Annotated in this window: 46 protein-coding genes (2 of these 46 cut by a window edge); 18 read left to right on the top strand and 28 right to left on the bottom strand. The window is 68.8% G+C overall.

What is annotated here, in order from left to right; translation table 11 throughout:
• The 3 genes from FHW84_RS06415 to FHW84_RS06405 form a co-directional block, all read left to right on the top strand.
• Window positions 1-91: the 3' portion of a TonB-dependent receptor gene (locus tag FHW84_RS06415; protein WP_167253536.1), read on the top strand. Its footprint begins 2357 nt before the window's first position; only the last 91 of its 2448 coding nucleotides appear in the window; its start codon lies off the left edge, out of view; the stop codon is at window positions 89-91.
• A gap of 4 nt (window positions 92-95) precedes the next feature.
• Window positions 96-1508: a coniferyl aldehyde dehydrogenase gene (locus FHW84_RS06410; RefSeq protein ID WP_167253534.1), complete on the top strand. Its 1413-nt coding sequence runs from the start codon at window positions 96-98 to the stop codon at window positions 1506-1508.
• A 175-nt stretch (window positions 1509-1683) separates the two neighbouring features.
• Complete coding sequence (locus FHW84_RS06405) at window positions 1684-2268, top strand: hypothetical protein (protein WP_167253532.1); 585 nt, start codon at window positions 1684-1686, stop codon at window positions 2266-2268.
• Here FHW84_RS06405 and FHW84_RS06400 read toward each other — a convergent pair.
• Window positions 2265-3704, bottom strand: a complete 1440-nt coding sequence (locus tag FHW84_RS06400; RefSeq protein WP_167253530.1) for an outer membrane protein transport protein — start codon at window positions 3702-3704, stop codon at window positions 2265-2267. The two genes, FHW84_RS06405 and FHW84_RS06400, sit on opposite strands and share 4 nt — an antisense overlap.
• Before the next feature lie 313 nt (window positions 3705-4017).
• On the opposite strand from FHW84_RS06400, the gene FHW84_RS06395 reads away from it, so the two are divergent.
• Together FHW84_RS06395 and FHW84_RS06390 are read left to right on the top strand one after the other, a co-directional pair.
• On the top strand, window positions 4018-4308 hold the full coding sequence (locus FHW84_RS06395; protein ID WP_167253528.1) for a YcgL domain-containing protein: 291 nt from the start codon (window positions 4018-4020) through the stop codon (window positions 4306-4308).
• A gap of 69 nt (window positions 4309-4377) precedes the next feature.
• Entirely contained in the window at window positions 4378-7842 is a 3465-nt protein-coding gene (locus FHW84_RS06390; RefSeq protein ID WP_167253526.1) for an ankyrin repeat domain-containing protein, read from the top strand.
• Here FHW84_RS06390 and FHW84_RS06385 read toward each other — a convergent pair.
• From FHW84_RS06385 to FHW84_RS06375, 3 genes are all read right to left on the bottom strand, one after another.
• Window positions 7827-8948, bottom strand: a complete 1122-nt coding sequence (locus FHW84_RS06385) for a glycosyltransferase family 9 protein (protein WP_167253524.1) — start codon at window positions 8946-8948, stop codon at window positions 7827-7829. The genes FHW84_RS06390 and FHW84_RS06385 overlap by 16 nt on opposite strands.
• A gap of 255 nt (window positions 8949-9203) precedes the next feature.
• Window positions 9204-11042, bottom strand: a complete 1839-nt coding sequence (locus tag FHW84_RS06380) for a monovalent cation:proton antiporter-2 (CPA2) family protein (RefSeq protein WP_167253522.1) — start codon at window positions 11040-11042, stop codon at window positions 9204-9206.
• 97 nt (window positions 11043-11139) lie between these two features.
• Window positions 11140-12036: a LysR substrate-binding domain-containing protein gene (locus FHW84_RS06375; RefSeq protein WP_167253520.1), complete on the bottom strand. Its 897-nt coding sequence runs from the start codon at window positions 12034-12036 to the stop codon at window positions 11140-11142.
• A 114-nt stretch (window positions 12037-12150) separates the two neighbouring features.
• Here FHW84_RS06375 and FHW84_RS06370 point away from each other — a divergent pair, with 114 nt between their 5' ends.
• Both FHW84_RS06370 and FHW84_RS06365 read left to right on the top strand, forming a co-directional pair.
• Window positions 12151-12738, top strand: a complete 588-nt coding sequence (locus tag FHW84_RS06370; RefSeq protein ID WP_167253518.1) for a DUF4865 family protein — start codon at window positions 12151-12153, stop codon at window positions 12736-12738.
• A 10-nt stretch (window positions 12739-12748) separates the two neighbouring features.
• A complete protein-coding gene (locus FHW84_RS06365) occupies window positions 12749-13129 on the top strand; it encodes a tautomerase family protein (protein ID WP_167253516.1) in 381 nt (126 codons plus the stop codon).
• Between the two features lie 166 nt (window positions 13130-13295).
• On the opposite strand, the gene hemB is transcribed toward FHW84_RS06365, so the two are convergent.
• The gene (gene hemB / locus FHW84_RS06360) at window positions 13296-14288 is read right to left on the bottom strand and encodes a porphobilinogen synthase (RefSeq protein ID WP_167253514.1); all 993 of its coding nucleotides are present in this window, start codon (window positions 14286-14288) and stop codon (window positions 13296-13298) included.
• Window positions 14289-14405: 117 nt separating this feature from the next.
• Window positions 14406-15500, bottom strand: coding sequence for a sn-glycerol-3-phosphate ABC transporter ATP-binding protein UgpC (ugpC, locus tag FHW84_RS06355; RefSeq protein WP_167253512.1), 1095 nt, complete (start codon window positions 15498-15500; stop codon window positions 14406-14408).
• Window positions 15501-15710: 210 nt separating this feature from the next.
• Between ugpC and FHW84_RS06350 the strand changes: the two genes are divergently transcribed.
• Both FHW84_RS06350 and glk read left to right on the top strand, forming a co-directional pair.
• The gene (locus FHW84_RS06350; RefSeq protein ID WP_167253510.1) at window positions 15711-17060 is read left to right on the top strand and encodes a GH1 family beta-glucosidase; all 1350 of its coding nucleotides are present in this window, start codon (window positions 15711-15713) and stop codon (window positions 17058-17060) included.
• A gap of 45 nt (window positions 17061-17105) precedes the next feature.
• Complete coding sequence (gene glk, locus FHW84_RS06345; protein WP_167253508.1) at window positions 17106-18125, top strand: glucokinase; 1020 nt, start codon at window positions 17106-17108, stop codon at window positions 18123-18125.
• Between the two features lie 161 nt (window positions 18126-18286).
• On the opposite strand, the gene hrpB is transcribed toward glk, so the two are convergent.
• The 19 genes from hrpB to FHW84_RS06250 all read right to left on the bottom strand — a co-directional run bounded on the left by hrpB (window position 18287) and on the right by FHW84_RS06250 (window position 44598).
• The gene (gene hrpB, locus FHW84_RS06340) at window positions 18287-20797 is read right to left on the bottom strand and encodes an ATP-dependent helicase HrpB (protein WP_167253810.1); all 2511 of its coding nucleotides are present in this window, start codon (window positions 20795-20797) and stop codon (window positions 18287-18289) included.
• Between the two features lie 243 nt (window positions 20798-21040).
• Complete coding sequence (gspD, locus tag FHW84_RS06335) at window positions 21041-23431, bottom strand: type II secretion system secretin GspD (protein WP_167253507.1); 2391 nt, start codon at window positions 23429-23431, stop codon at window positions 21041-21043.
• A 3-nt stretch (window positions 23432-23434) separates the two neighbouring features.
• Entirely contained in the window at window positions 23435-24187 is a 753-nt protein-coding gene (locus tag FHW84_RS06330; RefSeq protein WP_167253498.1) for a general secretion pathway protein GspN, read from the bottom strand.
• The gene (gene gspM / locus FHW84_RS06325; protein ID WP_167253496.1) at window positions 24184-24837 is read right to left on the bottom strand and encodes a type II secretion system protein GspM; all 654 of its coding nucleotides are present in this window, start codon (window positions 24835-24837) and stop codon (window positions 24184-24186) included. The genes FHW84_RS06330 and gspM overlap by 4 nt, the downstream gene beginning before the upstream one ends.
• A complete protein-coding gene (locus tag FHW84_RS06320) occupies window positions 24834-26009 on the bottom strand; it encodes a PilN domain-containing protein (RefSeq protein WP_167253494.1) in 1176 nt (391 codons plus the stop codon). Before FHW84_RS06320 ends, gspM begins: the two co-directional genes overlap by 4 nt.
• On the bottom strand, window positions 26006-26878 hold the full coding sequence (locus tag FHW84_RS06315; RefSeq protein ID WP_167253493.1) for a type II secretion system protein GspK: 873 nt from the start codon (window positions 26876-26878) through the stop codon (window positions 26006-26008). The genes FHW84_RS06320 and FHW84_RS06315 overlap by 4 nt, the downstream gene beginning before the upstream one ends.
• Window positions 26875-27552, bottom strand: coding sequence for a prepilin-type N-terminal cleavage/methylation domain-containing protein (locus FHW84_RS06310; protein WP_343203572.1), 678 nt, complete (start codon window positions 27550-27552; stop codon window positions 26875-26877). Before FHW84_RS06310 ends, FHW84_RS06315 begins: the two co-directional genes overlap by 4 nt.
• 95 nt (window positions 27553-27647) lie before the next feature.
• Complete coding sequence (locus FHW84_RS06305) at window positions 27648-28067, bottom strand: prepilin-type N-terminal cleavage/methylation domain-containing protein (RefSeq protein WP_167253491.1); 420 nt, start codon at window positions 28065-28067, stop codon at window positions 27648-27650.
• A complete protein-coding gene (locus FHW84_RS06300) occupies window positions 28064-28510 on the bottom strand; it encodes a GspH/FimT family pseudopilin (protein ID WP_167253808.1) in 447 nt (148 codons plus the stop codon). Before FHW84_RS06300 ends, FHW84_RS06305 begins: the two co-directional genes overlap by 4 nt.
• A 96-nt stretch (window positions 28511-28606) precedes the next feature.
• On the bottom strand, window positions 28607-29011 hold the full coding sequence (gene gspG, locus FHW84_RS06295) for a type II secretion system major pseudopilin GspG (protein WP_343203571.1): 405 nt from the start codon (window positions 29009-29011) through the stop codon (window positions 28607-28609).
• Window positions 29012-29130: 119 nt separating this feature from the next.
• On the bottom strand, window positions 29131-30348 hold the full coding sequence (gene gspF, locus FHW84_RS06290; RefSeq protein WP_167253490.1) for a type II secretion system inner membrane protein GspF: 1218 nt from the start codon (window positions 30346-30348) through the stop codon (window positions 29131-29133).
• A 168-nt stretch (window positions 30349-30516) separates the two neighbouring features.
• Entirely contained in the window at window positions 30517-32247 is a 1731-nt protein-coding gene (gspE, locus tag FHW84_RS06285) for a type II secretion system ATPase GspE (protein WP_167253489.1), read from the bottom strand.
• Window positions 32248-32483: 236 nt separating this feature from the next.
• The gene (locus FHW84_RS06280) at window positions 32484-33992 is read right to left on the bottom strand and encodes a YadA-like family protein (RefSeq protein ID WP_167253488.1); all 1509 of its coding nucleotides are present in this window, start codon (window positions 33990-33992) and stop codon (window positions 32484-32486) included.
• 79 nt (window positions 33993-34071) lie between these two features.
• On the bottom strand, window positions 34072-36060 hold the full coding sequence (locus FHW84_RS06275) for a PPC domain-containing protein (RefSeq protein WP_167253487.1): 1989 nt from the start codon (window positions 36058-36060) through the stop codon (window positions 34072-34074).
• Window positions 36057-36473, bottom strand: coding sequence for a hypothetical protein (locus tag FHW84_RS06270; protein ID WP_167253485.1), 417 nt, complete (start codon window positions 36471-36473; stop codon window positions 36057-36059). The genes FHW84_RS06275 and FHW84_RS06270 overlap by 4 nt, the downstream gene beginning before the upstream one ends.
• Before the next feature lie 375 nt (window positions 36474-36848).
• Complete coding sequence (locus FHW84_RS06265) at window positions 36849-39782, bottom strand: ESPR-type extended signal peptide-containing protein (protein ID WP_167253483.1); 2934 nt, start codon at window positions 39780-39782, stop codon at window positions 36849-36851.
• A 157-nt stretch (window positions 39783-39939) separates the two neighbouring features.
• Entirely contained in the window at window positions 39940-41946 is a 2007-nt protein-coding gene (locus tag FHW84_RS06260; RefSeq protein ID WP_167253481.1) for a PA domain-containing protein, read from the bottom strand.
• Entirely contained in the window at window positions 41943-42362 is a 420-nt protein-coding gene (locus tag FHW84_RS06255) for a hypothetical protein (RefSeq protein ID WP_167253479.1), read from the bottom strand. Before FHW84_RS06255 ends, FHW84_RS06260 begins: the two co-directional genes overlap by 4 nt.
• Before the next feature lie 601 nt (window positions 42363-42963).
• A complete protein-coding gene (locus tag FHW84_RS06250) occupies window positions 42964-44598 on the bottom strand; it encodes a S8 family serine peptidase (protein WP_167253477.1) in 1635 nt (544 codons plus the stop codon).
• Window positions 44599-45086: 488 nt separating this feature from the next.
• Here FHW84_RS06250 and FHW84_RS06245 point away from each other — a divergent pair, with 488 nt between their 5' ends.
• Window positions 45087-45872, top strand: a complete 786-nt coding sequence (locus tag FHW84_RS06245; protein WP_167253475.1) for a TatD family hydrolase — start codon at window positions 45087-45089, stop codon at window positions 45870-45872.
• Between the two features lie 192 nt (window positions 45873-46064).
• Here FHW84_RS06245 and FHW84_RS06240 read toward each other — a convergent pair whose 3' ends face one another.
• Window positions 46065-47009, bottom strand: coding sequence for an aldo/keto reductase (locus FHW84_RS06240; RefSeq protein WP_167253473.1), 945 nt, complete (start codon window positions 47007-47009; stop codon window positions 46065-46067).
• A 60-nt stretch (window positions 47010-47069) separates the two neighbouring features.
• On the bottom strand, window positions 47070-47270 hold the full coding sequence (locus tag FHW84_RS06235; RefSeq protein ID WP_167252764.1) for a hypothetical protein: 201 nt from the start codon (window positions 47268-47270) through the stop codon (window positions 47070-47072).
• Between the two features lie 105 nt (window positions 47271-47375).
• On the opposite strand from FHW84_RS06235, the gene FHW84_RS06230 reads away from it, so the two are divergent.
• The 3 genes from FHW84_RS06230 (at window position 47376) to FHW84_RS06220 (ending at window position 49912) form a co-directional block, all read left to right on the top strand.
• Window positions 47376-48302: a LysR substrate-binding domain-containing protein gene (locus FHW84_RS06230; protein WP_167253471.1), complete on the top strand. Its 927-nt coding sequence runs from the start codon at window positions 47376-47378 to the stop codon at window positions 48300-48302.
• Window positions 48303-48469: 167 nt separating this feature from the next.
• Entirely contained in the window at window positions 48470-49366 is an 897-nt protein-coding gene (locus FHW84_RS06225) for a class I SAM-dependent methyltransferase (protein WP_167253469.1), read from the top strand.
• 9 nt (window positions 49367-49375) lie between these two features.
• Window positions 49376-49912, top strand: coding sequence for a pseudouridine synthase (locus FHW84_RS06220; RefSeq protein WP_167253467.1), 537 nt, complete (start codon window positions 49376-49378; stop codon window positions 49910-49912).
• 578 nt (window positions 49913-50490) lie between these two features.
• Here FHW84_RS06220 and FHW84_RS06215 read toward each other — a convergent pair.
• Window positions 50491-51522: a TraB/GumN family protein gene (locus FHW84_RS06215; protein WP_167253465.1), complete on the bottom strand. Its 1032-nt coding sequence runs from the start codon at window positions 51520-51522 to the stop codon at window positions 50491-50493.
• Between the two features lie 469 nt (window positions 51523-51991).
• Between FHW84_RS06215 and kdpF the strand changes: the two genes are divergently transcribed.
• The 5 genes from kdpF to FHW84_RS06190 form a co-directional block, all read left to right on the top strand.
• Entirely contained in the window at window positions 51992-52084 is a 93-nt protein-coding gene (gene kdpF / locus FHW84_RS06210; RefSeq protein WP_081805176.1) for a K(+)-transporting ATPase subunit F, read from the top strand.
• Entirely contained in the window at window positions 52081-53883 is a 1803-nt protein-coding gene (gene kdpA, locus FHW84_RS06205) for a potassium-transporting ATPase subunit KdpA (RefSeq protein ID WP_167253463.1), read from the top strand. The genes kdpF and kdpA overlap by 4 nt, the downstream gene beginning before the upstream one ends.
• Before the next feature lie 19 nt (window positions 53884-53902).
• A complete protein-coding gene (kdpB, locus tag FHW84_RS06200) occupies window positions 53903-55990 on the top strand; it encodes a potassium-transporting ATPase subunit KdpB (RefSeq protein WP_167253461.1) in 2088 nt (695 codons plus the stop codon).
• A 29-nt stretch (window positions 55991-56019) separates the two neighbouring features.
• Window positions 56020-56211: a hypothetical protein gene (locus FHW84_RS06195; protein WP_167253459.1), complete on the top strand. Its 192-nt coding sequence runs from the start codon at window positions 56020-56022 to the stop codon at window positions 56209-56211.
• Window positions 56212-56285: 74 nt separating this feature from the next.
• On the top strand, window positions 56286-57671 hold the 5' portion of the coding sequence (locus FHW84_RS06190; RefSeq protein WP_167253457.1) for an outer membrane beta-barrel protein. The gene runs 99 nt beyond the window's last position; only the first 1386 of its 1485 coding nucleotides appear in the window; it begins with the start codon at window positions 56286-56288; its stop codon lies off the right edge, out of view.

Here is a 57671-nt window from a genome sequence, read left to right as displayed (position 1 = left end):
GGACAACATCACCGCCACCGTATTCGGCACCCCGTACGCCAACATCACGCCGCCGCGCATGTGGGGCGTGGAATTCCGCGCCAAGTTCTAGACCGATGACCATCGAACCGCTCGACCTGAAGCTTCAACTCCAGCGCATGCGCGAAGCCCACGCACGCGAGCCCGCGCCGGGCTGGTCCGGGCGCGCCGCGCGCCTGCGTGCCTTGAGCGATCTGATCACGCAGCACCGGGGCGATATCGCGGAGGCCATCCACCAGGACTTCGGCGGCCGGCCGGCGCAGGAGACCGATCTGCTGGAGGTGTTTCCCAGCCTGTCGGCGATCCGCCACGCGCTGGCGCATGGCCGGCGCTGGATGAAGCCGAAGCGCAGTTGGCCGGGCCTGCTGTTTCTGCCGGCGCGCAACGAGATCCGGCCGCAGCCCTTGGGCGTGGTGGGCATCATCGTGCCGTGGAATTACCCGTTGTTTCTCGCTGCCGGCCCGATGGTGGATGCGCTGGCGGCCGGCAACCGGGTGATGGTGAAGATGAGCGAGTACACGCCGCATTTCTCGGCCTTGTTCGCGCAATTGGCGGCGCGGTATTTCAAGCCGGAGGACGTGTGCGTGGTGACGGGCGACGCGGATGTCGCGCAGGCGTTCTCCGCGTTGCCGTTCGATCATCTGTTGTTTACCGGTTCCACCGCGGTGGGGCGCCATGTGATGCGCGCGGCTTCCGCCAATCTCACGCCGGTAACGCTGGAGCTGGGCGGCAAGTCGCCGGCGATCGTCGGGCCGGGTGCGCGCTTCGAAAATGCAGTGGAACGTATCCTGGTCGGCAAGCTGTTCAATGCAGGGCAGACCTGCATTGCGCCGGATTACGTGTTGCTGCCGCGCGGTCGCGTCGACGCGTTTGTCGCTGCCGCGCGCGAGGTGGCGGCGCGTCTGTATCCCGAGCCGGTGCGCAACGAGCAGTACGCCAGCATCATTTCGGAACGCCAGTATCGACGCCTTGCCGCCTTGCGCGATGACGCGAAACGCGATGGCGCCACGGTCACCTTGATGGGCGGCGACGCCGACGACGTACCGCGGCGGCGCATGACGCCGGCCTTGCTCACCGGCGTCAGCGAAAGCATGGCGGTGATGCAGGAGGAGATCTTCGGCCCGCTGCTGCCCCTGGTTCCCTACGACGACATCGACCAGGCCATCGCCTACGTCGCCGCCCATCCGCACCCGCTGGCGCTCTACCTGTTCGAGGAAGACGGCGCCCTGGTCGACCGCGTACTCGCGCGCACCACGGCCGGCGGCGTAACCATCAACGACACGCTCTACCACATCGCTCAGCATGAGCTGCCGTTCGGCGGCGTGGGCCCTTCCGGCAGCGGCGGCTATCACGGCGAAGCGGGCTTCCGCACGTTCTCGCATATGAAGTCGGTGTTCCGGCAAGCGCGGGTCAATGGCGCGGGCCTGCTCAATCCGCCGTATGGCGAACGCTTCCGGAAGATGCTGGCGCTGATGCTCAAGCGCGGCTGACGTAGGTTGGGGTGAGCCGAAGGCGAACCCCAACAACGCATGCCACCTAAGAATCGTCGGAATCTGCTTCTGTCCTTCGCTTTTAAGGCGAAAGCTTATTGAGTACGAGGACCCCTGTTCGGAGTATCCGAAGCCCCATAGCCAGGCTTCATGCCGACACGGAGTTTATCGACTCATGTCCCCGCACAGACTCTTCCTCGCCTTGCTCACGCTGCTGTGCATGCTTCCACTGCATGCCCTGGCGGCCCAGAACGATCTCGTCGTCAGACTCCGCAGCCCGGATTCCCTGAGCGCCAGGGAATCTGGCCGGGTGATCGTCTCGATCACCAACAAGAGCCCAAGAGTCCTGCTCCTGCCGAGGGTCAAGACACCGCTTTTCAATCCCGACGATCACCTGATGAATAACTTCATGACGGTGCTCGATGCCAACGGCAAGCAAGCGAAGTTCATCGGGCGCTTTGTCACTCTGGTGTTCGAGGCGAAGCATTATTTCTACGTAGCTATCCAACCGGGGCAGACGCTTCAGAACGAGTTCGATCTCTCCCAGGATTACGACCTACGTGCCGGCGGCCCGTTCCGCGTCAGTTACAAGCAGGATTATGGTGAGACCGACCTTTATGAGTCCGAGGATTACGCGCCCAGCAAATCCGCCAGCAACGAGCTGACCATCTTTATCAGTAATGCCTTGCTCCGTGCCCATAAAAAAACCTCCCCGCTCGCACGGGGAGGTTTTTATCGTTCCGCTTGCCGCAATACTTAGAACTTGTACTGCGCCGACAAGCTCAGCAGGTTGCCGTAGTCGTCGGAGCTGCCGGTCAGCACGTCGTTGGTCGCGCTGATGGCGCCGTTCATGTGCGCTTCGTTGACGAAGATGTGCGTGTAGCCGGCGTTGATCTCGAAGTGCTCGCTGGCCTTGTAGCCCACGCCGAACGAGAGGAACTTGCGGGTCGAGTCCGGCACGCGCGGGCTGCGGGTGGCGGCGTAGGTCGGGGTGGTGTCCACCGAGACGCCGGCGCGCAGGGTCAGCTTGTCGTTGACGTAGTAGTCACCACCGACGGCGGCGTACCAGGTGTTGCGCCAGCTGTAGTTTTCCACGCTCGGCGGCTGCGCCGGGTTGCCGTAGTTGACGCGCAGCTGCTTGAACACGTCCCACTTGGTCCAGGCCAGGTCGAAGCCGATGCCGAACTTCTCGTCCTGGTGCCACACGCTGGCGGTGGCGGTGGCCGGGGTGGTGAAGTCGGCGGTGCCGGTGGTGTGGGTGAACGGCACGCCGCCGGCGCCGGCCAGCAGCGCGGCCACGGTCGGGTTGGCCAGCAGTGCCTGCACGTTGGTCGGGACGGTGAAGTTGCCCGTGCCTTCCAGCTTGTGGTCGATCTTGGCGCGGTAGTTGAAGGCGATGCGGTCGTTCGGGGTCAGCTTCCAGTAGCCGCCCAGCTGCCAGCCGTAGCCCCAGTCGTCGCCCTTGATGCGGGCCAGGCCGTCGCTGCCCGGGGGCACCACCAGGCCGACCTGCTGGCCCAGCGCCGCCGCCTGCGCCGGCGAGATGGCGCCGGCCTGCGCGGCCTGCTGCACCAGGCCCAGGCCCACGCTGTTGAAGTTGATCGCGCTGGTCAGCTCGGCGCTGGTGCGCTGGGCGATGAAGCTGGCGCCCACGGCGAAGTTGTCGGTCACGTCGAACGAGGCGGACAGCGTGCCGTCCAGAGACTCGAACTTCGACTTGATGCCGTTGTAGCGGCCGACCCAGTTGCGGTCGTATTCGGTGAGGAAGCCGAACGGCACCGAGAAGCCGGCGCCGATGTGCACGCGGTCGCTCACCTGGGTGGCGAAGAACAGCGCGGGCACCGGCATGGTGGTGCCGGCGTCGCCGCCGTTGCCGCCGCTGATCGGGCGGCCCAGGGCGTCGTGGGCGCTGCCGCTGAACTTGGTGCCGAAGTTGATCGCGGTGACGTCGGCCTGGAAGTAGGTGCCCTTCAGGTCGGTCATCGCGGCAGGATTGTTGACCACTACGGAGACGTCGCCGCCGGCGGTCGCCGAACCGGCGTAGGCGCGGCCCATCGACTTGGCGCTGTTTTCCTTGAGCTGGAAGGCGCTGGCTTCGGCGCGCTGCGGCGCGACCAGGGCGCCGGCCACGGCCAGGCTCAGGGCGGCGAAGGCGAGCGGGCGGGCCGCGCGCTTGAAGAAGAGAGAATTCGGCATCGGAAGCTCCTGCTTATCGTTAGTCCGGATCGGGGCACACAGTAAGGGGCTGACCGGTAAGAAAATTCATACGCGCGTTTGACATCCCCGGGCGGCACTGTGCCGTCTTAACGAAAGCCTTGCAAGTGCGGTCGCAGCAATGAAAGGTTCAGCCAAGCCGAGGGGCTGTTCCGGTGTCGATCACGGCTGTTCGGCCACGTATTGCGGGAGATCGTCGCCGCGCGCGTTGACCATCGCGGTCCAGGCGCGGACCATGGCGGATTGTCATCACCGGCCCGTCGCCTCGACGCGCCGCCGCTTTCGGGGCACTCCTATGCACTGTTTCGTTTACGCCAGCCTGCGCAAGGCCGATACCTATGTCTGGCTCGCGCGCCAGGGCGACTTCAGCGTGCTGCCGGCTTCGCTCACCCAGATGCTCGGCGAACTGCGCTTCGTGCTCGAAGTCGAACTCGATGCCCAGCGCAAGCTGCCCAAGGAAGATGCCGCCGCGGTGCTGGCGAACCTGCAGGCCCAGGGCTGGCATCTGCAGCTGCCGCCGGCCAACAGCATCGCGGCGCCGCAGCCGGTGCTGAAGGAAACGCCGCTGGACGAACACGGCGAGTGAGTGCGCACGCCTTGGGCGTTAACGCCTGATTACCTTCTCTCATTCAGACGATTCCTATACTCCGCGCCCATGTCCTATTCCAAAACGCGCCGCCCGCCGCCTTTCCTGCAGGGTCTGCTCTGGTTCGTGCCCGGCCTGCTCGCGGTCGCCGTCGCGGCGCTGAGCGCCAGCCCGCTCTCGCTGATCCCCCTGCTGCTCGCCAACGCGCTGACCATGGCCGCGGTCTGCCATGCGATCGGTTTCGATCCGGAGCCGCGGTTCCTGCGCACGGTGCTGCGCCGCGGCGCGGCGCATCTGGTGATGTTCACCGGCTATGTGGTGCTGGTGTTCCTGCTGGTGGCGTGGCCGATGCTGCGGCTGAACCAGGCGCACAGCCTGAGCGCGGCCCTGCTGCTGGCCGGCGCGCTGGTGGTGGCGCTGGCGGCGCTGTGGCGGATGTGGCCGGCGTTCGGCCTGGTCTACGTGTGGGACGACGCGTACCCACCGCAGAGTGACGGCTCGTGGATCTTCACCGCCACCGCGCGCAGCATCGCGTTCGGCCGGCACTTGTCGCGCGAAGAGCGCTTCTTCACTCATTACTTGCCGGCCGCCATCGCGCTGCTGGCGCTGGCCTTCGCGGCGATCGCGCTGGCCGGCCTGTACGGCGTGCTGCCGCCGGAGCTGCGCATCGCGGCGCTGGCCATCTACGGCGTGGTGCTGCTGCCGCTGGGTTGCCTGGTCATCGCCAACCGCACCTTGCGCGCGCTGCTGTGCGAAGGCCGCCGCCCGGCGCGCGCGTCCGCACCCGCCCGCAGCGAACCGGCCCAAGCTCCGGCGCCGAAGCCCGCGCCGGTGCTCAACGAACAGGAACGTACCGCCGGTACGCCCGAACAGGCGCAGGCGCTGCTGGCCGCCACGCGCGACGGCGATATCGAACGCGCGCTGGCGCTGATCGAAGCCGGCGCCGATCCGAACACCGCGCCGCCCACCGGCGACCGCGACCAGCGCCCCGTGCTGATGCTCGCCGCGCTGCTGCCCGATACGCGCCTGCTGCGCGCGCTCATCGCCAAGGGCGCCGACGTCAACCGCGCCAGCGGCGGCCTCACGCCCTTGCTGGCCGCCACGCGCGACAGCTGGCACGGCCGCCCCGATGCGGTGATGACCCTGCTGGCCAACGGCGCCAGCCCGCTGGCTACCGACGCGGAAGGCAACACCGCGCTGCACGGCGCCGTGCACAGCGGCGAGCCCATCGTGGCCGCCATGCTGCTGGATGCCGGCGCGCCGGTGAACGCGCTCAACCGCGCCCGCGTCAGCGCACTGGCCACCGCCTGCCGCGCGGCGAACTGGCCGCTGGTGAAGTTCCTGCTGGAGCACGGCGCCAAGCCCACGCCGCCGGATGGCGAGCCGGCGCTGGTGGCGGCGTCCGGCATTGCCGAGGACGACGCCGAGGGCGTGCGCCTGCTGCTCAAGCATCGCGCCGCGGTGAACGCGGTGGATTCGCGCCATCGCAGCGCGCTGATGGAAGCGGCCGGCGAAGGCCATGAACAGATCTGCCGCGCGCTGCGCAGCGCCGGCGCCGACGTCACCCTGGCCGACCGCCACGGCCGCACCGCCCTGATGGAAGCGGCGCGCGCCGGCAAGGTCGGCATCGTGCAGCTGCTGGCCGAGGCGCAGCCGGATGCGCGCGTGCGCGACGTGCACGGCCGCGACGCGCTCACCCTCGCCTGCCAGTCGCCGCAGGCGCATGCCGAAACCGTGCGCGCCCTGCTCGCACTCGGCGCCGAGGCGAAGACGCCGGGCGCCGACGGCCGCAGCGCGCTGGACCACGCCGCCGCCGCCGGCCGCTGGGACCTGGTCGCCCTGCTCGACCCCGACACCCCGCTGCCCACCAACCTGCGCTTCGACGAAGCGCTGGCCGAAGGCGCGGACACGCCGGCGCATCTGCTGGACGCGCTGCGCTTCGGCCACTGGGCCATCGTGTCCACCTTCACCCAGCGCGTGAAGGAATGGCCGGCCGCGCAGCTCGCCCAGCTTTATCTGGATCTGGCCGGTCCCGGCCTGGGCTCGGCCCGCCGCTGGCTGCTGGAACATGCGCTGGCGCCGGAAGCGCGCCTGCAGCCGCAGCTGGTGGACGATGCCGAAGTGGCCGAGGGCATCGAAGCCGCGCTGCCGCCGCTGGGCCGCCGCCTGTTCGACGCACTGCTGCCGCAGCTGCCGGCCGCGGCGGAAGCCATCGAAGACCTGCTAGCCGCTGGCGCCAGTCCGGCCGGCGCCGGCCTGCTCGCGCAGGCGCTGCAGCGGCTGGACGACAGCGCCGCGGCTTCCGCGTTCGCGCTGGGCCTGCTCGAGCGCGGCGCCGATCCGTTCGGCGTCGATGCGCGCGAGCGCACGCCGGTGCACCTGGCCGCCGCGCAAGGCCAGCTGCCGGTGCTGCAGGCGCTGCTGGCGCGCGGCAGCGATCCGAATACGCGCGACACGCAGGGCCGCACGCCGCTGTTCGCCGCGCTGGAACATGGCGAGAAGGCGCTGCCGCTGGTGCGCGTGCTGGTCGCCCACGGCGCCGACGCCGAAGCCACCGACGCCAACGGCGAGACGCCGCTGGGCCTGGCTTTCGATCATCCCGAGATCGAACGCTGGCTGGACTGGGGCGAGTGGGCGCGTCCGCGCCGCCCGCTGCGCGCCGACGACCTGCCGGCCGCCGCCGCGGCCGGTGCGCTGGCCGCGGTGGAACGCCTGCTCGATCTCGGCTTCCCGGTGAACACGCAGGACCGCCAGGGCGCCACCGCCCTGCTGCACGCCTGCGGCATGGGCCATCGCGACGTCGCCGCGCGCCTGCTCGATGCCGGCGCCGACAGCTCGCTGGCCGCCGCCAACGGCATGACCCCGCTCGCGGCGGCCGTCGCCGCGCGGCGCGATGCGCTGGTGGCCTTGCTGCTGGAACACGAGGCGAAGGTGGACGCACGCCTGCCGGGCGAGGCCACCGCGCTGATGGTGGCCGCGGCGATGGGTTATCCGGAAATCGCCGAGCAGCTGCTCGACGGCGGCGCCGACATCAACGCGGTCGACGCACGCGGCCACGGCGCCCTGCACGCCGCCGCGCAGTTCGGCTTCGAACACAACGACAGCCTGCGCGCGCGCCGGCTGTTCGACGCGCTGCTCAAGCGCAACGCGGACGTCAACCTGGCCGACAAGGAAGGCATGGCGCCGCTGCAATTGCTGCTGGGCGCGCACCTGCGTCCGGGCAGCCCCTGCGATGCCACGCATATCGGTGCGCTGGTGCCGGTGCTGCTGGATGCCGGCGCGCGCATCGAGCACGCCGACCAGCGCGGCGTCACCGCGTTGCATGCATGCGCGATGCATGCGCTGCTGCCGCCGGCGCGCGTGCTGCTGGCGCGCGGCGCGGACCGCAGCGCGGCGGATGCATTCGGCCGCACCGCGGCCGATGTGGCGCGTGCATTGGGCCTGGTCGATATCTCGCACGAACTGGCCGCGCGCGCCGGCGCCATGCCGAGCGTGCGCCAGACCCTGCGCCAGCCGGCTCAGCCGGCCGAGTAAGCGGCCTGCGCCGGCACCCGTCGCGCCGCCGCGACGGGTAATGCCGGCTCTGCGCGCACAGGCAAGCGCCACCACGCCTGCGCTGCTTCCTCCACGCCGATCCCGTCCACCCGCGGCGTATGCGGCAGGCCGCCCAGCACGGTGACGGCGCTGCCGCCGGCACTGCGCGGCGCCCACATCGACGGCCAGCGATGGCCGAACAGCACCACCAGCGGACAACCGACCGCCGCAGCCAGATGCGCCGGCCCCGTATCCACCGACACCATGCTGTGCGCGCGCTCCATCAAGCCGCGCAGCAGGCCCAGCGGCAGGCCGCCGGCCGGGGCGATCAGGCGCGGCAGCCCCGCCTCGGCGCGGATCGCGGCGAGATAGCCCGCTTCGGCGGCGCAGCCGCACAGCAGCACGTGCGCGTCCGGTTGCCACTGCAGGATGGCGCGCGCCAGCTGCGCCCAGTGCTCCACCGGCCAGGACTTGTCGTCGTCCGCCGCGTCGCGCACGCCGTTCCAGCGCATGGTGCGTTTGTTCGCCGGCTGCAGCAGCACCAGCGGCTGCGTCGGCTCCACGCCGTGCGCGCTCAGCCACACGCTGGCATCGGCACGTTCGTCCGGCGTGGCGCGCAAGGACGGCGCGTGGAGGTGGCGCGACGGATCGAGCGCGGGCGTGCCGGCGAATGCCTCCGGCGTCAGGTCGCCGAAGCGCAGCAGCCAGTCGATCCAGTGCTCGCCCTCGCGCAGCGGAATGTCTTCGATAAATACGCACTGCTCTGCGGGAATGCCCGCCAGCGCCAGCATCGGCCGCACCTTGGTGCGCGTGCGCACGTCGGGCTCGCAGATATAGAACGGTGCCCCGCGCATTCCGCGCAGCGCCAGCGCCACGGCAAGCCGGCGCGGATTGGTCCACAGCCAGCCATGCTGGCTGGCGAACCAGTGCACTGCGGCGACGTCCTCGCTGCTGCCGTACAGCGTGCGCGAGCACTCGCCCAGCGAGACGAGGCGGCATGGCGCGCCGTAACGCAGATGCAATTTGCGCAGCAGCGGCGCGAGCAGGACGGTATCGCCCAGGCGGCCGAAGCGGATCACTACCGGTGAAGCGGCGGGCAAAGCCATGCGGCGGCGGCCTCGGAACACGGCCTGGCGCGGCCCGCCCCGCGGCGGCACGGCTCCAGGCTCCGCGCATCTTTCCCGATCGGCGTCGAAATGAGTTGCGCCTGCGGGGGCGCAAGTTCAGGCGTTCAGTGAGCGATGGTGTAACGGCGTAGGTTGGGGTGAGCCGCAGGCGAACCCCAACGTCGGCACCTTCATACGCCTCGCCACGTTGGGGTTCGCCTGCGGCTCACCCCAACCTACGCCGGCCTTGAGGGGTCAGTTGGAGTCCTGCGCCGGCACCGGCGCCACCGCCGCTTCCTCGCGCTCCCGCTTGGCGATCGGATCGTCGTCCGCATCGAACAGATGCATCAGATCGTTCAGCGCTTCCCTCGAGGTCTGCACCAGCCGCGTCTCGTCGTCGTACACCAGGTACTGCGCCTTCAGCAGCTTCATGTCGTGCTGGCGGAAGCGCTCCACGCGGTCGGCCGCCAGTTCGCTGGACAGCCCCAGCGCCTCCAGCGTCTTGCGCGTCATCTTCAGGCTGGAAGAAAACGTCTCGCGCACCGGTTCCTCGATGCCCAAGTCCATCAGGCGGAACACGTGCTGGCGATTGCGCGCGCGGGCGATGATCTTCAGGTGCGGATACTGCCGGCGCACCAGGCGCGCGATGCGCAGGTTCGCTTCCGGGTCGTCGGTGGCCAGCACGAACACTTCGGCCTGGTCCGCCTGCGCGGCGCGCAGCAGGTCGGGGCGCGCCGGGTCGCCGAAGAACAGCGAGGTGTTGTTGAAGCGGCGCAGCGTGTCCATCTGCTCCACCGAGGATTCCAGCGCCACGAACGGAATGCGCTGCGCGCGCAGCACGCGGCCGACGATCTGCCCGACGCGGCCGAAGCCGGCGATGATCACGCGCGGCGGCGCGGTCTCGATGGTGTCGTATTCGCGGTCGGGCTTCTTCGCCTTGATGTCCACCGCCTTGGCCACCACCGCCACCACCAGCGGGGTCATCGCCATCGACAGGGTGATCGCCAGCACGATCAGGCCCTGCTGCAGCTCGGTGATCAGGCGCTGCTCGCCGGCCTGCTTCAGCACCACGAAGGCGAACTCGCCGCCGCAGGCCAGCAGCACCACCATGCGCAAGGTGTCGGCCCGGTTCAGCGCGCCGACGATGCGGCCCAGCGGCCACAGCAGCATGCCCTTCACCGCCAGCACGCCCAGCGTGATCGCCAGCACCAGCAGCGGCTGGTGCAGCAGCAGGGAGATGTCCATCGACATGCCCACGCTGATGAAGAACAGGCCCAGCAGCAGGCCCTTGAACGGCTCGATATGCGATTCCAGCTCGTGGCGGTATTCCGAATCGGCCAGCAGCACGCCGGCGAGGAAGGCGCCGAGCGTGGACGACACGCCGACTTCCTCCATCAGCCAGGCCGTGCCCATCACCACCAGCAGCGCGGTGGCGGTGGAGACCTCCTGCGCATTGGCGCGCGCCACGAAACGGAATACCGGGCGCAGCAGATAGCGGCCGCCGACCACCACCACCACGATGGCGCCCACCGTGCGCAGGATCGCCTGCGGCTCCACGCCATGCGGCGAGGCGCTGCTGGCCAGCAGCGGCACGGCGGCGATCAGCGGGATCGCGGCCAGATCCTGGAACAGCAGCACGGCGAAGGTGATGCGGCCATAGGCCGAACCGGCCTCCTTGCGCTCGGCCAGGATCTGCAGGCCGAACGCGGTGGACGACAGCGCCAGGCTGCCGCCGACGATGGCCGCGGCGTTGGCGGTAAAGCCGAACAGGAAATAGCAGGCCAGGCCGATCGCCACGCTGCAGGCAGCCACCTGCAGCAGGCCGGCGCCGAACACCGCGCGGCGCATCACCCACAGGCGCTGCGGCGACAGCTCCAGGCCGATCACGAACAGCATCAGCACCACGCCGAATTCGGAGATGGTGGCCACGCCCTCGGTGTCGCCGACCAGGCCCAGCGCCTGCGGGCCGATGACCACGCCGGCAATCAGAAAACCGAGCACGGCGCCGAGGCGGAAGCGCTTGGTCAGCGGCACGGCGATCACCGTTGCCAATAGAAAGACCAGCGCGGTGTTGAGAAAGGAATGGCTGTCCACGAGCGCTGCCGGCAGAGGGGATGCGGACGATTATTTCATGCGACGCGGCATGCGCGAATGACGAAAGCGGACCGATTGCACGCGGCGGCGATGCGCATCAGGCGAACGCGGAGAGTCCTTCCAGCCGCTGGCGCAGGATCGCCTCCAGCCGCGCGATCGCCGGCGCCGGTTCCGCCTCGGCGCGATGCAGGTGCAGGCCCAGCAGCGGCAGGCGCGGCAGGCCGGCTTCCTCCGGCGCCAGCGCGCGCACCGAGGGCGGCAGGCCCACGCCGGTGCGCAAGGCCACGCCCAGGCCGGCGGCGACGGCGGCCCAGATGCCGGCGAGGCTGGCGCTGGTGAAGGCGATGCGCCAGGGAATGCCGGCGCGGTCCAGCGCGGCGGCGGCGGCGGTGCGCATCAGGCAGGGCGCGTCGAGCGAGACCAGCGGCAGCGGTTCGCCGCTGTCCGCGCTCCAGCCGGGCAGGTCGGCGGCGGGGCCGATCCAGCGCATCGGGATCTCGCCCAGGCGTTCGGCATGCGGCGTCACGGTCGGCGTGCCGGCATCCCAGGCCAGCGCCAGGTCCAGCCGGCCGCCGGCGATGCGGTCCAGCAGCTCGGCATTGCGCGCGATGCGCGCCTCGATGCGCACCTTGGGATGGGCGCGGGCGAAGCGGCCGAGCACGTCGGGCAGCAGGGCCTCGCCGAAATCCTCCTGCAGGCCCAGCCGGATCCAGCCCTCCAGCTCGCCGCCCTGTAGCGCGGCGGCGGCTTCGTCGTTCAATTCCAGCAGCCGGCGCGCATAGGCCAGCATGGTTTCGCCGGCCTCGGTCAGCGCCATGCCGCGCCCCTGCCGGCGCAGGATCGGCATGCCGGCCTGCTCTTCCAGTTTCTTCAGCTGCGCGCTCACCGCCGAAGTGGAGCGGCCCAGCCGGTCCGCCGCCTTGGCGAAACTGCCCAGGTCCACGCCCAGCGCGAAGCTGCGCAGCACATCGAGATCGAAGTTCACCCGCCGCATGGAGCCGCCTCCGCCATCATCCGGTTTTACCGGACGATGAGTTTTGAATTTCCCGATTTTCCGGACGACTATGTGGCGTTACGGTAGGCGCCGTCAACCGCACGGAGTGCCGCCATGCTGGCCATGCAATACGCCTTCGTCCTGCCCGCCGACTACGACATGGGCATCGTCCGGCGCCGCATCGCCGAGAAGGGTTCGATGCTCGACGACTTCCCCCGCCTGCGCTTCAAGGCCTACCTCAGCGCCGACCGCCGCGGCGCACGCCTGCCGACGCGGCAGAACCTCTATGCGCCGTTCTATCTATGGGACGACGCCGAGGGCATGAACGCGTTTCTCGGCAGCAGCGGCTTTGCCGGCGTGACGCAGGCCTTCGGCTGGCCGGAAGTGCGCACCTGGTCGGTGTGGCGGGGGGAGGTGTCGCCGGAAGCCCGGCAGGCGGTGTGCGCCTCGCGCGATCTGGAAAACATCGCGCCATACACGGACCTGGACGAACTGCGCGAGCGCGAAGCCGACAAAGTCCGCGCCGATCTCGCCGACGGCGCGCTCGCCGCGGTCAGCGCCTTCGACCCGACGCATTGGACCCTGGTGCGCTTGCGCCTGTGGCACGAGCTGCGCCCGGAACTGGCCCGCGATGGCCGCCAGCTTTACGACGTCGGGCATGTGTCCCTGCCCCGCCGCCATCTTTCCCCCGTCACCGCCTGAGGAATCCGCCATGCCCCTGGTCCGCATCGCCCTGCGCCGCGGCAAGTCCGCCGCCTACATCGCCGCCCTGCGCAACGGCATCTACCGCGCCATGCGCGAAGCCTTCGACGTGCCGGAGAACGACCGCTTCATTCTGGTCAGCCAGCATGAGGCGGAAGAATTCGATTACGACCCCGGTTATCTGGGCATCGCGCGCGACGACGATCTGGTGATGGTGCAGATCGCCTGCAACAACACGCGGACGACGGAGAAGAAGCAGGCGTTTTATAAGCGCATGGCGGAGCTGCTGGCGGAGGAGCCGGGGCTGCGGCCGGAGAATCTGCTGATCAATCTGCTGGAGACGGGGAAGGAGAATTGGTCGTTCGGCAATGGAATAGCGCAGTACGTCTAGTGCAACTCTTCTCCCCTCCGGGGAGAAGATGCCGGCAGGCAGATGAGGGGCGGGTGCTCGCCAAGACGGTTAGACAGGGCGTGGCTTGCTTACCGCCTCTGCTTCATCGCTCCGCCCGACCCCTCACCCCAACCCTCTCCCCGGAGGGGAGAGGGGGCAAGAGCAGTTATTCGCCGCGCAGCCAGCGCGCCGCGTCGATCGCGTAATAGGTCAGGATCGCATCGGCGCCGGCGCGCTTGAACGCGGTCAGCGATTCCAGCACCACCGCCTTCTCGTTGAGCCAGCCGTTCATCGAAGCGGCCTTCAACATCGCGTACTCGCCGCTCACCTGGTACACGAAGGTCGGCATCCCGAACGCATCCTTCACCCGCCGCAGCACGTCCAGATACGGCATGCCGGGCTTCACCATCACCGCGTCGGCGCCTTCGCCGATATCCAGCTCCACTTCGCGCAGCGCTTCGTCGCTGTTGCCGATGTCCATCTGGTAGGTGTGCTTGTCGCCCTTGCCCAGATTCGCGGCCGAACCCACCGCATCGCGGAACGGGCCGTAGAACGAAGAAGCGTACTTGGCCGAGTAGGCCAGGATGCGCGTGTGGATATGGCCGGCGTCTTCCAGCGCCTCGCGGATGGCGCCGATGCGGCCGTCCATCATGTCCGAGGGCGCCACGAAATCCATGCCGGCCGCGGCCTGCGCCAGCGACATCTTGATCAGCGCCTCGACGGTGGGCTCGTTCATCACGTAGCCGTTCCCGTCGATCAGGCCGTCCTGGCCGTGGGTGGTGTAGGGGTCCAGCGCCACGTCGCCGATCAGGCCCAGCTGCGGGTACGCCGCCTTCAGCGCGCGCGTGGCGCGCTGCATCAGGCCGTCGGGGTTCCAGGCTTCGCGGGCGTCTTCGGTCTTTACCTGCTGGCCCGGCGAGGGGAACAGCGCCAGCGCGGGAATGCCTAAGCGCACGCATTCGCCGGCAAGGTCCAGCAGGCCATCGATCGACAGCCGCTCCACGCCCGGCATCGACGGCACCGGCTCGCGCTGGCCTTCGCCTTCGATCAGGAACGCGACCATGATCAGGTCGCTGGGCAGCAGGGTGTGCTCGCGCATCAGCGCGCGGGAGAAGGCGTCGCGGCGCATGCGGCGCATGCGGATGGCGGGGAAGCTCATGAGTGGGTCTCGTCGGGACGGGAACCCGTGCATGTTAGCGCCAGGCGGGAGCAACGCCTGGGAATCGGGCATTTTGCCGCGCTGTCCCCGTGGGGGTTCGCTGGCGCTCACCCCAACCTACGCGATGCGCGCGCCCTCGCCCTCGGCATCGAAGAAATGCAGCCGCTCCGGCGCGAAGCCGAAGTGCAGCTCGCTGCCGGGCGCCGGCAGTTCGCGCGGCGGCATGCGCGAGACCAGGGCCAGCTCGCCATGGCGCAGGTTGAGGAAGACCTCGTTGCCCACCGGCTCCACCACCTCCAGCTGCGCGCTGAGCGCGGCGCCGTGCGCGCCGGGCTGCAGCAGCAGATCCTCCGGGCGCAGGCCGACCACCACGTCGCGGTCGCGCCAGGCTTCCAGCGCCGCGCCCTGCGGCAGCTCGCCCAGCGCCAGTTCGCCCTGCGGCATGGCCAGCTTCCAGCCGCCGTCGCGGTACAGCACGCCGCGCAGCAGGTTCATCGCCGGGCTGCCGAGGAAGCCGGCCACGAACAGGTTGGCGGGGCGCTCGTACAGGTTCATCGGCGTGTCGATCTGCTGGATCACGCCGCCGCTCAGCACCACGATGCGCTGGCCCAGGGTCATCGCCTCGATCTGGTCGTGGGTGACGTAGACCATGGTGGCCTTCAGGCGCTGGTGGATGCGCGCGATCTCCACGCGCATGGAAAGGCGCAGCTTGGCGTCCAGGTTGGACAGCGGCTCGTCCAGCAGGAACACCTTCGGGTCGCGCACCAGCGCGCGCCCCAGCGCCACGCGCTGGCGCTGGCCGCCGGACAGCGCGGCGGGGCGCGCATCCAGGCGCTGTTCCAGCTCCAGCATCCTGGCCGCCTCCGCCACGCGGCGGTCGATCTCGGCCTTGGGCTGGCCGCGCAGCTTCAGGCCGAAGCCGAGGTTCTCGGCCACGGTCATGTGCGGATACAGCGCGTAGTTCTGGAAGACCATGGCGATGTCGCGGTCCTTCGGCGCCACCTCGTTCACCACCCGCTCGCCGATGCTCAGGGTGCCGCCGCTGATCGATTCCAGCCCCGCGATCATGCGCAGCAAGGTGGTCTTGCCGCAGCCGGAGGGGCCGACCAGCACCAACAGCTCGCCGTCGGCGATCTCGAAGCTGGCCTCCGCCACGCCGACGTGGCCGTTCGGGTAGACCTTGCGTAGTTGGTTGAGGCGGACAGTCGCCATGGAGGCTCCGGGGTTGGGGAATCGGGAAAGGGGAAAGGGGAACGGGGAACGGGGAACGGGGAACATTAAGAGCACAGACAAGCCGGGACGCCGCCGTCATATCGCGACCTCCAGATTCCCCGCTCCCTGTTCCCCGTTCCCCGTCCTTCCGCTATTCTCTCCATGTAAACGTTTACATCAAGCCGCGATGCGGCATCCGGGACATCCACCATGACCAGCTACCGCTTTCCCGAAGGCTTCCTGTGGGGCGCCGCCACCTCCGCCTACCAGATCGAGGGCTCCCCGCTGGCCGACGGCGCCGGCCCGAGCATCTGGGAACGCTTCGCGCACACCCCCGGGATGATGGTCGGCGGCGACACCGGCGACGTGGCCTGCGACCACTACCGCCGCTACAAGGACGACGTGCAGCTGATGAAGGCGCTGGGCCTGCAGGGCTATCGCTTCTCCATCGCCTGGGCGCGCGTGCTGCCGGAAGGCACCGGCCGGGTCAACGAGAAGGGCCTGGATTTCTACAAGCGCCTGGTCGACGAGCTGCTGGAGCACGGCATCGCGCCGAACGCCACCCTGTTCCACTGGGACATGCCGGCGGCGCTGGACGACCGCGGCGGCTGGCTCAACCGCGACAGCGCGCACTGGTTCGCCGAATACGCCGAGGTGATGTTCAAGGCGCTGGACGGCCGCGTGCAGCGCTGGGCCACGCTCAACGAGCCGTGGGTGGTCACCGACGGCGGCTATCTGCACGGCGCGCTGGCACCGGGCCACCGCAGCAAGTACGAGGCGCCGATCGCCGCGCACAACCTGATGCGCGCCAGCGGCGCCGGCATCCAGGCGTATCGCGCGCACGGCAAGCATGAGATCGGCGTGGTGTTCAACATCGAGCCGAAGTACCCGCACTCGCAAAGTGCCGACGACCTGGCCGCCACCCGCCGCGCGCATGCCTACATGAACGAGCAGTTCGCCGATCCGGCCCTGCTCGGCAGCTATCCGCCGGAGCTGAAGGAAATCTTCGGCGAGGCCTGGCCGGATTTCCCGCAGGACGACTTCAAGCTGACCCGGCAGAAGGTCGACTTCGTCGGCATTAACTACTACACCCGCGCGGTGGTGAAGAACGATCCGGCCCAGTACCCGCTCAAGGCCTCGCCGGTGCGCCAGCCCAACAAGACCTACACCGAGACCGGCTGGGAAGTATTCGAGCAGGGCCTGACCGACACGCTCACCTGGTTCAAGCAGCGCTACGGCGACATCCCGCTGTACATCACCGAGAACGGCTCGGCCTTCTACGACCCGCCGGTAGCCGAGGGCGACGTGCTGGACGATCCGCTGCGCACCGGCTACCTGCGCAAGCACCTGCGCGCGCTGCGCAAGGCGATCGACGCCGGGGTCAACCTCAAGGGCTACTACGCCTGGTCGCTGCTGGACAATCTGGAATGGTCCCTGGGTTTCTCCAAGCGCTTTGGCCTGTACCATGTCGATTTCGCCACGCAGAAGCGCACGCCGAAGGCGACCGCGAAACTCTATGCCAGGGTCATCGAGAGCAACGGCGCGGTGCTGGACGATTGAGTCCGCACCCGGCACGCTTTGCGTGATCCGTTGCCAGGACCTTTCATGAGCTCGACTTCCAGCGCCAACACCCTGCTCGCCGACCTCGGCGGCACCAATGTCCGTTTCGCCCTGGCCGACCCGGCCCTGCCCCAACCCCTGCTGCTGGACAGCGTGCGGCGCTACCGGGTCAAGGATTTCCCGTCGATGGCGGACACCATCCGCCAGTATTTCGCCGACAGCGGCCGCTCGGCCGAGCGCGCGGTGATCGCCGCCGCCGGCCGCATCGTCGACGGCGAGACGGTGAAGGTCACCAACAATCCCTGGCAGGTATCGGCGCACGAGCTGGCCGCGGAGCTGAAATTCGACTCGGTGCGCCTGATCAACGACTTCGCCGCCCAGGGCATGGCCGTGCCGCTGCTGGCCGCCGCCGAGCTCACCCCGGTGGGCGCGCCGCAGCCGCCGAAGATCGGCGCGCATCACGCGCAGACCTTCGTGGTGGTCGGCCCCGGCACCGGCCTGGGCGTCGCCGGCCTGCTGCTGCGCGACGGCCGCTGGACGGTGCTGGAAACCGAAGGCGGCCACGCCGGCTTCGCCGCGCACACGGCGGAAGACGTGGAGATCCTGCACCGCCTCAACGCGCGCTTCGGCCGCGTGTCGAACGAGCGGATGATCTGCGGCAACGGCCTGGTCAATCTGTATCTGGCCCTGGCCGACATCGAAGGCCTGAAGGCCGAGGAATACACCCCCGAAGACATCACCGCCCACGCCAACGCCGGCACCGACCCGCTGTGCGTGCGCGCGGTGGAAACGCTGGCCGGCATCTTCGGCAGCGTGGCCGGCGACCTGGTGCTGAGCCTGGGCGGCTGGGACGGCGTCTTCCTCACCGGCGGCGTGCTGCCGATCCTGATGCCGTGGCTGCAGCGCGGCGGCTTCCGCGAACGCTTCGAGTCGAAGGGGCGCTTCAAGGAAACCATGGAGCAGGTGCCGACGATTGCGATGGTGCATCCGGAGACGGGGCTGCTGGGGGCGGCGGCGTTTGCGGTGTTGGAGAGCGGCAGGCCGCTGATACCGGCAGCCGGCTAAGTGAACCCTTCTCCCCTCCGGGGAGAAGGTGGCGGCAGCCGGATGAGGGGCGGGTGCTCGCGGTGGAAGATCGACGAAGCATCGCTCGCCTTCAGGCTGCCGCTTTCTACGCTCCGTAGGTCCCCCTCACCCCAGCCCTCTCCCCGCTGGGGAGAGGGAGTTCAGGTGCCGCGCGGCTTCGCCCTGTGCGTCGGCGTCGCGCTCCACGGATCGTCCGGCCACGGATGCCGCGGATAGCGCCCCTTCAGTTCCTTCTTCACTTCCGGATACGTGCGCTCCCAGAAGCCTTTCAGGTCCTGCGTGACCTGGATCGGCCGCCCCGCGGGCGACAGCAGATGCAGCGTCACCGGCACGCGGCCATTGCCCACGCGCGGCGTATCGGCCAGGCCGAACAGTTCCTGCAGCTTCACCGCCAGCACCGGCGGTTCGCCGGCGGCGTATTCGATGCGGCGGCTCATGCCGCTGGGCACGGTAAGGTTTTCCGGCGCGTGCGCATCGAGCGCGCGGCGTTGTTCGTAATCGAACAGCGACGACAGCGCCTGTGACAGTTCCTCCGCGCTCAGCGCATCGAAGCGGCGCTTGCCGTCGAGGTAAGGCGCCAGCCAGGTTTCCAGCGACGCGAGCAGCGCGTCGTCGCTGACATCGGGCAGGCCGAGTTCCGGCATCCATTCGCGCACTGCCTGCATGCGCAGCCGCAGGCGGCGTGCGTGCTCGCTCCACGGCAGCGCATCCAGTCCCTTCGCGCGGATCGCCGCCAGCAGCGCGGGCAAGGCATCTCCGGGCTGCACCGGCACGCTGCGCCGCGACAGCACGATGCCGGCATAGCGGTGTTCCTCGAACGCCTCCACCGCATTGCGCTCGTCGTTCCAGCGCAGCGCACGCTCGCGGCGGAACTGCGCGGGATAGTCGCGTTCCAGCACGCGCGGATCCAGCGGCGCGGCGGCGAGGATCAGGCTGTCGCGCGCCTCGTAGCGCAGGTCCAGCGCCACCAGCCAGGGTTCGCCGAGCAGGGCCGTGCCTTCGTGCAGGCGCGCGCCGCGGCCGTTGGCGAGCGTGTAGCGCAGGGGATTGTTGTCGTCGCGCCGCGCCACGCGATCGGGAAACGCATGCAGCAGCAGATCGCCGACCGCGTGGCTGTCCGGCACGCCGCTGGCGGCGGTGCGCAAATCCAAGCGACGACGCCAGCCCTTGCTGGCCTGTTCGATCGCGGCCAGCGCACCGGTATCGGCGCCGCCGCGCGCGCCGGCGGTGCGGCGGTCGCGCCAGGCGTGCAGCGCATCGACGCGCGCGCGGAAATCGTCGCTGCGCGCCTGTTCGCCGCGCAGCGGGGAGCGCGCTTCCATTAGTGCGAGCAGGTCGGCGACCAGTGCGTGCAGCTCGGGCACCGCACGCATGGCGGCGGCGGCGAGGCGTGGCGCCGCGCCGAGTTCCAGCATGCGGCGGCCGAGCGAGGTGATGCGCGTGCTCGCATCGAGCGCACCGAGCGCGATCAGCAGTTCGCGCGCCTGCGCCAGCGCACCGGACGGCGGCGCATCGAGCCACGGCAGACTGCCTCTCTCGGCCGTCACACCCCACGCCGCCAATTCCAATGCCAGACCGGACAGTTCCGCCTGCGCGATCTCCGCCGTCCGCGACGGATCCAGCCGCTTGCTCTGCGGCCACAGCCGATACGCCGTGCCTTCGGCCACGCGGCCCGCGCGTCCGGCGCGCTGATCCGCGGACGCCTGCGAAATCGTCACCGTTTCCAGCCGCGTAAAGCCGGAATTCGGATCGAAGCGCGGCTCGCGCGCCAGGCCGCTGTCGACTACCGCGCGGATGCCCGGCAAGGTCACGCTCGATTCCGCCACGTTCGTTGCCAGCACGATGCGCCGCGTGCCCGGCTCGGCCGGGCTCAGCGCGGCCTGCTGTTCCGCCATCGACAGCTCGCCGTGCAGCGCGACCACGTCGACGTCGCCGCGCTCCAGCGTCTGCGCCAGCACCGCCTCGGCACGCGCGATCTCGCGGCGGCCCGGCAGGAAGGCCAGCACGTCGCCGTCGTTTTCCTCCAGGGCCAGCCGCGCCACGCGGGCCAGCTGATGCTCGGTGCTTTCCTGGGTGCGTGCCGGCGGATAGTCGATGCGCACGGGAAAGCTGCGGCCCGGGCTGCTGATGCGCGGTGCGTCCAGCCACTGCGCGATGCGTTCGCCGTCGAGCGTGGCAGACATCACCACCAGGCGCAGCTCCGGGCGCAGCGTGGCCTGCACGTCCAGCGCCAGTGCCGCGCCCAGATCGCCCGCCAGATGCCGCTCGTGGAATTCGTCGAACAGGATCGCACCGATGCCGCCCAGTTCCGGGTCGTCCTGGATCAGCCGCGTGAGGATGCCTTCGGTCACCACTTCGATGCGCGTCTTCGCGCTGACTTTCGACTCGAAGCGGATGCGGTAGCCGACCGTCTGCCCCGGCTCCTCGCCGAGCTGGCGCGCCATGAACTGCGCGGCGGCGCGCGCGGCGATGCGGCGCGGTTCCAGCATCAGCAGCTTGCCGCCGGCCAGCCAGGCTTCGCCAAGCAAGGCCAGCGGCACCTGGGTGGTCTTGCCGGCGCCGGGCGGCGCTTCCAGCACGAGGCGCGGATGCGCCGCGAGGGAGGCGCGGATCTCGGGGAGCAGCGGGGTGATGGGGAAGGCGAGAGTCATCGCCGGAATGATAACGGCCTTCAACGGAGAGACCCTTCGCCCCTCCGGGGAGCACGCGGGGAGAGCACATGGATGTGCTCTGCTTTGAGGAGCGAGGAAGGTGCCGGCAGGCGGATGAGGGGCCGGGGCTCGCTACGGAAGATCGACGAAGCGTCGCTCGCTTTTGTGCTCGCGCTTCACCGCTCCGTAGGCCCCCCTCACCCCAACCCTCTCCCCGCAGGGGAGAGGGGGTAAGTGCGCGCGTTACTTGGTGGGATACGGCTGCGACGCCGGCGCAGCCCCCGCCGCCTGCTGGCGCAGCGGTGCCAGCGATTCGAACTTCTGCTGGTACTCGTCGGTGATCTGCTTGGCTTCCTCGCTGCTGCCGATCACCTTCGGGGTGATCAGCACGATCAGCTCGGTGCGCGTGCGGTTGCGGTTGGTCGAGCCGAACAGGCGGCCCAGCACCGGGATGCGGTTGAGGCCGGGGATGCCGACGTCGGTGGTGCCGTCCTGCTGCGAGATCAAGCCGCCCAGCAGCACCGTCTGCCCGCTCTGCACCGCCACCTGGGTGCCCATCGAGCGCTGCGAGATGGTCGGGTTGGACTGGCCGGCCGGATAGCTCGGCGAGCTCACCTGCTGCTGCACGTTGAGATAGACCAGGCCGCCTGGATTCACGCGCGGCTGCACGTTGAGGATCACGCCGGTATTGAGGTAGTTCACCTGGTTGTAGGTGGCCGTGCCCACGCCAGGGTTCACGCTGGTCTGGTTGATCGGCACCTGGTCGCCGACCTGGATCTGCGCGATCTGGTTGTTCAGCACCACCAGCGAGGGCGCCGACAGCGTCTTGGTATTGCCGTTCTGCTCCAGCGCGCGCACCGCCACCTGCAGGTTGTGGTTGATGAAGGAGTAGAAGAACGCGTCGCCGGCCGAAGTGCTGGTGCCGGGGTTGTAGGTGACGCCGCCCTGGCCCAGGCCCCACTGCTGCTGGTTGCCCGGCTGGCCCGGCGTGTAGGTGCCGTTGCCGTTGTTGGTGCCGCCGATCAGACCTTCCAGGTACCACTGCACGCCGAACTGGAACTGGCCGGTGAGCTTTACCTCCAGGATGCGCGTCTCGATCTGCACCTGCAGCGGCGTGTTGTCCAGGCGCTTGATCGCCGATTCGATCTCCGACCACTGCGAAGGACGCGCGCGCACCAGCAGCTGGTTGTTCGCGTCCACCGAGCTGATGCGCACGCTGCCGTCCTCGGAGCTGTACTGCTGCGGCGCCTGGTTGGCGCCGCCGCTGCTTTGCTGCGAGCCGAAGGTGCTGCCGATCGAGGCGCCGGGGCCGCCGAAGCCGCCGGTCTTGCTGGCGTCGCCGCCGTTGAAGCCGGCGCCGGAATTGATGCCGCTGTTGAGGCCGCTGTTCATGCCGCCATTGAGGCCGCCGCTGCTGCCGCCCAGCCCGCCGGTAGTGCTGCTGCCGAAGCTGCCGGCGGTGCTGCCCATGCCGCTGGCGGAGCCGTAGCTGTTGTCGCTGCCGCCCAGCGTGCCCGCGTTGAGGCCGGGGCCGACGCGGCCGCCGGAACTGCCGCCGCCGTTGCCGCTGGCGTAGATCTGCGCCAGGTACTGGGCCAGGTCCGAGGCCTTGATGTTGCGCACGTCATACACGAACAGCTGCGGCTCGTTGCCGCCGCCGCGGTCGATCTTCTCGATCCACTGCCCCACTTCCTGCAGGTAGTTCGGCTGCGTGCTGATCACCACCAGCGCATTGGTGCGCTCGATCGGGATGAAGCGCAGCATGCCGGCCAGCGGCGTGTCGCCCTTGGCGCCGAACATGCCGTCCAGCTTGGGCATCAGCTCGGCCACGCTGGCACGCTGCAGGTTGAACACGCCGACCGACATGCCGCGCAGCCAGTCCACGTCGAAGGTGTTGATGGTGCGCTGGTAGTTGGCCAGGTCCTGCGGCGAGCCGGCCAGCACGATCAGGTTGCGCGAGGGGTCGGCCAGCAGGATCGCGTCCGGCCGCGCGAACGGCTTGATCAGCTTCTGCATCTCGGCGGCCGAGATGTAGCGCAGCGGGAACAGCCGCGCCTGCATGCCGGCGGCGGGCGCCGCGGCGCCCAGGCTGGGCACCAGATTGCCGGCCACGGCTTCCTTGGCCGGCACCACCACGTAGCCGCCGTTGCGCTTGATCAGCGCATTGCCCGTCCACGACAGCAGCGTTTCCAGGATCGGCATGGCCTGGCTGGAATCCACCGGCTCCGCCGTGGCAAACGAGATGTTGCCCTGCACGCCCGGCGCGATGGTGTAGTTCTGCTTGAGCAGGTCGCCCAGGATCGCCTTCACCACCGCCTGCACCGGCTGGTTCTCGAAATTGAAGGTGACCGCGCCGTCGCCGCTGGCCGGCGTGCGCGGCGTGGCCAGCGCGGTGGGCTTGATGAAGTTGCCGCTGCCTTCGCTGATCTGTGGCGCGATGGCCTTGTTGTCGGCGGGGCCGACGCCGGTGTTCAGCGGCTGCGGCGCGGGCGCGGGCTTTTCGGTGCCGGCCATGGCCTCGCGCTGCAGCGCGCCGTCGTCCTTGGGCGGCGGCATGGAGGCGCAGCCGGCCAGCCAGACCGCCAGTGCGAGGCTGCCGATGCGGCATGCCGGCTTGGTGAAGTAAGGGGACATGGATCAGTGTGCTCCTTCAGGATTGCCGGCTTGCTGCTGTTGCTGCTGTTCGGCGCGACGCTTCTGGATGGCGGCCTTGAGCTGGCGGATGCGTTCGGCCTGCAGCGAGCTGTCGGCCTGCTGCGGGCGGGGTTCGTTGTTGTCGGGCGGCGGCTGCGGCGCGATGCCCGGTCCCACCCGCTGCACGGCGCCGGGCGGCACCGCGATCGGGCCGGTCATGTTGCCGGGCTGCTGCGGTGGCGGCGGCGGCTGGCCGTCGGCCTTGGGCGCGTCGATCGGCGCGCCGGCGGGCAGTTCCAGTTCGGTGCGGCCGCTGCCGGATTCGAACACCGCCGAACGCGGCTTCACTTCCACCAGCTTCCAGCTGCCGTCCGGCAGCGAGGCGCCTTCGGCCACGCGCACGTCGGCGTCCTGGCCGCGCGTGTGCAGCAGGGCCATGTGCAGCCTGGAGGTGAGGATGATGCCGGTCAGCTGCATCTCGCCCAGGCTCGCGCCGCCCTTGGCGGCGCGCGTGATCGGCTTGCGGTCGGGATTGAACACCGGCTGCTGCCACACGATGCCGAACTGCTCCAGCGGCAGCGGCCGCGGCAGGTCGGCGGCGCTGTCGTGCATGTCCGGCAGGGGTTCGGTCGGGCGCGGCGGATTCCAGTGCACGCCGCGGCCGACGCCGGCCAGCAGCACGCACAGCAGCAGGGCGAGCACGCCGGCGATGCCGCCGAGCACGGGGGTGAGGCGGCGCTGCGCGGCGGCGTTCATGCGTCGTCCTCCCCGCCCGGCTGCTGCGGCGCGGCCTGCGTGGCGGGCGCGCCGCCGCTGGCCTGGCGCACGTAGCCGCACAGCGTGAACTGCACTTCCAGCGGCGGCGCGCTGTTGTTCTGCTGCGCGGCGACCGGGTTGCGGTAGACGCTCATCTCGTTGACGAACAGATACGGCGTGCCCTGTTCCAGGTCGTGCAGCACGGCGGCCAACGGCTGCATGTCGCAGCGCAGGCTGATGCTCACCGCCACCTTGCGGTAAGGCTCGTCGTGGGTGGCCGGATTGGGCACCGGCATCTTCTGCGTCACTTCGCAGCTGCCGCCCTCGGCATGCGCGGCGACCACGTCGACCACGCGCTGCATCATGCCGGCGGCGGCCGCATTGGGATCGTCCTCGGGCAGGAAGGCATTGCTGGTGGCCTGGCCCTGGCCCAGCGCGGCGATGCGCTTGTCCAGCAGCGGCTTCTCGGCGATAGCGGCGGCGAAGCGCGATTGCGTGTCGCGCAGGTCGGCCATCTGCGCGTTGACGTCCAGCATCGGCGCCACGAACCACCAGTGCAGCAGCGCGAAATAAGTGATCACCAGCGCCACCAGCAGGAGCAGGAGCGCCGCGATGCGGCTGTCGCGGGGTTTCATCGCGGCCAGCTTCACGGCTGTTCTCCGCTGCTGGCGGCCGCGCCCGGCGCGCCCGGGCGCGCCGGCTTGGCCGGGATCTTCTTGCGCAGTTGCGCAACCATGTAGAAGCGTTCCTTGCCGGTCTGCGGGTCGGCCTGGATGGTGCCTTGGAAATTCGGATTGGCGATGACAGTGGAATCCTTCAGCGCATCGATCAGGCGTGCCGCCTGCGGACTCTGGCCCTGGAAACCGACCTGCCCGGTGTTGTCGATGCTCAGGCGTTCCAGCCACGCGGTCATCGGCAGGCGCTGGCTGAGATCCTGCAGCACGGCCAGCGCGGAAGAAGTGTTCTTCTTGCGCTCGGCCAGGAAGCCGGCGGCGCCGGCGATGTCCTGCAGCTGCTGGCGCAGCGCGCCGACTTTCTGCGCCTCGCCGCGCATGGTCTCGACCTGGGCCTGCATCTGCTCCAGCGCATCGCGCCGGTTGTGCAGCCACTCGCCCAGCACCAGGCCGGCCAGCACCACGATCGCCGCGGCCAGGGCCAGATTCAGCCGCTGGCGCGGCCGCGTGCGGCGCGGCGCCTGTTCCGGCGGCAGCAGGTTGACGCCGCAGCGGCCGGCGTCGACCGCCATGTCCACCGCGTCCACCGCGATGCCGAGCTGGCCGAGCCGGCCCAGCAGCGGATCGAGCGTGGTGCGCGGCACGGCCACCAGTTCGGCGGCGATGCGGCCGGCCGGCGCCGGCGCGTTCAATTCGCGGATGTCGTAGCGCACCTGCTCGGGGCGGAACGGCGTCTGCCGGTCCATCTCGAACGCGCCGACCTGGCGCAGCGTGTCGCGCGCGGCGTCGGGCAGCAGCAGCGGACGGCGCAGCACCTGCGCGGCGGGCAGGCACAGGGCCAGGCGCAAGTCCTCGCGATCGACGCCGCGCAGGCCGTCGGCCAGCGCGGCCTGCTGGCCGGAGGCTTCGAGTTCGTCGCTCCATTGCGCCAGCGGCTCGGACGAACCGTCGCGGCGCAGGCGCCAGTCGCCATCGGCGCGCTCCAGCAGATGCCAGGCCGCGCCGCCGCCGAAGCGCGCGCGCAGGCCCGCCGGCAGCAGCGCGGCAAGCTCGCCGCCCCACCAGGCGAAGAACCGCGGCAACGGCGAAGCCCGCCATGCGCGGCGCACCTGTTCGAGCTGCGGTCGCAGCGAGCTGGTCATGCTCATTCCCCGTCTCCCTCCTGCCAGCGAAGCACCGCGTACGGTTGCGTTCCGGCCCTGGCTCCCTGCAACCGCACCGTGGCACGCAGGATCGCCCGCGTGCCGTCCGGTAGCGTTGCCTCCGAACGAATACTATGCGTTACGCCCTGACTGCCGCCTAGGCCTTGCGTAGTACCGGCCTGCTGTCTTGCGGCGTAGGCCGCGTTCGCCTGGTCCGGCGTCATGCCGGGAATGGCCTGCATGGCCAGCGCCGGCGCGTAGTTCGGATCGGGCGCATTGCGGCCCGACCAGATCGTGATCTGCGATGCGATCTTGCGATACACCGCCGGGTCCATGCCCAGCACCATCTGCGCTTCCTCCAGGCTGGCGAACGGACCGTGGCGCGGGCCGTAGTCGCGGCCGGCCGCGAGGTAGGCCGCGTTGTTGTTCACGTCCGTGGGGTTGCCGAAGCTGCGCCATTCGACCACGCGCGAGGCCAGGTCGCTGGCCGCGCCGTCGTTCATGCCGGCGGCGCGGAACAAGGCCTTGAGCACCTCGGGCGAGGCCGCGTTGAAATCGACCTTGCCGGTTTCGTCGACGATGCGGATGCCGACCTTGGCGTCCTCGTACTGGAGCGGATACACGCGCCCGTCGGGAATCCAGCGCCGGTCCGGCGACGGCGTGAGCAGCGCGTAGATGGCGCGGTTGATGCCCGCCTCCGCCGCGTAATGCGCGCGCAGCTGGGCGAACTGGTAGCGCGCCTGCAGGCCTTCGTTGCGCGCCAGCAGCGCATAGCCGCCGAGCACGATCGCCAGCAGGGTGCAGGCCCACAGCACCACCAGCAGCGCGACGCCGCGCTGGCGTGCCGGGCTCGCGCTGGCCTGGCGCCTGCTCATCGCGTCACCGGCTGGCGGCGCAGGCCACGCAGCAGGTCCATCTGCTGGCCGGCGGTGGGATCGATGCGCAGCGGCGCATCCAGCCGCGGCCAGTCGTGCAGGCCGTCGAGCTTCAGCTCCACGCGCACCACGCGCGGCAGCAGGCGCGGGTCCGGCCAGGTCGCCTGCCAGGTGCCGGGCTGGTCGGGCAGGTCCGGCGTGCGATAGCTGAAATGTCCTTCGCGCACGTCGTCCATCAGCACTTCGGGCTCGCCCAGCGGCCTGGGGTTGCTGCCGTCGGGCGGCAACAGCGCGAAGCGCACTTCCAGCCGCGAGCCGCCTTTGTCGTTGGACACGAGTTTCCACTCCTGCAGCTGCGGCCCCAGCTTGCCCAGATAACCCGGCAGCGGCGCGACGAAGCGCATGCTCTGCGCATCGCCGGTGAAATAGATACTGTCTCCGTTCTGATCGCGACCCTGCGGCACCGCCGCAATCTGGGTCAGTTCCTGGCGCATGAACTGCTGGGCCGAACGCAACTGGTCCAGCCGCTCCACCGCGATCGAACCGGAACGCACGCTGCGCGTGGCGGTGCGCACGCCCGAATACACGCCCAGCAGCAGCAGTGCCATCAGCGCCAGCGCGCCCAGCACTTCGAGCAGGCTGAAGCCGCGCTGCCTGCGGTGGCAACAGGGAATAGAGAATAGGGAATCGGAAAGCGGCGAACGGCCAGCCGGAGCGTCGCACGCCGTCCCCGATTCTCTATTCTCTATTCCCCATTCCCCGCTCTTCATCACTGCGGCCCATTCGGCGGCATGGTCAGGCGCAGCGTGCTGAAGTGCGCGGTGCGCTCGCTGCGGCCCTGCCCCCACAGCACGTCCAGATCCAGCTTGGTCAATACCAGCGAGGACAGCTGCTGCTGCGGGTCGACGTCGACCGGCGTCCACGGCGTCACCGTCAGGCGCCAGCGGTATTGCTGGTCGAAGCGGCCTTCGCTGCGGCCGGGCTTGAGCGGCCCTTCGGCATCGACGGTATCGAGCAGGCTGTGCGCCCACAGCGCGGCGCGGGTGTAGTCGGCGGCGTTGTTGGTCAGGCCGATCGAGCCGCCGGTGACGCGCATCAGCGCGGTGAAGGCGATCGCCAGCAGCAGGATCGCGGCGATCACTTCCAGGAGGCTGAAGCCCCCGCTGCGCGTCGCTACCGGCGGTTTCACGTCGTCACCACACTCACCGCGCCGGTCAGCCACGACACATTGACCTGCCACTTGCGCTGCTCGCGCTGCAGGGTGATGTGGCCGCCGGTGGAGCTGCCGTCCGGAAAGAAGCGGATGCGGCCGGTAGTGCTGTTGGGCTGGTCTTCCTTGGCGCTGGTGATCGAGAGCTTCATGCCCGAGGGCAGGCGCACGTCGCGATGGTCGGCGCCTTTGTAGGTGTTCTTGCGGATGTCGACGTCGAACACCTGCTCCTTGCCGGTGACGATCGCCTGCGCGCGCGTGGCGCGCAGCGCCGCGGCCATTTCGACGCTGGCCGCATTCACGCGCGCGCTGGCCAGGCCTTGCGAGACCGACACGGAAACCGCCGCCGCCGCGATCCCGATCAGCAGGATCACGGCGAGCATTTCCAGCAGGGTGAAGCCGTGTGCGCGCGAAGCGCGCAGGGAACGGGCAACGGGGAACGGGAAACGGGAAAAAGCGGCGGTGCGTACCGCCGCTCCTTGTTCCCCGTTCCCCGTTCCCCGTTCCCCTTTCATCGCTTACTGCCAGTTGCCCACGTCGGCGTTGTAGCCGTCGCCGCCGGGCTGGCCGTCCTGGCCGTAGAAGATGAGGTCGAAGTTGCCGTGCTCGCCGGGGTACTTGTAGCCGAAGGCATGGCCCCAGGGATCCTTGAGCTCCGATTCCTTCGCATACGGACCCTGCCAGTTGCGCGCATTGGCCGGCTTGGCGATCAGGTCCTGCAGCTGCTGCGGCGGCGAGCCGTTGTCCAGCGCGTAGTTCTCGACCTTCTGGCTGAGCGTGGTGAGCTGCGCCTTGCCGGCGCCGTACTTGCCCTTGTCCACGTTCTTGCCGACCTGGGTCACCACCACCGCGCCGATGATGCCGATCAGCACGATCACCGCGAGCATTTCCAGCAGGGTGAAGCCGCTGGTACGGCGGGGAATAGAGAATCGGGAATCGGGAATCGGAAAAGCAGTGCGCCGCGCGGTACGGCGGTTTTCCCTATTCCCTACTCCCGATTCCCGATTCCCGACAACGAAACGTTTCATGACGTGATTCCCTCTCATTGAATATTGCTGGTAAGACTGAGCAGCGGCAGCAGGATCGCCGCCATGATGATGGCCACCAGGATGGTCATCACGATGGTCAGCGCCGGCACCAGCGCGGCGAGCAGGCGGTCGATCGCGCGCTTGCTCTCCAGTTCGAAGGTGTCGGCCACCTTCAGCAGCATCGTGTCGAGCTGGCCGGCCTCCTCGCCCACCTGCACCATCTGCAGGGCCAGCCGCGGGAAGCGCTGCGACTGGGCCAGCGCAAGGCTCAGACCCGAACCACCCTTCACTTGTTCCGCAGCCTGGGCCAGCGCCTCGTCCAGGGCCCGGTTGGAGGTGACCTGGCGGGCGATGGTGAGCGCCGACAGCAGCGGCACGCCGTTCTTGACCAGGGTGCCCAGGGTGCGGGCGATGCGGGCGGTCTCGACCTTCAGCAGCAGCGGGCCGACCACCCGCTTCTGCAATAACTTGCCGTGCCAGGCCAGGCGGTAGGCCGGGTCGCGCATGCGCGCGCGCCACACGAAGATGCCGCCGCCGATCAGCAGCACCAGCAGCCACCACCACGACTGGATCAGGTTGCCCAGCGCCAGCACCGCCTGGGTGATCAGCGGGATCGGCACCTGCATGTCCTCGAAGATCGGCACGAACTGCGGCACCACATAGGCCAGCAGCAGCACCAGCGAGCCGAGCACGCCGACCATCAGGAAGGCGGGATAGATCAGCGCATTGACGATGCTGCCGCGCAATTGCTGGCTGCGCTCGAGGTAGTCGGCCAGGCGGCGCAGGGTGTCTTCGAGCGAACCGCCGGCCTCTCCCGCGCGCACCAGGCTGATGTAGAGCTTGGGAAACACGCCGTGCTCTTCGTCGAAAGCCTGCGACAGCGTGGTGCCGCCGCGCACGCGGTCGCGCACGCGCTCGATCAGCTTCCTGGCGCGCTCGCCCTCGGGCAGGTCCAGCAGGATGCCCAGCGCGCGGTCCAGCGGCTGGCCGGCGCCCAATAGCGTGGCCAGCTGGTGGGTGAACTGCGCCAGCTGGTCGCCGGTGAACGGCCCGCGCTTGAACAGGCCGCCGAAGCTGCCGGTGCTGCCGGCCTCGTTGGCGGGGCGCGCTTCCAGCGGGGTGTGGCCCTGGTCCTGCAGGCGCGCGATCACCTCGTCGACGCTGGCCGCTTCCATTTCGCCGTGCAGGATGTCGCCGGTGTCGCTGACGGCGCGGTAGTGGAACTGGCTCATGTGCCGCTGCCGCTCGCGCGGGGAATAGGGAATAGGGAATGGGGAATAGGGAGCAGCGCGGCGCAAGCCTTGGAAGCTGGGGCGGCAGATCTTTCATAGGGCGCATGGAATAACGGCAGCGTCGGACCTTGCGCCGATTTCCTATTCCCTATTCCCCATTCCCGGCTCTCAGCCCTCCTGCGTGACACGCAACACCTCCTCGAGCGTGGTGATGCCCGCCACGGCCTTGGCGATGCCGTCCTCGTACATGGTGCGCATGCCCTCGGCGCGCGCCTGGCGCTCGATCTCGCCGGCGTCGGCGCGCTGCATCACCAGGCGGCGCAGCGGGTCGGACATCACCAGGAACTCCATGATGGCGCGGCGGCCGCGGTAGCCGGTGGGATTGGCCGCGCTGCTGCCGGGCTTCCACAGCCGGATCGGGCGCTCGTCGGTGTACTTGTGCAGCTCGAACTGCTCGATCACCTCGGGCAGCGCTTCGTAAGGCGTCGCGGTTTCCGGATCCAGCCGGCGCACCAGGCGCTGCGCCAGGATGCCGTTGACGGTGGAACCGAGCAGATAGTCTTCGACACCCATGTCCAGCAAGCGCGTGATGCCGCCCGCGGCGCTGTTGGTGTGCAGGGTGGACAGCACCAGGTGGCCGGTGAGCGCGGACTGGATCGCGATGCGGCAGGTTTCCAGGTCGCGCATTTCGCCGATCATGATCACGTCCGGATCCTGGCGCACGATCGAGCGCAGGGCGCCAGCGAAGTCCAGCCCGATCTGCGGCTTCACCTGGATCTGGTTGATGCCTTCGATCTGGTATTCGACCGGGTCCTCGACGGTGATGATCTTCACGTCCGGCGTGTTGATCTTGCCCAGCGCGGTGTACAGCGTGGTGGTCTTGCCCGAGCCGGTGGGGCCGGTGACCAGCAAAATGCCGTGCGGGCGCTCCAGCACGTCGACGAAGCGCTGCTGGAAAGCGGAAGTGAAACCCAGGGTGGAGAAATCGAACACCACCGATTCGCGGTCGAGGATACGCATCACCACCGACTCGCCGAAGCTGGTCGGCACGGTGGACACGCGCAGGTCCAGTTCCTTGCCCTGCACGCGCAGCTGGATGCGGCCGTCCTGTGGCAGGCGCCGCTCGGCGATGTTGAGCTTGGCCATGATCTTGACGCGCGAGATCACCGCGGCGGTGGAACTGGACGGCGGCGCTTCCACTTCGTGCAGCACGCCGTCGATGCGGTAGCGCACTTTCAGGCGGTTCTCGAACGGCTCGATGTGCACGTCCGAGGCGCGCTGTTCCACCGCGCGCTGCAGAATCAGGTTGACCAGGCGGATCACCGGCGCTTCGGAGGCCAGGTCGCGCAGATGCTCGACGTCGTCCTCCACCGCGGCGCCACCGTCGAGGTTCTCCACGATGGTGCCCATGGCGGAGCGGCCGGAGCCGTAATAACGCTCGATCAGGTCGTCGATTTCCGAGCGCAGGCCGATGCGCAGCGTGACCGGCCGCCCGGCGGCCAGTTCCACCGCCTGCAGCGGATAGGGGTCGGCCGGATCGGACACCAGCAGGGCCAGGCCGTCGTCGCCGTCGCGCACCGGCACCACGTGGTGCAGCTTGAGGAAGCGCGGGGACAGGTCCAGCTCCGCCGGCGGCAACTCCGGCGCCTCGCGCGCGGCGAGCAGGGGCGTGTGCAGCAATTCGGACCAGGCCTCGGCCAGGTCGCGCTCGGACACCAGGCCCAGGCGGGCCATCAGCGCCGTCAGCGTGCCCTCGGGCGACTCTTCATGCAGCCGCCGCGCGCGCGCCAGATCGCTGTCTTTCAGCCGCCCCCGCGCCACCAGCAGGTCGCATACCGCGGCTTCGCGGTTGCTTTCTGCGGCTCCATCGCCGGGCGCCGGCTTGGCCACTGCCGACATCACACACCCCACATCTCAAGTCCAGGTCGCGCCCGCGATGCTCCGTGCATCGCCCCTGCCGGGCGAGTGAAGCGCCATTGTTAACACAACCATCGTGGCAGTGGCGAGCATGCTCCCGCGGCACTGAGATGTCGTAAGAAAAAGGCAAAAATATCTGTCTTAATCGGACAATAGAGCAGTGCAGCGCAGCATCGGACCATCGCGCCGATGCCGCGCCGCGGCTTTCTCCTTATGCCTTAAAGACCTATGCCCAGGCCCATGCCTCCGGCGGTTTCGCCGCCCCCGGCGATCGCCGTGCCCAGGGTCAACCGCGCCCGCGAACTGATCTGCCGCGAAAAGCCGACCGACAGCGCCCCTTGGCCGCGATAGCCGCCCACCGCCACCCCCAGGCTGTTGCCATCGAAGCCCTGCGTGCTGGAGGACATCAGCGACATCGCCACGCCGATCGCGCCGACGCGGTTGATGCGCGTGTCGAGCGTATTGAACTGGTCGTCGACGTGGCGGCGCAGGTCGTCCAGCTCGCGGCGGCTGGCGAGATTGCCGAGTTTCTGGTCGGTATAGGCCTTGGCCTGGGTCAGGGTCTGGCGATCGCCGGCGTCGGCGTAGCTCTTGGCCGTGCTCAGCGCTTCCTGCACCTGGCTGCCGGTAGCGGCCGCCGGGTCGGGGGTGTAGCCGATGGCCGGGCCTGGATCCTTGGCGCTGCCGGCGGCCACGCGCTGATCGAGCGCGGCAAGGCGGCTGCTCAACTCGCCGAGGCCGACATTGATGCTGCCCACCGAGCTGCCGAGCACGCTCTGCAGCTGGCTCAGGTTCACCGCATCGGTCGCCTGCGTGCCTGCGGCGACGTCGGTGATCTGGCGTTCGGCGCCGGCGCTGCCCACCGACACCGTGTTCGCGCGCAAGGCTTTCGAGCCGGCGCCGAGCGCGACGCTGTTGACCATGCTGGCGCTGCTGTCGGCGCCCAGCGCCACACCCGACGCGCCGGTGACGGTCGCTTCCGAACCGATGGCGACCGCCTTGTCGGCACGCGCCTTGGCCAGCGAACCCAGCGCTGCGCTATCCGCGCCGGAAGCTTCCGCGCCCGCGCCGAAAGCCGAGGCTCCCACTCCGGCGGCGCTGGCGCCCGCACCGACGGCGGTACCGAGGATGCCGCTGCTGGTGGCCGCCGCTTCGATCGGCGCCCCCGCATCGTCCGTCAGCACCAGCTTTCCATCGCCGTCCAGCGCGCGGCCACCGATGGCGACGCTGCCGGCGGCGGTCGCCTGCGCGCTCTCGCCGTAGGCCGTGCTGGCCAGGCCGGATGCCACGGAGCCGAAGCCCGCCGCGGTCGCATAGCCGGCATTGGTGCTGGCGCCGCTGCCGAAGGCCGAGGCGCCATAGCCGAACGCGCTGGCATTCGCGCCCACCGCCGCGCTGTTCGCATCGTTGGCGAAGCTGCGGTAACCCATCGCCACGCTTTCGCTGGCGTTGGCGATGCTGCTGGCGCCATACGCGCTGGCGGCAACGCCCAGCGCGGCGCTGCCGGCGCCGGTGGTGGTGGCGTCGGCCTGGTCGGCCAGCGCGTTCTCGCCCAGCGCCGTACCGCGGTCGCCGTTGGCCGTGGCTCCGGCACCGCCGGTGGTGGTGCCGGTGGGCGCGTTCTGCGCCGACGCATCGGTCATCCCGTACAGCGCCAGGCAGGCTGCCAAGACGGACACACGCAAAGCCGAGGATGCACGGCGGTTGTCGTTGCAAGATTTGTTCATCGGAATGGCACTCCTCAAAGGTCGGACAGGCGCGCGCAGCGCCGCTGCGCACTCGCGCGGCGGCGCTGCGGCGCTGCTGTTACATGCTGTAGGTGGCCTGCAGGCTCACGTTGGCGTAGGGCCGCAGGCCCACCAGCTTGATGAAGTAGGAACCCGCCGCAGGACGCGCCACCACCACGCTCTCGCTGTTGCCGGGATGCACGGAGAGGTAGGAATAACTCGTCGGCATCGGCTCGTTGCCTGCGCGCACCACCAGCGAAACGTCGCCGGTGCCGCCGAAGCTGCGGATGTTCAGCGAGCGCGCGCCGGGCGGCACGGTCAGCAGATAGAGCCGCTCGCTGCCTGCCGCACCCGCCAGCGCGGGCAAGGCCTTGCCGCTGTCGAGTTCGATGAAGGCCGTGCCGCCATTGCCGCCCTGGCGCCAGCTGGCGTACTGCCTGGCCAGCTCCGCGTCGGAGAGACACGCATTGAGGCTGCTCGCCTGCACGGCATTCAGCAGGCCGATGCGGGCCAGCATGGCGGCATGGCCACGTATACCCGCCGCATAGTCGCCCACGGTGGCGGACGTGGTCGCGAGCATCTTCGCCTGCGCCGCGATATTCGCGCCCACGATCACGCCGCCCGGCACCCAGGTCGGCACGCCGGTATCGCAGGTACCGAGCAATTGGCCGCCGCTGTTGACGCGCCAGCCTTCGTCCAGGAACAGCGACGGGGTCAGGTCCAGGTCGATATGGCCTTTCAGATCGGGACTCAATGCGAATTCCATCAGCGCATTGGGCGAAAGACGCGTGTCGAAATGCGAGAAGGAAGAACCGGGCCGCACCGTCCTGGGCGCATAGAGCTGCACGTAGCCGGACGGATCGATGCCCGCCGGCACCGCGCGCATGGCCACGCTCAAGCCGGCGAGATTCCCCTTGAGTACATCGCCCTCGGCCTGCTCCAGCAGCAAAGTCGGAATCGTGACCGCGACACCGGCGCCGGCATGGATCGAGACGTCAGGCCCGGCCGGGTCGTACGCGAGGATCGCGCCGGTGGCTCCGGCCGCCTGCGCGAAGCGCGCCTTCGTCACGCCGTCGCAGGTGCCGGTGTCGATCAGCGCGATATGGCCCGCCACCGCGGCGGCGTTGTCGAAAGCGCTGCAGCCTTGTGCATTGCTTCCGGTCACCGCGCGTACCACGGTTCCGCTGAAATTGGCGGGAGTCGCCGCCGGGCCAAGCGCCAGCGGGGAGAAGCCGTACTCCTTGGCAATCGCCGCAGGCGCGGTCACCTGCAACGCGTTGCGCGTACCCAGCGCCAGCGGCGCATGGGCCCTGACGTTAGCGCCGGTGAAGACGAGATGCCCATCGTTCAACGCCGAGCTGGCGCGTTCGGCGTTGGACATGTCGTACCACCGCCTGCCCTTGGCATTGTCGTAGGCAAACAGCGAATAGATGTCGGGCACTGGCGTACCATCGCCGTCCATCGCCGGCGCTCCGGTTTCCACATCGCCGAAGCCGAGAAAGCCGAGGCCGTGCGCCATCTCGTGCAATACGACGTTGAGGAAGTTGCTCTGGCCGCGCGGTGTGTTGCCGTCCAGGCCTAAGTACCAGCCCGACCCTTCCAGGCATCCCGGCGTGCCGATCGCGCCATTGAACGCGGCATTGATGTCCACCGCCCCGGGAGTCAGATCCCGCCCGCTCAACGCCTTGGCCAAAGCGATGTGATAAGCGACACCCGGCCGGATACCCGCCCCCGAAGCGAAAGTAAAAATGTTGGCGGGGCCTGCCTGGCCCAGCGTTGCGCCATCGGCAGTACATGCCAGCTTCTTGAACGAAGCGCCCACGATGATCGGTGGGCGGCTCTTCAGCACGCTGCCCCACAGCGAGGCCGCATATTCGAAGACGATGCGCGCCTGCTCGCCGCGGGTCTTGCCGGGGTTGCCGCCGACGGGCGCCGCGGCGGCCGGATCGTCCAGTCCCGTGCCGGTACCGACATCGCGATTGTTGATGCGGATTTCCGCCGGCGCCGCACCCGCTGCGGCCATCAGACCGCCGGCCAGCAGCATCAGCCATGGTTTGCGCCGGCTCATGGGGTGGCCTCCGGCGCGGCAGCGGCGGCACCGGCCGCGTGATGCATGCGATATTCGCCATCTGCACCGCGCTCCATCACCAGCCGGCTCTGCAAGCGGTCGGGGAGTGTCGCGATCTTGCCCTTGCTGCCGTTGCCGAGATCGACTTCGCGCCAACGCAGGCGCTCGTCGGCCTTCGCCGGCGTGCCGAGCGCGCGCAGCAAGGCCTGATCCCCTTGCGTGGCGCGCTGCAGCCGCGCCATCTCCGCGTCGGTGGGCGCGCGCAGTTCGCCGGTAAGCGGGTCGCGGAAGACGACCTGATGGCTTTGCGTCGCCGCCGGCGCCTTCGCCGGCTGCTCCGCCGCCGATGCCGCCGTCGCCAGAAGCGCGATCAGCGCCAGGCCCAGAGCGTGCGTGCTTGTCTCGTTCTTCAAAACCTGTACTCCTCAATCCGATGAAGTGCGCCGCGCGGAAACTGCTGGGGCGCGGACGTTCGAGCGGCCGCACTTGCCCGCCGCCGGCGGAGGCCGGCGGTGCGGTCGAAGGGCGATGGAACATGCCGCGCGACCGTGGGGTATCCGGCCGCGCGCGATGGCGAAACGCTCGATCTCCATGCTCGAGCAGACCCGGCATGGCGACCCGATTATGGACAGCGAAGTCCGTGAAGTGCCTTCACGGTTCGTCGACTTTCGGACATTTCTTAAGGAGCAAGTGCCGCTATAAAAAAGGCCGGTGCATGGCGCACCGGCCTTGGTGAAGCTGACCAGCTTGCGGCATCAGGCGGATAGTTCTGCGCCCGATGCGAGGTTTTACCAGCCCACGCCCAGGCCGACGCCGCCCGAGCTTTCCCCACCACCCGCCACCGCCGCGCCGAAGGTCAGATTCGCCCGCGGCGACAGCTGCCTGGAATAACCCACCGACAAGGCAGCCTGCCCGCGGTAGCCACCGACACCCACGCCCACGCGGTTCTCCGTATTGATGCCCTGCGTGCTGAAGGACATCTGCGCCATCGCCGTGCCCATCGCGCCGACGCGGCTCACGCGCGTATTGACCGAGCGGAACTGCCCGTCGACGTGTTCGCGCAGGGCGCTGAGGTCGCTGCTGCTGGCGAAGCTGCCGAGCTTCTGGTCGGTGTAGGCCTTCGACTGCGTCAGCGTCTGGCGGTCGCCGGCATCGGCATAGCTCTTGGCGGTGGTCAGCGCTTCGTCCACCTGGCCGACGTTCGCCGCATCCGTGGCCTGCGTACCGGCGGCGACGTTGACGATCTGCCGCTGCGTGGCCGCATTGCCGACCGACACGGTATTGGCGCGATCGGCCACCGCCCCCTGGCCCAGCGCCACCGCACCGGCGGCGCTGGCGGATGCGCCCTGGCCTATGGCCGTGGCCGAGGCGGCGGTGACGTTGGCGCTTTCGCCGACCGCCACCGCATTGGTGGCGACGGCGGCGATCGTGCTGTTGGCGCCGACCGCCGTGCTGCCATCCGCGTTGACCTTCGCGTTGCCGCCGATCGCGGTGTCGTTGGGACCGGCCGCGTAACTGTCGCTGCCGATCGCCGTGCCGTGATCCCCGCCGGCAGCCGCGCCCGCACCGAGCGCGACGCCCTTCGAACCCGTTGCGACACTCGCCGGCCCTGTGCCATCCACCGCCAGGCGGCCGCCGAAACTGCCGTCGCCGGTGGTCACGCGCTGATCCAGCGCGGTGAGGCGGTTATTGAGATCGCCGATGCCCGCGTAGATGTTGCTGACCGAGCCATTGAGAGCGCCGATCGCGTCGAACACGCTGGTATAGCTGCCGCCCTGCACGGTGAAGGCGCTGGCGACCAGGGCGCCGTTGCCGTCAACGTCCGCGTTGCCGCCGATCAGGCGCAGCACGTCCCGCACCTGGCCAACCGTCACCGCATCGTCGCGCCGCGCGCCGGCCTTGAGGTTGGACAGGCGCGTGCCGCTGGCGCCGGCCAGGGTGGCCTGGCTCTTGTCGGCCGCGTCGTACGTCAGCGCATTGCCGACGCTCGCGCTTACCGCGCCCTGCAGCTGGGCGAGGTTCACCGCATCGGTGCCTTGCGTGCCGGCGGCGACGTTGGCGATCTGCCGCTCCGCGCCGGCCTTGCCCACCGACACGGTGTTGGCGCGCGTGGCCTGCGAGCCGGCGCCCAGCGCCACGCTCGATGCCGCGGTGGCGGAAGAGCCGTAGCCGATGGCGACGGATTGCGAGCCGCTGGACGTCGCCAGCGTGCCGAGTGCCGTGCTCAGCGAGCCGGAGGCTTCGGCGCCCAGACCGTAAGCGGAAGCGCCCAGCGCGCTGGCCTTGGCACTCGCACCCACCGCGGTGCCGCCGACACCGGCGCTGGTGGCGGCCGTGGTAATCGGCTGGCCGTTCGCATCGTTCAACAAGGCCGCACCGTCTTCGTCGACCGCGTTGCCGCCAACCGCCACGCTCGCGGCGCCTGCCGCCTGGGCATTCGCACCGAACGCCGCGCTGTTCTTGCCAGAGGCGACCGCGCCATAACCGGCTGCCGTCGCATAGTCGGCATTGGTGTTGGCGCCGCTGCCGAAGGCCGAGGCGCCCACGCCGAAGGCGTTGGCATTCGCACCCACCGCCGTCCCGTTCGCATCGTTGGCAAAGCTGCGATAACCCACCGCCACGCTCTCTTCGCCGTTGGCGATGCTGCTGGCGCCGGAGGCCACGCTGTGCACGCCGAACGCCGCAGCATCGTCGCTGCCGTCCTTCGCGCCGTCGGCGGCGAAGTAATGGCTGGCCGTCGTGCCCTGCACGGCCGTATCGAGCTGCTGCTTGTTCACCGCATCCGTGGCCTGCGTGCCGGCCGCGACATTGGCGATCTGCCGCTCCGCGCCGGCCTTGCCCACCGACACGGTGTTGGCGCGCGTGGCCTGCGAACCCGCGCCCAGCGCCACGCTCGACGCCGTGGTCGCCGACGAGCCATAGCCGATAGCGACGGATTGCGAACCGCTCGCCGCCGCCAGGGTGCCGAGCGCCGTGCTCAGCGAGCCGGAAGCTTCGGCGCCCAGACCGAACGCGGAAGCGCCCAGCGCGCCCGCCCTCGCACTCGCACCGACCGCCGTGCCGCCGACACCCGCGCTGCTCGCCGCGGTAGTGATCGGCTGGCCGTTCGCATCGTTCAACAAGGCCGCGCCGTCTTCGTCGACCGCGTTGCCGCCGATCGCCACGCTGCCAGCACCGGCCGCCTGCGCACCCGCGCCGAACGCCGCACTGTTCTTGCCGGAAGCGACCGCGCCGTAACCCGCCGCCGTCGCATAGTCCGCATTGGTATTCGCACCATTGCCGAACGCAGACGCACCGATGCCGAACGCATTGGCATTCGCACCCACCGCCGTGCCGTTCGCATCGTTGGCGAAACTGCGATAACCCACCGCCACGCTCTCCGCGCCATTGGCGATGCTGCTGGCGCCCTGCGCGGTGGCGCCGATGCCGAAGGCCGCGCTGCCTGCGCCGATTGCCGTGCTGTCCTGCGCATCGGCCAGCGCGTTCTCGCCCACCGCGGTGCCGCGCTCGCCGTTGGCGGTGGCGCCGGTGCCGGCGGTGGTGGTGCTCTGCGCCAGCGCGCCGCCGGCACACAGCGCCATGCACGCGGCCAGGGGTGCCGCCAGCACCGAGGCGCGCAGGCGCCGGGAGGCACCGCGCCTGCCGCGGGCGCTGGCCAGCTCGCTGGCGACGACCAGCACGCCGAGCGACGCATTCCAGACCTTGCTGTAAATCTTGTTCACGAGTGGCACTCCCTGATGTCGTCCGGGCACGCGCCCGCGGCGGCGCGTTCGCGCGCCACGGTCCATGCCGCTGCATTCATCGGGGGCGCCGTCGCGGCGTCCCCCGCTTGCGTTCCATGGAATGCGGCAGCGCGGATACCGCGATGCCGCATCGCTCTTACAGGCTGTAGCTGGCCTGCACGCTCACCCCGGCGTAGGCCTTGTCGCCCGCTACCTTGATGAAATACGTGCCGGCCGCGGGCCGCGCGGTAAGCACGGTTTCGCTGTTGCCCACGTGCACCGAGCGGTAGTCGTTGCTGGCCGCGGTCGGCTCGGCGCCGGCCTTGACGTACAGCGACACGTCGCCGGACCCGCCGAAGGTGCGGATGTTCAGCGTGCGCGCGTTGGCCGGAACCACCAGCGTGTAGATGCGCTCGCTGCCGGCCGCGCCGGCCTGTGCGGTCAGCGTCTGGCCGTTGGCCATGTCCACCACCGCCGGTGCGCCGGTGCCGCCCTGGCGCCAGTTGTCGTACTGTTTGGCGATTTCCGCATCGCTGAGGCAGGCATTGAGGCTGCTGGCCTGCGGCGCGGTGAGCAGGCCGTCGGTGGCGAGCTTGGCCGCATGCGCGCGGATCGCCGCCGCGTAGTCGCCCACCGTGGCCGAAGCCTTGGCCAGCTTCTTCGCTTCCGCGGAGATATTGGCGCCGACGATCACGCCGCCCGGCACCCAGGCCGGCACGCCGGTGTCGCAGGTGCGCAGCAGCTGGCTGCCGCCGTTGACGCGCCAGCCTTCGTCGATGAACAGCGACGGCGTCAGGTCCACGTCGATATGGCCCTTCAGGTCCGCGCTTTCGGCGTATTCCATCAGTGCGTTCGGCGACAGGCGCGTGTCGAAATGCGAGAACGACGAACCCACCACCAGGGTCTTGGGCGCGTAGATCTGCACATTGCCTGCCGCGTCGATGCCGGCCGGCACCGTGCTCATGGCGATGGCCAGGCCGGCGAGGTTGGCCTTCAGCGTGATGCCGGAGTTCTGCGATACCGCCACCACCGGGATATTGATCGGCGCACCGCCATCGCCTACCGGCGTGATCAGATCGTTGCCGGCCTGGTTGTTGGCGATGACCATGCCGGTGGCGCCGGCCGCTTCGGCATTGCGCGCCTTCACCGCGAAGCCGCAGGTGCCGCGATCCACCAGGGCGATATGGCCGGCCACGGCGGCAGCGTTGTCGAACGCCGCGCAGCCTTCCGCATTCGCGCCGGTGACCGCGCGCACCACGCTGCCGTTGAAGTTGGCCACGCTGGCCGCCGGCCCGAACTGCGCCTGGCCGTACAGGTATTCGCCGGCGGCGGCGGCCGGCGCGCTCACCATCAGCGCAGCGCGCGTGCCCAGCGCCAGCGGCGCATCGGCCTTGACCTTCGGGCCGGTAAAGACCAGATGGCCATCGTTCAAGGCGGAGCTGACGCGCTGGGCGTCGGTCATGTCGTACCACTTCATGGCCGCGCCGTTGTCGTACACGTAGCTGGAATAGATGTCCGGGCGCGCCACGCCGTCGTTGCCCAGCAGCGGCTTGCCGGTGGTGAGATTGTTGAAGCCGGAGAAGCCCAGGCCGTGCGCCATCTCGTGCAGCATCACGTTGAGGAAGTTGGACTGGCCGGCCGGCGTGTTGCCGTCCAGGCCGAAGTACCACTGCATGCCTTCCAGGCAGCCCGGCGTGCCCATGGCGCCGTTGAACTGCATCTGCACGTCGGCGTTGTTGGGGCTGGTGTCTTCGCCGACCAGGGTGTTGGCCAGTGCGATGTGGTACCAGGTGTCGGCCTTGGCGCCGGCCGGCAGGTTGGTGGCGCTGAAGGCGGTGATCGACAGCGCGCGCGAGGAACCGAGCGTGCCGCCGGTGGCGGTGCAGGCGAGTTTCTGGAAGCTGGCGTTGATGTCGATCGGCACGCCGCTCTTGAGCACCGCGCTCCACAGCGAGGCGGCGTAGTCGAAGGCGATGCGCGCCTGCTCGCCGCGGGTCACGCCGGGATTGCCGCCGATCGGCGCGACCGGCGTGGGATCGTCCAGGCCTTTGCCGGTGCCGGCGTCGAGATTGATGATGCGGATGTCCGCGGCGGCGGCGGCGCTGGCCAGGCCGAGCAGGCCGGTGGCGAGCAGGGCCTTGAACAGAGGCTTGCAGGCGATCATTGCGACACCTCCGGCGCCACGGCGCGCTGTTCGTCGCCAGCGTGGTGCACGCGGTACTTGCCGTCGGCGCCGCGTTCGGCCACCACCGAGGTTTCCAGGCTCTGCGGCACGTCCATCACGGTGACTTCCAGCCCCGTGCTCAGGCGCACCTTGCGCAGCGTGGCGCGCGCATCGGCTTCGGTGGCCGGACCGATCGACGGCTGCGTGGCGGCTTCCTGTGCGGCGATGCGCGACAGCTCGGCCAGTTCCGCTTCGGTCGGCGTGCGTGTGCGGCCAGTGGCCGGATCGCGGAAGGTCACCTGCTGGTTCTGCGTCGACGCCGGCGCGGCCGTGCGTCCCTCCCCCGCCATGCTTGCCGTGGCGAACACCGCCATCAGCAACAGGCCCATGGCCTGGATCTTTCCCGTGTTTTCCATCTGTACTCCTCCCATAGGCGGCGGAACCGTCGGCCGGCTCCGCGAACAACAGCGCAGGCAGCGAAGGCCGGCGCCGACTTTTCGATGGCCGAGCGCGTACGCCCGGCCTGCGGTGTGGGTTGCAGCGATGCGTCTGGAGCGGCCGCACGCGTCCGCCGATGGCTGGCGCCTTCGGTGTGCAGATCGAACGAATGGCCGTCCGCGGCTACCGGCGAAGGCAGCCGTGATTCAGAACGGAAGGTTTAATGCGGGCGTATTCGCCATCGGCCGCCATGGCCGGATCCAGGACAAAGAACGCCGAAGGCCGGCAGCGGCCCTTGCTCATGTGCCATGTGTTTTCCCCTCGATAGCGTTGCGCTTCGAATCGGACACGTGCACATGGCCCCCGCCATGCTTCCTTAAGATGCGACACGTCCTTCGCGATGCGTGATGCGTGCGTCAAATCATTGGCGCGTTGGCGAAACTATCAGTGCCTTCTTGCGTGCGTCAATAAGAAATTGCGAAATTTCTTATCTGATTAGGACATCGCTGTAGCGGCCATAAAAAAGGCCGGCGCATTGCGCGCCGGCCTTCGCTGTTTCTACCGCTGCACAAGCTCAACTCAAGGCTGCGCGCCCGCCGCCTGCACCGCCGCATAGGCATTGAGAATGCCCGCGCCGATCGGCTTGCTGCCGCTGGCCGCCACGTGCGGCGCGCTCGCCGACGACTTCAGCAGCGAAGCGATCTGCGTGGAGCTGAGCAGCGACTTGCCCAGCGACAGGCGATAGCTCTGCATCAGCGCCACCGCGCCGGCCACGTGCGGCGTGGCCTGCGAGGTGCCGGCCATGCCGCCGTAGGTGGAACCGGACGGCGTGGTGGTGCCGGAGTCGATGGTCGACCAGATGAAACCGGTGGTCGCCTGCGTGCCGCTGGAACCGTCGTTGGCGTACACGCCGCCGCCCGGCGCGGCGAGCGTGATGCCCTTGCCGTAGTTGGAGTAGAACGCGCGGCGGCTGGTGATGCCGGTGGCGGCCACGGCAACCACGCCCGGGCAGCTGGCCGGCGAGAAGCCGGACACATTGGCGTTGCTGTTGCCCGCCGCCACCACCACGGTGGCGCCGCGGCTGATCGCGCCGCTGATCGCCTTGCCGGTCACGCTGCTGGAGGTGCAAGTGCCGCTGCCGCCCAGGCTCATGCTGATCACCTTGGCCGGGTTGGCATTGTCCGGCACGCCGTTGACGTGGCCGCCCGAGGCCCAGGTGATGGCGTCGGCGATGTCGCTGTCGTAGCCGCCGCAGTGGCCGAGCACGCGCACCGGCAATACCTTGGCGCCAAACGCCGTACCGACCATGCCGGTGGTGTTGTTGGTCTTCTCGCCGCCGGCGGTGCCGAACACGTGGGTGCCGTGCCAGCTGCTGTCTTCGGCCGGATGGGTGGAATCCACGCAGCCGCCGTTGCTGGCGAGGTACTTGCTGCCGGTGGTCCAGTCGCCGGTATCCCAGCCGCCGGCCACGCGGCCGTCGGTGCTGCGGCCGGAGACCAGGGCGGTGCTGGTGAAGTCGTAGCCGGCGTTGGCCAGGGTCAGGTCCAGATCCGGATGGTTGGTGACGCCGGTATCGAGGCTGGCGATGATCACGCCGGTGCCGTCGGCCAGGGTCCACGCCTGCTTGATGTTGGCGCCGCCCCAGTTGGCCACGCTGGTGCCCAGGCTGGCGTCGGCGAAGGCCGCGCCGCCGGCGGCAAGGTAATCCCACTGGTAGCCGGCGAAGTACTGGTCGTTCGGCGTGGTGAAGGTGGCCGCGCCCTGCGGCAGCACCACCTTGCTGGGCTTGTCCAGCGCCTGGCGCAGGTAGTCCGGCTGCACGAATTCCACCGCCGGGTCGGCGGCGATCTGCTGCACGAACTGGCGCGTCTCCGCCGCATTCAGGCGGCGCGAGGTGGTGACGAGATCGCCGCCGCTGGCCAGCTTGCGCTTGTAGTTGAGGCCGAGCGCGCGGCCGCCGAACTGCACCGCGTCGACGAGCTTCGCCTTGCCGGCCGCGGCCGACATGGCCTGCACCGCGGCGCCGGCATTGCCGCGCTCGGTGCTGCCGTCGCGGTAGACCACCACGAAGCGGTCGTAAGTCGCGGTTTCCTGTACCGAGCTGAGATCGAAACGGGTGTTGCCGGCAATGTCGTCGGCGGCCATGGCCGCGGCGGGCAGGCCCAGGGCCAGGGCGAGCGAGGCGGCCAGCAGCTTCATATGCGAACGATTCATTCGAACTCCCTCTATCTACTTGGTCTGGATGGATTGAATGAACGGAGGTGCCCCCGAGGATGTACGGCCGGCGCGCCCTCCCCAGAGCGCGCAGATCGACCGCCGGGCTGGCGAGCCCGGCCTCCCCCGATCAAGAGATGGGTCAACCGGAACTGGTGGACCCGGGTTCACGCTAACAAGACAAATCCGAAGGAAATGTCGACGGGGCACGAAAATTCGTAGGAATTTTTCGGAGGGAGGGGCACCGGTGAGCACCAAGTAGGCATCGACTTGGGGGAGTGAAACCCTTCTCCCTCCGGGAGAAGGTGGCGGCAGCCGGATGAGGGTCCGGGCGGAGCGAACCACATCACTCTTGCGCTCCGTCCGCACCCTCACCCCAACCCCTCTCTCCCACAGGGACTACCTTCGGGTCGCCGGGGGAGAGGGGCTTAGCTTTGCTCCTGCTTGAGGGCTCGGAGACAATGCACGCTTTTGCGACCCCAGCCCCCATGCACCTGCTCGACATCGGCGCCAACCTCACCCACGAATCCTTCCGCCACGACTTCGACGAGGTGCTGTCGCGCGCGCGGGAGCATGGCGTGACGCGCATGGTGGTCACCGGCGCCTCGCGCGAGGCCAGCGTGCATGCGCTGGAACTGGCCCGCAGCCACCCCGGCGAGCTGTACGCCACCGCCGGCGTGCATCCGCACCATGCGGTGGATTACGACGACGCCACCGACGCGCTGCTGCGCGAACTGCACACCCAGCCGGAAATGCGCGCGGTCGGCGAGACAGGCCTGGACTACCACCGCAACTACTCGCCGCGCGAGGTGCAGCTGGACGTCTTCGAGAAGCAGCTGCGCATCGCGGCCGACCTGGGCAAGCCGCTGTTCCTGCACCAGCGCGACGCGCACCAGGATTTCCTGGCCCTGCTGCGCCGCTACCGCGACCGCGTGCCGGCGGCAGTGGTGCATTGCTTTACCGACACCGGCGAGGCGCTGCGCGACTACCTGGCGCTGGACTGCCATATCGGCATCACCGGCTGGATCTGCGACGAGCGCCGCGGCACGCATCTGCGCGAGCTGGTGAAGGAGATTCCGGCCGACCGGCTGATGATCGAGACCGACGCGCCGTACCTGCTGCCGCGCACGGTAAAGCCGCAGCCCAGCCACCGGCGCAACGAGCCGATGTATCTGCGGCATATCTGCTATGAGATCGCGCGGGACCGCGGCGAGCCGGTGGAGGTTACGGCGGCGAACAGTACGGCGACGGCGGAGAAGTTTTTCGGGTTGTGAACTCCAAGGCACCGCACCTTTGCTCCCTCTCCCCTCCGGGGAGAGGGCTGGGGTGAGGGGCCGGGCGGAGCGGCGCACTGAATCTCGCGAGCAGCTCAAAAGCTTTTTGCTCCGCTGATATCGCGTGGCGAGCCCCGGCCCCTCATCTGCCTGCCGGCATCTTCTCCCCGGAGGGGCGAAGAGTTGCTTCGATCAGGCGCTTGCGAGATCCAACTGCGCAACCTCATCCGCACTCAACTGCACCCGCACCGCCCCCAGCAGCTCATTAAGCTGATCCGCATTCGTCGCACTCGCGATCGGCGCCGTAATCCCCGGCCGCGCCATCAACCACGCCAAGGCCACCTGCGACGGCGTCGCCCGATGCGCCTTCGCCACGTCGTCCAAGGCGGCAAGCACGCCGAAACCGCGCGGATTGAGGAACTTCTGCACCGCCCCCGCACGCGCCGCGCTCTTGCCCAGGTCCGCCTCGCTGCGGTACTTGCCGCTGAGGAAACCGCTGGCCAGCGCGTAGTAATTGATCACGCCCACCTGCTCCTTCAGCACCAGCGGCTCCAGCGCCTGCTCGTAGCCGTCGCGCGCCACCAGGTTGTACTCGGGCTGCAGGCTCTCGTAGCGCGGCAAGTTATGGCGCGCTGAAACTTCCAGCGCCTCCGCAAAGCGGTCCGCGTTGTAGTTGGAGGCGCCGATGGCGCGCACCTTGCCCTGCTCGATCAGGCGGCCGAACGCGCCCAGCGTCTCGTGCAGCGGCACGCTCGCGTCGTCCTCGTGGGCCTGGTACAGGTCGATATGGTCGGTCTGCAGGCGCTTGAGCGAGCCCTCCACCGCCTGCTGGATATTCATCGGCGACAGGCCGCGGTGCTCCACCCACTTCGCCACCTTGGTGGCGATCACCACGCGGTCGCGCTTGCCGCTTTGCTTGAGCCACTTGCCGATGATGGTTTCCGATTCGCCGCCGCGGTTGCCGGGTGCCCAGGCGGAATAGACGTCAGCCGTGTCGATCAGGTTGAAGCCGGCGTCGACGAACTGGTCCAGCAACTCGAACGAGCGCTTTTCATCCACGCTCCAGCCGAACACATTGCCGCCGAAGGCGAGCGGCGCGATGGAAAGGTCGGAACGACCGAGGCGGCGATGTTGCATGGCTGCGTTTCCTGTAGCGGGGGAGTGATCCAGGAAACTTGCCGCCCGATCCGGGGCAATTCAAGTCGGCGTGCAGGCGCCGTTGCCGCAAGCGGCGATCCGCGCCACCTCCATGCGCTCCGTGCGCGGTGTCTTTTCCTTGTGCCTGGCCAGCTCGCGCGGCTGGGCTTCGGTGTCCGGCACCGCCGCCAGCCGGCGCGCCAGGTTCGCATCGGCGATATGGCCGTGCAGGAACAGCAGGTCGTTCCAGATCGAACTCATGGCAGCCTCCCGGGTGTCCGCCATCTGGCGGCCGGCTCAAGATAGACAGCCGCCAGGCCGCGACAAAGCGATATATTCGCAAGCCAGCCTTGAGGGATATTCAAGATGCCACGTATCTCGCTGGACCTTCTGCAGCAGTTCGTCAGCGCCGCGCGCCTGGGCAATCTGTCGCGCGCCGCCGAGCAGGCCAACCTCACCGTCAGCGCGCTCAGCCACCAGATCCGCCAGCTGGAGCAGCGCCTGGAACGCAAGCTGTTCGACCGCGGCCCGCGCGGCGTGCAGCTCACCGCCGAAGGGCGCCGCCTGCTCGAAGCGGTGGGGCATCACTTCGAAGGCATCGACCGCGCCATGACCAGCTACCGCTGCCGCCGCGAAGAAGCGCTGACCCTGAGCGCCAGCCCCGGCGTGATGAGCAGCTGGCTGGTGCCGCGGCTGGCGCGGCTGGTGGCGGCGCATCCGGAGCTGGAGCTCAACCTGCAATCGAGCTCGCTGCTGGTGGATTTCGAGCGCGACCCGGTGGACGCCGCCGTGCGCTACGGCCGCGGCGTGTGGGAAGGCGTGGAAAGCGAGCATCTGTTCGGCGAGTGGATCGCGCCCGTGGCATCCACCGCCCTGCTGGAACGCATGCGCGGCACCGACCCGGACGACCTCGGCGCCTGGCCCCTGCTGGGCGACCCGGGCAACCGCTGGCGCGACTGGTTCGAGGTGTTCGGCGGCACGCCGCCGCCGCGCTACGTGGCGCAGTTCGACACCACCGACGCCCTGCAGCGCGGCGCGCTGGAAGGCATGGGCGTGGCGCTGGGGCGCATGGTCACCGCGCGGCCGCTGGTGGCCGCCGGGCTGCTGCACGTGCTGGGCGAGCGCTACCTGCCGATCACCGAGGCGTATTACCTGGTGTATCCGCGGCGTTCGCTGGAACACGCGGGGCTGCGCATCTTCCGCGACTGGATCCGCTGCGAGGCCGAGGCCTATGCGCGGGACATGGCGGATGCGTCGAGCCGCCGCGCCGCCGCCCATGCCGCCTTGCCTTAGAATGCGCGCGCCGGCCGCCAGGGCCGGCGTTTTTTTGAGCGTTGGTGCGCCAGGTTCTGGAACCTCCTTACCTACACGCCGCACTCACTGTCCATCGACCAAACGTATACATGGCCGGCACGAAAACGCGTGCTAGCCTCCAACAGGCACTTTTCGGAAACGCCCCCATGCCGACGATCCGCCCCTTCGCCGCCGTGCTCGCCGCCGCCCTGCTTGCAGCATGCACCGGCAACTCCATGCCCGCCGCCGCCCTGGACGCGCAGCAGGACCAGCCAGCCGGCGGCCTGGTGCCGCCGACCACCGCCACCGACTTCACCTCGTCGCAGCTGGACAACGTGCTGGCCGGCAGCTGGCGCTCGGAGAAGAACCGCGCGCGCGACGCCTACCGGCATCCGAAGGGCACCTTGCAGTTCTTCGGCATCCGCCCGGACCTGAAAGTCATCGAGATCACCCCCGGCGGCGGCTGGTACAGCGAGATCCTGGCCCCGCTGCTGAAGGACAACGGCAGCTACACCGCGGCGGTGAAGAAGTCCGGCAGCGAAGCGGGCGACGGCGGCCTGCGCGCGAAGTTCGCGGCCGACCCGGAGCACTACGGCAAGGCGCAGATCGTCGAATACGACCCCAAGGCGCCCTCGTTCGGCCCCGCGGGCCAGGCCGACATGGTGCTGACCTTCCGCAACGTGCATAACTGGGTGGAGGACAACAGCGCCCCCGCCATGTTCAAGGGCTTCTACACCGCGCTGCGCCCGGGCGGCGTGCTCGGCGTGGTCGACCATCGCGCCGCCGACGGCGCCAGGCTCGAAGACATCAAGGACAGCGGCTACCTGCCCACCGCCTTCGTGATCAAGCTCGCCACCGACGCCGGCTTCAAGCTGGAAGGCCAGAGCGAGGTCAACGCCAATCCGAAGGACACCAAGGACTACGCCAAGGGCGTGTGGACCTTGCCGCCGACGCTCACCCTGGGCGAACAGGACAAGGCCAAGTACCTGGCCATCGGCGAGTCCGACCGCATGACCCTGCGCTTCGTCAAACCGGAAGCCACGACGCAGACCGCCGCGCACTGAGCGCGGCGCATGCTGCTGGCGCTCAACAAGCCGTTCAACGTGCTGTGCCAGTTCAGTCCCGAAGGGGACAAGCGGACGCTGGCCGAATTCGTGCGGCAGAAGGATGTGTATCCGGCCGGGCGGCTGGATTACGACAGCGAAGGCTTGCTGCTGCTGACCGACGACGGGCGCCTGGCGCACAAGCTGACCGATCCGCGGCACAAGCAGCCGAAGACGTATCTGGTGCAGGTGGATGGCGCCGTTACCGATGAAGCCATCGCGCAGCTGCGCGCCGGCGTGACGCTCAACGATGGGCCGACCTTGCCCGCGGGTGCGGAGCATGCGGACGAGCCGGCATGGCTGTGGATGCGCGAGCCGCCGGTGCGGTTCCGGAAAAGTATTCCGACGAGCTGGATCAGTGTGACCTTGCGCGAAGGGCGTAATCGGCAGGTGCGCAGGATGACGGCGGCGGTGGGGTTTCCGACGTTGCGGTTGATCAGGGTGAGTGTGGGTGGATATGCGTTGGATGGGTTGGCGCCGGGCGAGACCCGCACCTTGCTGAAATAATCTCCTACGAAGAACTCTTCGCCCCTCCGGGGAGAAGATGCCGGCAGGCAGATGAGGGGCGGGTGCTCGCGGCAAAGGATCGACAGGGCGCGGCCTGCCTTCTGCTCCTGCTTCTACGCTCCGCCCGTCCCCTCACCCCGACCCTCTCCCCGGAGGGGAGAGGGGGATGAGAGGGTGTCGCTGGATTGTTCTAGGAAGCGTCGCTCTCGGCATCGATCGTCGAATGCTCTTCGGCGCGCACCTGCAACCACTGCATCCGCTAATGCGCCTGCGTCGCGCAGCGCGTTCTTCAACCGTGTCCGCGAAGAGAGCGGACGGCCCGGTCAGCCGGTGGAGATGTCGCCCAGGGAATCGGCGAGCGTGCGAGTGACGTATGATCTGGCTTAGCCATGATCGACTCCCTACAAGTTGGTGATGGTTAGCGGGTCGGGGGTGCTCGTTACACCCTCGGCCCGCGCTCTCACGACATTGCTGCCATGGTTGTCCGCGACACGTCCTGAAACACTACGCGGACAACGCAAACACGCTAGCAGAGCAACTTAGGGTTGTCTGTAGGGCGAATCCGATTCGAATCGTCGTCAGTTTGACGGCGCCGCATCATCCTCATCCGGTGCCGTCACCGTGTAACCGCGCGCTTTCAACTTCGCCAGCAAACCCTTCGGCGACAGCACTTCTTCCATCGGCAGCAACGCAAACGTCTGCGCATTCGCGGACATCGCGCGATCCACCGCCGCCATCCAGGTCGCCTGCACCTTCCCCGGCACATCCTTCAAGCCCAATTTCTCCGCAAAACCCGCGCCGGTGATCGCCTCGATGCAGACTTCGCGCTGGTCGTTCATCGGCAGATGGCGCAACTCCTCGATATCGCCCACCGCCCATGCATTCGCACGCGCGGTGACCTGGCCAAGCCCGTGCTCGACCGTGTCCAGCGTCTGGCTGAAGCACTGCTTGTCCTCCATCGAGGAGGTCTTGAAGGTCTTCAATGCTGCGCGCGGTTCCTCGATCACCATCTCGTAGCGCGTGGCGCTGACTTTCACGCCGTGCTTCTTGGCCAGCTCGCGCACGGCATCCTTCACGCCGCCCGACGCATTGAGTCCGCTGCGCTTGATCGCCTTCTCGTACAGCTCGACGGCGGCGAAGATCGGGCGCCAGCTTTCCACGCTGCGGTCGCTGCCGATGTATTTCTGCTTGAGCGTGGCCCAGCGCGCGTACTCGTCCGCCGGCAAGGCCTGCTGCAGGGTGATTCCATCCGGGTTCTTGCGCGCACCGATCAGCGACGGCAGCAGGAAAAGTTTCCCGAAGAAACTCGCCTTCGGCTTGATCGACACCGACGGCGGCGACAGCACTTCCTGCGAGGCGGCGATCACGCCTTCCACTTCGTCGGTCTTCCACTGCATATGTTCGGGCAGCGGCGACAAGGTGCCGAGCACGTACATCACGTGATCGCCCTTGCTGACTTTCCACAGGCCGGGGCCGGGGACGACGCCGCTGACGACGACGGATTCGAGGTTGGTGACGGAGGTGGCGGGAGCGGGGGTGGGTGGCGCTTCCTGCGCGAATGCAGGAGACACCAGCAACGCCAGGCAAAGGGAAAGGGGGACCAGGCGCATCTGTCGGAACTCCGGGGATCGGGGACGGTGGTCGGACTTAAGGATGGCACGAAGGTTCAACGCAGAACCCCCTCTCCCCTCCGGGGAGAGGGCTGGGGTGAGGGGGCGGGCGGAGCGGCGAAGCGGCACCGGTAAGCAAGCCCCGCCCTGTCGATCCGTCTTGGCGAGCCCCGGCCCCTCATCTGCCTGCCGGCATCTTCTCCCCGGAGGGGCGAAGAGTTCGGACTTGGGGACTGAGGCAAGGCGCGAAATTTTACGCGTTCTATACGCCCCACCCCCAATCCACTACCCCTTTCTTATACCGGCATTTCGACAATACCCGCCGTTGCATTGCCGGTACCCACGTTCGCCATGGACGCTCTCTATCTGCTGTTCTCCTTCGTGCTCTTCGCCGCCACGATCGGCTTCCTGCTGATCTGCGACCGGCTGGGCCGAGGCCGCTGATCGCACCCTTCGCGGAAATCCCCCCATGACTTTCTTCTACGCCGTGGCCGCCGTGATCGCGGTGGCCCTGCTCGGCTACCTGTGCGTGGCCCTGCTCAAGCCGGAGTGGTTCGAATGACCACCAATGACTTTATCCAGATCGCGGTGTTCCTCGTGGTCTTGCTGCTGCTGATCAAGCCGGTCGGCAGCTATATGGCGCAGGTCTTCGGCGATCAGCCCAACCGGGTGACGCGCTTCGGCGCGCCGGTGGAACGGCTGCTGTATCGCCTGTCCGGCATCCGCGCCGAGGAAGACATGGGCTGGCGCCGCTATGCCATCGCCATGCTGGTGTTCAACATGCTCGGCCTGCTGGCCGTGTACCTGTTGCAGCGCGTGCAGCAATGGCTGCCGCTGAACCCGCAGCACTTTGCCGCGGTGTCGCCGGATTCGGCCATGAACACCGCCATCAGCTTTGCCAGCAACACCAACTGGCAGGGCTACGGCGGCGAAAGCACCATGAGCTACCTGACCCAGATGCTGGGCCTGGCCGTGCAGAACTTCCTGTCGGCGGCCACCGGCATCGCGGTGCTGGTTGCCGTGGTGCGCGGCTTCTCGCGGCGCAGCTCGCTGTCGATCGGCAATTTCTGGGTGGATATGACGCGCAGCACGCTGTACATCCTGCTGCCGTTCTCGCTGATCCTCAGCCTGCTGCTGGTGTCGCAGGGCGTGGTGCAGAACCTCAAGCCTTATGTCGACGTGCCGCTGACCCAGCACATCACCCAGGTCGAGCAGCTCAAGGATGCCGACGGCAACCCGCTGAAGGACGCCAAGGGCAATCCGCTCACGAAGGAATCGCCGGCCACGGTGCAGACCTTGCCGATGGGTCCGGCCGCCTCGCAGATCGCGATCAAGCAGCTGGGCACCAATGGCGGCGGTTTCTTCAATGCCAACTCGGCGCATCCGTTCGAGAACCCGACGCCATTCGCCAACTTCCTGGAGATGCTGGCGATCTTCATCATCCCCGGCGGCCTGTGCTACAGCTTCGGCGTGCTGGTCGGCGACCGCCGCCAGGGCTGGGCGATCCTGGCCACCATGCTGCTGATCTTCGTGCCGCTGGCGATCGGCGCGGTGGCCGCCGAGCAGGCCGGCAACCCGGCGCTGCATGGGCTGGCGGTCGACCAGCAGGCCAGCACGCTGCAGTCCGGCGGCAATATGGAAGGCAAGGAAACGCGCTTCGGCATCGCCGCCAGCGGCCTGTTCACCGCCATCACCACGGCCGCCTCCTGCGGCGCGGTGAACAACGCGCACGACTCGCTCACGCCGCTGGGCGGCCTGGTGCCGATGTGGCTGATGCAGCTGGGCGAGGTGATCTTCGGCGGCGTGGGCTCGGGCCTGTACGGCATGCTCGCCTTCGCGGTGGTGGCGGTGTTCATCGCCGGCCTGATGGTGGGCCGCACGCCGGAATACCTGGGCAAGAAGATCGAAGCGCACGAGATGAAGATGGCCAGCCTGGCCGTGCTGATTCCCTGCGCGCTGGTGGTGGTGGGTACGGCGGTCGCGGTGATGGCGCCGGCCGGCGTGGCGGGCGTCGCCAACCCGGGCGCGCATGGCTTCAGCGAAATCCTGTATGCGGTGACCTCCGCGTCCAACAACAACGGCAGCGCGTTCGGCGGCCTTTCCGCCAACACCCCGTTCTGGAACGTGCTGACCGGCCTGTGCATGTTCATCGCCCGCTTCCCGCTGGCCATCGCGATGCTGGCCATGGCCGGCTCGCTGGCCGCCAAGCGCCACGTGCCGCCCTCGGCCGGCACCCTGCCCACGCATACGCCGCTGTTCGTCACCCTGCTGGCCTGCGTGGTGATCGTGGTGGGCGCGCTGACCTTCCTGCCTGCGCTGGCGCTCGGCCCGATTGCCGAGTTCCTGATGTCGGCTCATTGATTCATAGGGATACCGTTCGATGACTTCGCACGCTCAATCTGTGCACGTCCAAGCGGCGCGCTCGTTCGACCGCGATCTGATCCTCAAGGCCGTCGCCGACTCGTTCCGCAAGCTGTCGCCGCGCCAGCAGTTCCGCAACCCGGTGATGTTCGTGGTGTTCGTGTGCAGCGTGCTCACCACCCTGCTGTGGGGCCAGGCGCTGGCCGGCCATGGCGAGGCGCCCACCGGCTTTATCTTCTGGGTGTCGCTGTGGCTGTGGTTCACCCTGTTGTTCGCCAACTTCGCCGAGGCGCTGGCCGAAGGCCGCGGCAAGGCGCAGGCCGCCGCGCTGCGCGGCTCGCGCAAGGACGTGATCGCCAAGAAGCTGGCCGCGCCGCAGCGCGATGCCACGGTGAGCTTCCTGCCGTCGAGCGAGCTGCGCACCGGCGACTACGTGCTGGTCGATGCCGGCGAGCAGCTGCCGGGCGACGGCGAGGTGGTGCTGGGCGCCGCCAGCGTGGACGAGAGCGCGATCACCGGCGAGTCCGCGCCGGTGATCCGCGAATCCGGCGGCGACCGCAGCGCGGTCACCGGCGGCACGCGGGTGCTGTCCGACTGGCTGGTCGTGCGCATCACCGCCAACCCGGGCGAGAGCTTCCTCGACCGCATGATCGCGATGGTGGAAGGCGCCGCGCGGCGCAAGACGCCGAACGAGATCGCGCTGACCATCATGCTGGCCAAGTTCACCCTGATCTTCCTGCTGGCCTGCGCCACCTTGCTGCCGTATTCGATCTACAGCGTACAGGCCAGCGGCCACGGCAACCCGATCACCCTCACCGTGCTGATCGCCCTGCTGGTGTGCCTGATCCCGACCACGATCGGCGCCCTGCTCTCGGCCATCGGCATCGCCGGCATGGACCGCATGATCCGCGCCAACGTGATCGCCACCTCCGGCCGCGCGGTGGAAGCGGCGGGCGACGTCGACGTGCTGCTGCTGGACAAGACCGGCACCATCACCCTGGGCAACCGCCAGGCGGTGGCCTTCATGCCGGCGCCGGGCGTGGAGGAATCGATCCTGGCCGACGCCGCGCAGCTCGCCTCGCTGGCCGACGAAACGCCGGAAGGCCGCAGCGTGGTGGTGCTGGCGAAGGAGCGCTTCGGCCTGCGCGAGCGCCACCTCGAGGAAAGCCACGCGGTGTTCGTGCCGTTCACCGCGCAGACCCGCATGAGCGGCGTCGACGTGGGCGAGCGCCGCATCCGCAAGGGTGCACTGGACGCGGTGGAGCGCTACCTGGACGCCGCCGGCAGCCACCTGCCGCCGCTGGTCAAGCGCATGGCCGAAGACGTCGCGCGCCGCGGCGCCACGCCGCTGATCGTGGTCGAAGGAAGCACCGCGCTGGGCGTGATCGAGCTGAAGGACATCGTCAAGGGCGGCATCCGCGAGCGCTTCGCCGAAATGCGCCGGATGGGCATCAAGACCATCATGATCACCGGCGACAACCCGCTCACCGCCGCCGCCATCGCGGCCGAGGCCGGCGTGGACGACTTCCTCGCCGAAGCCACGCCGGAAGCGAAGCTGAAACTGATCCGCAAGATCCAGGCCGAGAACCGCCTGGTGGCGATGTGCGGCGACGGCACCAACGACGCGCCGGCGCTGGCCCAGGCCGACGTGGCGGTGGCGATGAACACCGGCACGCAGGCGGCCAAGGAAGCCGGCAACATGGTGGACCTGGACTCCAACCCCACCAAGCTGATCGAGGTGGTGGAGATCGGCAAGCAGATGCTGATCACGCGCGGCGCGCTGACCACGTTCTCCATCGCCAACGATATCGCCAAGTATTTCGCGATCATCCCGGCCGCCTTCGCCACCACCTATCCCGCGCTCAATGCGCTGAACGTGATGAAGCTGGCGACGCCGCAGAGCGCGATCCTGTCGGCGGTGATCTTCAACGCGCTGATCATCGTGTTCCTGATTCCGCTGGCGCTGAAAGGCGTGAAGTACCGCGCGCTGGGCGCTGGCGCGCTGCTGCGCCGCAATCTGCTGGTGTACGGGCTGGGCGGCATCGCCGTGCCGTTCATCGGCATCAAGCTGATCGACCTGTTGCTGGTACTGCTCGGCCTGGCCTGAGCGCGATCCATCACGAGGAGATGTGTTCCATGCAGACCCTGAAGCTTTCCGTGTCCCTGCCCGACGCCGACCACGACAACGTGGAACTGCGGCTGTCGGCCGACGATTCCGCCTGCGACGTGGTGATCGCGCTGCCGGCGCGCTCGCGCGACGCGCGCCGTGACGCGGCCATGACGCCCGAGCAGGACGAATATGTGCTCGGCGGCTACGCCGGCATCTGAACCATGCTCTTTTGATTCACCCACTTTCCCACACAGACAAGGCGGTCCTTGCGGACCGGTTTTCACAGGACTTTATGCAGCACAAGAAGGCACTCGCGTTTGCGCTACTGCTGGCGCTGGCACCCGCCGGCGAAGCCATGGCGGCCTCGGACCTGGGCCCCGCGCCGGGCGCGCCCGTCGCCGCCAGCAGCGACTGCTCCGCCGGGTTCTTTTCGCGCCTGGCCGCGGCCTACCGCGAAGACGCGCAGCCGGCCGATCCGAACGCGCCGGCAGCCAGGCGCCGCGGCATGGACTCGCCGTTTTCCTCGCCGCCGTTCCCGTCCGCCGAATGGCAGCTCGGCGGCGTCGAATACCCCATCGGCGTGCCGAACGAGAACGCGCAGTACCCGCTGGAGAAGGCCCTGGCCTGCACCCGCCTGGGCCACTGGATGCAGGACAACCGCATCGAGGTGTACGGCTGGATCAATCCGTCGATGAACATCAGTTCGTCCAGCCACACCAACTATCCGCTGTCCTACGCCACCCGTCCGAACCGGGTCGAGTTCAACCAGTTCCTGTTCCGCATCCAGCGCGTGCCGGACACCGTGCAGACCGACCATATCGACTGGGGTTTCCATTTCGACGACCTGTACGGCTACGACTACCACTACACGACCATGAAGGGCATCACCAGCGACCAGCTGCTGCATCACCCGCGGCCGGACAGCGCGCTCAACGGCAAGATCTACGGCAACGACCCGATGATCGCCTATGTCGACCTGTACATTCCGTGGGTGGCGCAGGGCATGGTGGTCACCGCCGGCCGCTACCTTTCGCTGCCGGACATCGAGGCGCAGTTCTCGCCCAACAACTACCTGCTGACGCATTCGATCCTGTACACCGTCGATGCCTATACCAACGTGGGCGTGCTCACCACGACCAAGTTGAACGATCAGTGGACGCTGCAGCTGGGCGTGCACGGCGGCGACGATTCGGCTCCCTGGGACAGCACCAGCAAACTCAGCGCACAGGCCTGCGTGCGGTGGGTGTCCAAGTCCAACGACGACATGCTGTATCCCTGCGTCGAGTCGTACAACCACGCCAGGCAGACCTACAACAACCTGCAGGAATTCGTGCTCACCTGGGGCCACCGCTTCTCGCCCAGCGTGCACATGCTGACCGAGACCTACCGCATCTACGTGCGCGACCAGGCACTGGCCACCGACCCTTCGCAGTCGCACGCGCCGACCGGCAAGCCGGGCTACCCGCTCGGCGAAGCGCCGGACTTTCCGCTCGGCCGCAGCGCCGCCTTCGGCATCGTCAACTATCTGAACTTCGAATTGAGCCTGAGCAACATGCTGTCGGTGCGCAACGAGTTCTACCGCGATCTGCAAGGCCAGCGCACCGGTTTCGCCACCCGCTACTCCAGCCATACCGTGGGCATGACGCACTGGGTGACGCAGGACCTGGAGATCCGCCCG

The sequence above is a fragment of the Dyella sp. SG562 genome (genome assembly GCF_011759495.1).
GTDB classification, from domain to species: domain Bacteria; phylum Pseudomonadota; class Gammaproteobacteria; order Xanthomonadales; family Rhodanobacteraceae; genus Dyella_D; species Dyella_D marensis.
The sequence above is the reverse complement of the archived record's forward strand: the minus strand, read 5'-3'. Positions and strand labels throughout refer to the sequence as shown.

Coding starts and splice junctions, on each gene's coding strand:
- FHW84_RS06410 (WP_167253534.1), top strand. CDS start 96: ATGACCATCGAACCGCTCGACCTGAAGCTTCAACTCCAGCGCATGCGC.
- FHW84_RS06405 (WP_167253532.1), top strand. CDS start 1,684: ATGTCCCCGCACAGACTCTTCCTCGCCTTGCTCACGCTGCTGTGCATG.
- FHW84_RS06400 (WP_167253530.1), bottom strand. CDS start 3,704: ATGCCGAATTCTCTCTTCTTCAAGCGCGCGGCCCGCCCGCTCGCCTTC.
- FHW84_RS06395 (WP_167253528.1), top strand. CDS start 4,018: ATGCACTGTTTCGTTTACGCCAGCCTGCGCAAGGCCGATACCTATGTC.
- FHW84_RS06390 (WP_167253526.1), top strand. CDS start 4,378: ATGTCCTATTCCAAAACGCGCCGCCCGCCGCCTTTCCTGCAGGGTCTG.
- FHW84_RS06385 (WP_167253524.1), bottom strand. CDS start 8,948: ATGGCTTTGCCCGCCGCTTCACCGGTAGTGATCCGCTTCGGCCGCCTG.
- FHW84_RS06375 (WP_167253520.1), bottom strand. CDS start 12,036: ATGCGGCGGGTGAACTTCGATCTCGATGTGCTGCGCAGCTTCGCGCTG.
- FHW84_RS06370 (WP_167253518.1), top strand. CDS start 12,151: ATGCTGGCCATGCAATACGCCTTCGTCCTGCCCGCCGACTACGACATG.
- FHW84_RS06365 (WP_167253516.1), top strand. CDS start 12,749: ATGCCCCTGGTCCGCATCGCCCTGCGCCGCGGCAAGTCCGCCGCCTAC.
- hemB (WP_167253514.1), bottom strand. CDS start 14,288: ATGAGCTTCCCCGCCATCCGCATGCGCCGCATGCGCCGCGACGCCTTC.
- ugpC (WP_167253512.1), bottom strand. CDS start 15,500: ATGGCGACTGTCCGCCTCAACCAACTACGCAAGGTCTACCCGAACGGC.
- FHW84_RS06350 (WP_167253510.1), top strand. CDS start 15,711: ATGACCAGCTACCGCTTTCCCGAAGGCTTCCTGTGGGGCGCCGCCACC.
- glk (WP_167253508.1), top strand. CDS start 17,106: ATGAGCTCGACTTCCAGCGCCAACACCCTGCTCGCCGACCTCGGCGGC.
- hrpB (WP_167253810.1), bottom strand. CDS start 20,797: ATGACTCTCGCCTTCCCCATCACCCCGCTGCTCCCCGAGATCCGCGCC.
- gspD (WP_167253507.1), bottom strand. CDS start 23,431: ATGTCCCCTTACTTCACCAAGCCGGCATGCCGCATCGGCAGCCTCGCA.
- FHW84_RS06330 (WP_167253498.1), bottom strand. CDS start 24,187: ATGAACGCCGCCGCGCAGCGCCGCCTCACCCCCGTGCTCGGCGGCATC.
- FHW84_RS06320 (WP_167253494.1), bottom strand. CDS start 26,009: ATGAGCATGACCAGCTCGCTGCGACCGCAGCTCGAACAGGTGCGCCGC.
- FHW84_RS06315 (WP_167253493.1), bottom strand. CDS start 26,878: ATGAGCAGGCGCCAGGCCAGCGCGAGCCCGGCACGCCAGCGCGGCGTC.
- gspF (WP_167253490.1), bottom strand. CDS start 30,348: ATGAGCCAGTTCCACTACCGCGCCGTCAGCGACACCGGCGACATCCTG.
- gspE (WP_167253489.1), bottom strand. CDS start 32,247: ATGTCGGCAGTGGCCAAGCCGGCGCCCGGCGATGGAGCCGCAGAAAGC.
- FHW84_RS06280 (WP_167253488.1), bottom strand. CDS start 33,992: ATGAACAAATCTTGCAACGACAACCGCCGTGCATCCTCGGCTTTGCGT.
- FHW84_RS06275 (WP_167253487.1), bottom strand. CDS start 36,060: ATGAGCCGGCGCAAACCATGGCTGATGCTGCTGGCCGGCGGTCTGATG.
- FHW84_RS06260 (WP_167253481.1), bottom strand. CDS start 41,946: ATGATCGCCTGCAAGCCTCTGTTCAAGGCCCTGCTCGCCACCGGCCTG.
- FHW84_RS06255 (WP_167253479.1), bottom strand. CDS start 42,362: ATGGAAAACACGGGAAAGATCCAGGCCATGGGCCTGTTGCTGATGGCG.
- FHW84_RS06250 (WP_167253477.1), bottom strand. CDS start 44,598: ATGAATCGTTCGCATATGAAGCTGCTGGCCGCCTCGCTCGCCCTGGCC.
- FHW84_RS06245 (WP_167253475.1), top strand. CDS start 45,087: ATGCACCTGCTCGACATCGGCGCCAACCTCACCCACGAATCCTTCCGC.
- FHW84_RS06240 (WP_167253473.1), bottom strand. CDS start 47,009: ATGCAACATCGCCGCCTCGGTCGTTCCGACCTTTCCATCGCGCCGCTC.
- FHW84_RS06235 (WP_167252764.1), bottom strand. CDS start 47,270: ATGAGTTCGATCTGGAACGACCTGCTGTTCCTGCACGGCCATATCGCC.
- FHW84_RS06230 (WP_167253471.1), top strand. CDS start 47,376: ATGCCACGTATCTCGCTGGACCTTCTGCAGCAGTTCGTCAGCGCCGCG.
- FHW84_RS06225 (WP_167253469.1), top strand. CDS start 48,470: ATGCCGACGATCCGCCCCTTCGCCGCCGTGCTCGCCGCCGCCCTGCTT.
- FHW84_RS06220 (WP_167253467.1), top strand. CDS start 49,376: ATGCTGCTGGCGCTCAACAAGCCGTTCAACGTGCTGTGCCAGTTCAGT.
- FHW84_RS06215 (WP_167253465.1), bottom strand. CDS start 51,522: ATGCGCCTGGTCCCCCTTTCCCTTTGCCTGGCGTTGCTGGTGTCTCCT.
- kdpF (WP_081805176.1), top strand. CDS start 51,992: ATGACTTTCTTCTACGCCGTGGCCGCCGTGATCGCGGTGGCCCTGCTC.
- kdpA (WP_167253463.1), top strand. CDS start 52,081: ATGACCACCAATGACTTTATCCAGATCGCGGTGTTCCTCGTGGTCTTG.
- kdpB (WP_167253461.1), top strand. CDS start 53,903: ATGACTTCGCACGCTCAATCTGTGCACGTCCAAGCGGCGCGCTCGTTC.
- FHW84_RS06195 (WP_167253459.1), top strand. CDS start 56,020: ATGCAGACCCTGAAGCTTTCCGTGTCCCTGCCCGACGCCGACCACGAC.